General features: G+C 72.6%; 33 protein-coding genes and 1 riboswitch. Of the genes, 9 read left to right on the top strand and 24 right to left on the bottom strand.

Features of this window, described 5'->3' with window-relative positions; translation table 11 throughout:
- Positions 1-165: methionine adenosyltransferase domain-containing protein (locus ASD33_RS36195; protein ID WP_242427074.1), on the top strand; the 165-nt coding region annotated here is incomplete at its 5' end.
- 70 nt (positions 166-235) lie between these two features.
- Positions 236-1,177: a carbohydrate kinase family protein gene (locus ASD33_RS09545; RefSeq protein ID WP_199863500.1), complete on the top strand. Its 942-nt coding sequence runs from the start codon at positions 236-238 to the stop codon at positions 1,175-1,177.
- A gap of 64 nt (positions 1,178-1,241) precedes the next feature.
- Here the strand turns inward: ASD33_RS09545 and ASD33_RS09540 are convergent, their stop codons facing one another.
- The 4 genes from ASD33_RS09540 to ASD33_RS09525 all read right to left on the bottom strand — a co-directional run bounded on the left by ASD33_RS09540 (position 1,242) and on the right by ASD33_RS09525 (position 7,004).
- A complete protein-coding gene (locus ASD33_RS09540) occupies positions 1,242-1,889 on the bottom strand; it encodes a thymidine kinase (protein ID WP_056556538.1) in 648 nt (215 codons plus the stop codon).
- Between the two features lie 52 nt (positions 1,890-1,941).
- The gene (locus ASD33_RS09535) at positions 1,942-3,147 is read right to left on the bottom strand and encodes a nucleotide pyrophosphatase/phosphodiesterase family protein (protein WP_056556535.1); all 1,206 of its coding nucleotides are present in this window, start codon (positions 3,145-3,147) and stop codon (positions 1,942-1,944) included.
- Positions 3,147-3,743, bottom strand: coding sequence for a DUF5998 family protein (locus ASD33_RS09530; protein WP_056556995.1), 597 nt, complete (start codon positions 3,741-3,743; stop codon positions 3,147-3,149). Before ASD33_RS09530 ends, ASD33_RS09535 begins: the two co-directional genes overlap by 1 nt.
- 186 nt (positions 3,744-3,929) lie before the next feature.
- The gene (locus ASD33_RS09525) at positions 3,930-7,004 is read right to left on the bottom strand and encodes a GNAT family N-acetyltransferase (RefSeq protein WP_056556533.1); all 3,075 of its coding nucleotides are present in this window, start codon (positions 7,002-7,004) and stop codon (positions 3,930-3,932) included.
- A gap of 276 nt (positions 7,005-7,280) precedes the next feature.
- Here ASD33_RS09525 and ASD33_RS09520 point away from each other — a divergent pair, with 276 nt between their 5' ends.
- Positions 7,281-7,562 carry an HPr family phosphocarrier protein gene (locus tag ASD33_RS09520; RefSeq protein ID WP_024754966.1) on the top strand — a complete coding sequence of 94 codons (282 nt, stop codon included), beginning with the start codon at positions 7,281-7,283 and terminating at the stop codon, positions 7,560-7,562.
- Between the two features lie 210 nt (positions 7,563-7,772).
- On the opposite strand, the gene ASD33_RS09515 is transcribed toward ASD33_RS09520, so the two are convergent.
- From ASD33_RS09515 to ASD33_RS09500, 4 genes are all read right to left on the bottom strand, one after another.
- The gene (locus ASD33_RS09515; RefSeq protein WP_056556530.1) at positions 7,773-8,456 is read right to left on the bottom strand and encodes a GntR family transcriptional regulator; all 684 of its coding nucleotides are present in this window, start codon (positions 8,454-8,456) and stop codon (positions 7,773-7,775) included.
- Positions 8,457-8,636: 180 nt separating this feature from the next.
- Positions 8,637-9,404, bottom strand: a complete 768-nt coding sequence (locus tag ASD33_RS09510; RefSeq protein WP_056556527.1) for a M23 family metallopeptidase — start codon at positions 9,402-9,404, stop codon at positions 8,637-8,639.
- 12 nt (positions 9,405-9,416) lie between these two features.
- Positions 9,417-9,581, bottom strand: a riboswitch (cyclic di-AMP (ydaO/yuaA leader).
- 201 nt (positions 9,582-9,782) lie between these two features.
- Positions 9,783-11,150 carry a pitrilysin family protein gene (locus ASD33_RS09505; protein WP_056556524.1) on the bottom strand — a complete coding sequence of 456 codons (1,368 nt, stop codon included), beginning with the start codon at positions 11,148-11,150 and terminating at the stop codon, positions 9,783-9,785.
- Positions 11,151-11,176: 26 nt separating this feature from the next.
- Positions 11,177-12,529, bottom strand: coding sequence for a pitrilysin family protein (locus ASD33_RS09500; protein WP_079044669.1), 1,353 nt, complete (start codon positions 12,527-12,529; stop codon positions 11,177-11,179).
- A gap of 181 nt (positions 12,530-12,710) precedes the next feature.
- Between ASD33_RS09500 and ASD33_RS09495 the strand changes: the two genes are divergently transcribed.
- A complete protein-coding gene (locus tag ASD33_RS09495) occupies positions 12,711-15,170 on the top strand; it encodes a DNA topoisomerase IV subunit A (protein WP_056556517.1) in 2,460 nt (819 codons plus the stop codon).
- 39 nt (positions 15,171-15,209) lie between these two features.
- On the opposite strand, the gene ASD33_RS09490 is transcribed toward ASD33_RS09495, so the two are convergent.
- The gene (locus ASD33_RS09490) at positions 15,210-16,274 is read right to left on the bottom strand and encodes a GTP-binding protein (RefSeq protein WP_056556515.1); all 1,065 of its coding nucleotides are present in this window, start codon (positions 16,272-16,274) and stop codon (positions 15,210-15,212) included.
- Positions 16,275-16,592: 318 nt separating this feature from the next.
- On the opposite strand from ASD33_RS09490, the gene ASD33_RS09485 reads away from it, so the two are divergent.
- Both ASD33_RS09485 and ASD33_RS09480 read left to right on the top strand, forming a co-directional pair.
- The gene (locus ASD33_RS09485) at positions 16,593-18,329 is read left to right on the top strand and encodes a sensor histidine kinase (RefSeq protein WP_056556511.1); all 1,737 of its coding nucleotides are present in this window, start codon (positions 16,593-16,595) and stop codon (positions 18,327-18,329) included.
- The gene (locus ASD33_RS09480; protein WP_056556508.1) at positions 18,326-19,018 is read left to right on the top strand and encodes a response regulator; all 693 of its coding nucleotides are present in this window, start codon (positions 18,326-18,328) and stop codon (positions 19,016-19,018) included. The genes ASD33_RS09485 and ASD33_RS09480 overlap by 4 nt, the downstream gene beginning before the upstream one ends.
- A gap of 17 nt (positions 19,019-19,035) precedes the next feature.
- Here ASD33_RS09480 and ASD33_RS09475 read toward each other — a convergent pair whose 3' ends face one another.
- The 5 genes from ASD33_RS09475 to ASD33_RS09455 form a co-directional block, all read right to left on the bottom strand.
- Positions 19,036-20,628 (bottom strand): cation acetate symporter, encoded by a 1,593-nt coding sequence (locus tag ASD33_RS09475; RefSeq protein WP_056556505.1) that lies wholly within the window; start codon positions 20,626-20,628, stop codon positions 19,036-19,038.
- Positions 20,625-21,086 (bottom strand): DUF485 domain-containing protein, encoded by a 462-nt coding sequence (locus tag ASD33_RS09470; protein ID WP_056556992.1) that lies wholly within the window; start codon positions 21,084-21,086, stop codon positions 20,625-20,627. Before ASD33_RS09470 ends, ASD33_RS09475 begins: the two co-directional genes overlap by 4 nt.
- 140 nt (positions 21,087-21,226) lie before the next feature.
- Positions 21,227-22,078, bottom strand: a complete 852-nt coding sequence (locus tag ASD33_RS09465; protein ID WP_056556502.1) for a response regulator transcription factor — start codon at positions 22,076-22,078, stop codon at positions 21,227-21,229.
- On the bottom strand, positions 22,075-23,244 hold the full coding sequence (locus ASD33_RS09460) for a histidine kinase (protein WP_242426885.1): 1,170 nt from the start codon (positions 23,242-23,244) through the stop codon (positions 22,075-22,077). The genes ASD33_RS09465 and ASD33_RS09460 overlap by 4 nt, the downstream gene beginning before the upstream one ends.
- Before the next feature lie 136 nt (positions 23,245-23,380).
- Complete coding sequence (locus ASD33_RS09455) at positions 23,381-25,498, bottom strand: DNA topoisomerase IV subunit B (RefSeq protein WP_056556497.1); 2,118 nt, start codon at positions 25,496-25,498, stop codon at positions 23,381-23,383.
- A 432-nt stretch (positions 25,499-25,930) separates the two neighbouring features.
- Between ASD33_RS09455 and ASD33_RS09450 the strand changes: the two genes are divergently transcribed.
- Positions 25,931-26,161 (top strand): hypothetical protein, encoded by a 231-nt coding sequence (locus tag ASD33_RS09450; RefSeq protein WP_030211728.1) that lies wholly within the window; start codon positions 25,931-25,933, stop codon positions 26,159-26,161.
- Between the two features lie 125 nt (positions 26,162-26,286).
- Here the strand turns inward: ASD33_RS09450 and ASD33_RS09445 are convergent, their stop codons facing one another.
- From ASD33_RS09445 to ASD33_RS09415, 7 genes are all read right to left on the bottom strand, one after another.
- Entirely contained in the window at positions 26,287-27,105 is an 819-nt protein-coding gene (locus tag ASD33_RS09445) for a serine protease (RefSeq protein WP_056556494.1), read from the bottom strand.
- 157 nt (positions 27,106-27,262) lie between these two features.
- Positions 27,263-28,810 (bottom strand): RNA polymerase sigma factor, encoded by a 1,548-nt coding sequence (locus ASD33_RS09440; protein ID WP_056556490.1) that lies wholly within the window; start codon positions 28,808-28,810, stop codon positions 27,263-27,265.
- A gap of 377 nt (positions 28,811-29,187) precedes the next feature.
- Positions 29,188-30,075, bottom strand: a complete 888-nt coding sequence (locus tag ASD33_RS09435; protein WP_079044668.1) for a FadR/GntR family transcriptional regulator — start codon at positions 30,073-30,075, stop codon at positions 29,188-29,190.
- Positions 30,076-30,235: 160 nt separating this feature from the next.
- Positions 30,236-32,053 carry an ABC transporter ATP-binding protein gene (locus ASD33_RS09430; protein WP_056556484.1) on the bottom strand — a complete coding sequence of 606 codons (1,818 nt, stop codon included), beginning with the start codon at positions 32,051-32,053 and terminating at the stop codon, positions 30,236-30,238.
- A gap of 121 nt (positions 32,054-32,174) precedes the next feature.
- Positions 32,175-33,005, bottom strand: a complete 831-nt coding sequence (locus tag ASD33_RS09425) for an NUDIX domain-containing protein (RefSeq protein WP_056556481.1) — start codon at positions 33,003-33,005, stop codon at positions 32,175-32,177.
- 109 nt (positions 33,006-33,114) lie between these two features.
- A complete protein-coding gene (locus ASD33_RS09420; RefSeq protein ID WP_056556479.1) occupies positions 33,115-35,184 on the bottom strand; it encodes a glycogen debranching N-terminal domain-containing protein in 2,070 nt (689 codons plus the stop codon).
- A gap of 106 nt (positions 35,185-35,290) precedes the next feature.
- On the bottom strand, positions 35,291-36,700 hold the full coding sequence (locus ASD33_RS09415; protein ID WP_056556475.1) for a DUF4192 domain-containing protein: 1,410 nt from the start codon (positions 36,698-36,700) through the stop codon (positions 35,291-35,293).
- Between the two features lie 141 nt (positions 36,701-36,841).
- Here ASD33_RS09415 and ASD33_RS09410 point away from each other — a divergent pair, with 141 nt between their 5' ends.
- Entirely contained in the window at positions 36,842-39,025 is a 2,184-nt protein-coding gene (locus tag ASD33_RS09410; RefSeq protein WP_056556472.1) for a RecQ family ATP-dependent DNA helicase, read from the top strand.
- A 228-nt stretch (positions 39,026-39,253) separates the two neighbouring features.
- Positions 39,254-39,883, top strand: a complete 630-nt coding sequence (locus tag ASD33_RS09405) for a hypothetical protein (protein ID WP_056556468.1) — start codon at positions 39,254-39,256, stop codon at positions 39,881-39,883.
- 60 nt (positions 39,884-39,943) lie between these two features.
- Here ASD33_RS09405 and ASD33_RS09400 read toward each other — a convergent pair whose 3' ends face one another.
- The 3 genes from ASD33_RS09400 to ASD33_RS09390 form a co-directional block, all read right to left on the bottom strand.
- Complete coding sequence (locus ASD33_RS09400; protein WP_056556465.1) at positions 39,944-40,558, bottom strand: hypothetical protein; 615 nt, start codon at positions 40,556-40,558, stop codon at positions 39,944-39,946.
- Positions 40,559-40,667: 109 nt separating this feature from the next.
- Positions 40,668-41,378, bottom strand: coding sequence for a ribonuclease HII (locus ASD33_RS09395; RefSeq protein ID WP_056556462.1), 711 nt, complete (start codon positions 41,376-41,378; stop codon positions 40,668-40,670).
- Positions 41,379-41,505: 127 nt separating this feature from the next.
- Entirely contained in the window at positions 41,506-42,123 is a 618-nt protein-coding gene (locus ASD33_RS09390; RefSeq protein ID WP_056556459.1) for a TetR/AcrR family transcriptional regulator, read from the bottom strand.
- Between the last annotated feature and the right edge of the window lie 22 nt (positions 42,124-42,145).

The following is a 42,145-nucleotide window of genomic DNA, read 5'->3' as shown; positions in this document are numbered from 1 at the left end:
GAGGTCTTCGACCTCCGCCCGGCGGCGATCATCCGCGACCTGGACCTCAAGCGCCCGATCTACGCGAAGACGGCGGCGTACGGCCACTTCGGCCGCGAACTGCCGGAGTTCACCTGGGAGCGCACGGACCGGGTGGACGCGCTGCGGACCGCGGCGGGGCTGTGACGTGCGGACCACGACGGAGGGCTCCCGGACGAGGATCGCGGTCACCGGCTCCATCGCCACCGACCACCTGATGACCTTCCCCGGCCGCATCACCGACCAGCTGCTCGCCGACCGGCTGGACCGGGTGTCGTTGTCCTTCCTGGTGGACGACCTGGAGATCCGGGAGGGCGGGGTCGCCGCCAACATCGCGTACGGTCTGGCCCTGCTGGGCCACCGCCCGCTGCTCGTGGGAGCGGTCGGCGCCGACTTCGCCCCGTACGGGGACCGGCTGGCCGCCGCGGGCGTGGACACCGCCGGCGTACGGGTCTCGGAGACCCGCCACACGGCCCGCTTCCTGTGCACCACCGACCCGGAGGGCAACCAGCTCGCGTCCTTCTACCCGGGCGCGATGGCGGAGGCGTCCGCGATCGACCTCGCGGAGGTCACGGGCGCCGGCGTGGACCTCGTACTGATCGGCGCGGACGACCCGGCGGCGATGCTCCGGCACACCCGTGCGTGCCGGTCGGCCGGGCTGCGCTTCATGGCCGATCCGTCGCAGCAGCTGGCCCGTCTCGACGGGCCGGAGATCCGTGAACTGGTCGACGGCGCCGACCACTTGTTCACCAACGAGTACGAGCACGAACTGCTGCTGCGGAAGACCGGCTGGACCCGGGACGAGGTCCTGGGCCGGGTCGGCACCTGGGTGACCACGCTCGGGGAGAAGGGCAGCCGGATCGAGCGCGCCGGGGAGCCTCCGCTGGAGGTGGCCGCGGCTCCGACGGTCTCGGTCGCCGACCCGACGGGGGGCGGGGACGCGTTCCGCGCGGGCTATCTGGCCGCGCTGGCGGCGGGCCTGGACGCGGTGCGGTGCGCGCGGACGGGCTCGGTGACGGCGTCGCTGGCGCTGGCCGCCGTGGGCACGCAGACGTACGAGGTCGACCCGGTCGCGCTGCCGGCGCTGCTGGCTGCGGCGTACGGCACGACGGCGGCCGGGGTCGCGTCGCGGGAGCCCGGGAGCGGCTCCCGCCGCTGACGGCTCCCGGGGCCGGGCGGCCACCGCTGACCGGCGGGGCCGTCCGGGTGAGTGCGGCCGGGCGTCAGCCGTTGACCGGCAGGACGTCCGGGGAGAGGGCGCCCGCGTGGGCGGAGGCCGAGGTCATGCGGCGGCGGTGGTGTCGGCGGCAGAGGACCTCGTAGCCGATCTCCTCCGCCGGGCGGTTCACGTCGCCGACGACGACCTGCTCGCCCTCGACGACCATCACGCCGCCGACCGTACGGGCGTTGTGGGTGGCGCGGGCGCCGCACCAGCACAGGGCCTCGACCTGGAGCTGCTCGATGCGGTCGGCCAGCTCGATCAGCCGCTGCGAGCCGGGGAAGAGCTTGGTCCGGAAGTCCGTCGTGATGCCGAAGGCGAAGACGTCGAGCCCGAGGTCGTCGACGATCCGCGCGAGCTGGTCGATCTGCTCGGGGGCGAGGAACTGCGCCTCGTCCACGATCACGTAGTCGGCCTTGCCGCCCTGGGAGAGCTGCGCGACGAGGTACGCGTACACGTCCATGTCCCGGGGGGCCTCGACCGCCTCCGTCACCAGGCCGAGCCGGGAGGACAGCTTGCCCTCGCCCGCCCGGTCGTCACGGGTGAAGATCACGCCCTGGAGCCCCCGCGCGTCGCGGTTGTGGGCGATCTGGAGCGCCAGGGTGCTCTTCCCGCAGTCCATGGTTCCGGAGAAGAAGACCAGCTCGGGCATGACGGGTCGGGGACCTTTCAGGTCGTGGGAGGGGAGAGTGTCCGGCGCGGGGTCAGGAACGGACTTCGAGCAGCGGAACGAGCTGCTCGGCGGGGGTCATGGACCCGTGCATGCCGACCATCGCGGACTCGTGGGGCTCGTTGACGGAGGCGGTGATCGCCACGTCGTCGTGGGCCGCGGCGACGACGTCGCCGATCCGGCCGTACACCCGCTCGTCGATCTCGTCGCCGAACCAGCCGAGCGAGATGGCCTCGTCGCGGCTCGCCACCCAGAACTGCTCGCCGATCACCTCGCGCCAGCAGGTGAGGACGTCCGCCTCGGCGCCGGGCACCGCGTAGACGTGCCGGGCACGTCCCTCGCCGCCGAGGAGGGCGACGCCGGCGCGCAGCTCCCAGTCCTCGTCGAAGTCGATGCGGTGCTGCTCGTCGAAGGGGATGTCGACCATGCCGTGGTCCGCCGTGACGTACAGCGCGGCCCGGGGCGGCAGCTGCTCGGCGAGCCGCTGCACGAGCCGGTCGACGAACATCAGCTGGCCGCGCCAGGCGTCGGAGTCGATGCCGAAGCGGTGTCCGGCGCCGTCGAGTTCGCTGTAGTACGTGTAGACCAGCGAGCGGTCGCCGGCGGCGAGCTGCTCGGCGGCGAAGTCCATGCGCTCCTCGCCGGAGAGCCGCCCGTGAAACGTTCCGCCGCTGAGCGCGACCTTGGTGAGCGGCGTCTGCGCGAAGATCGGGGACGACACCTGGGCGGTGTGGATCCCGGCCTCGTGGGCGAGCCGGAAGACGGTGGGGTACGGCTGCCAGACCTGCGGCGAGGTCCAGGGCTTCCAGCGGAGCTGGTTCATCAGTTCGCCGGTGTCCGGGTTGCGCACGGTGTAGCCGGGGAGCCCGTGGGTGCCCGGGTAGCGGCCGGTGCCGACGGAGGCCAGCGAGGTCGCGGTGGTGGCGGGGAACCCGGCGGTGACCGGGCGGCCCGTACCGCCGCGGGAGGAACCGAGGAGCGAGGTCAGGTACGGGGCCTCGTCCGGGTGGGCCCGGATCTGCTCCCAGCCGAGCCCGTCGATCAGGAAGACGCAGTTGCGGTCGGCCGGCGTCAGCTCGGCGATGCGCGGCGAGAAACCGGGCACGCCCTGCCCGGCGACCAGCGTCGGCAGCACGTCGCCGAGGGAGCCGAAGGTGTACTCGGGGACCGGCGCGGTCTCCGGGGCGAGCGGGACCGGGTCGTCGGGCCAGCCGTGGGTCACGGCGGTCGGCTGCACCATCAGCGGGTGGGGGCGGCGGTGGCCGCGATGGCTTCGGAGAGGGCCTGGGCGAAGGCGAGGGTCTGCCGGACGGTGTCCGGGCCGTCCCCGGCGTCGCTCACGCGCAGGCTGAGGTCGTCGGCGGTGGCGTTGCCGGTGTAGCCGTGGTCGGCGTCGCAGTTGGGGTCGCCGCAGGCGGCCGGCTCCAGGTCGATCCGGGAGACGGCGCCCCAGCCGATGGTGAGGACGACCTCGCGGGGCAGGGTGCCCGGCGTGTACGACTCCGGATTGGCGACCACCCGGCTGACGACGACCGACGAGATCCGGTCGAGCTTCACGGACTCGGTGGAGGTCGTGGCGTACGGCGTCGGGGAGCTGGTGTCGGCGGCCTGCTCGTCGGTGTGGCTGACGATGAAGCGGTGCGGCGTCAGGACGAGGACGGTCACGTGCCGCCGGACCTCGTTCGCGTCGAAGGTGGTCTCCTGGTGCACCACGTACGACGCGACGGCCTCACCGCCGACAGCGGCCTCCACCGCCTCGGCCACGAGGGCCGGGTAGTAGCCGCTGCGCTCGATCGCCGCGCGCAGCCCCTGGGTCGTCGTACCGCTCTTTGCCATGGACTCCATCCTAATCCGTACGCGAGGACGCCTTGGCCGATTGCGAAGGGCACCGGGCGGTTCGGGAGCGCGGGGGCTGTGACATCTGACTCCCTCGGGGCGGGAGGGGGCGTGACCGCGGGGTCGGCCCGGGGGTCGGGCGCTCCGGTCGGTCCTCCGCCCGCTCCGGGGGAACGGATCGGCGGGTCAGTAGTTCGGCAGGCTGCGGGGGCCGAGGTCGGTGCGGGGTGACGCTGGGGCCAGGCGGACCGTGGCGCCGAGGACGGAGAGGCCCCGGGGGGCCACGACCACCGGTTCCAGGGAGACGGCGACCACCTCGGGGTGGTCGTCGACGAGCCGGGAGACCCTGAGCAGGACCTCCTCCAGGGCCGGGGTGTCGACCGGGGCGGAGCCGCGCCAGCCGAAGAGCAGCGGCGCGGTACGGAGGGAACGGATCAGTTCGGCGGCGTCCCGGTCCGTGGCAGGAACCAGCCGGTGGGCGACATCGCCGAGCAGTTCCGACGCCGCGCCCGAGAGCCCGAAGGACAGCACCGCGCCGACGGCCGGGTCGATCGCGGAGCGCACGACCGTGTCGACGCCCCGGGGCACCATCGCCTGGACGACCGGCTGGAGCTCCTCCGGCTTGCCGAGGACCTCGGTCAGCTCCGCGTACGCCGTCCGGAGCTGCTGCTCCGTCGCCAGGTCCAGCCGTACGCCCCCGAGGTCCGGGCGGTGGCGGAGGTGCGGTGCGGTCGTCTTGAGGGCCACCGGGTAGCCGAGCCGGCCGGCCGCGGCGACGGCCGCGTCGGGGGTCGGCGCGGGCAGCGTCGGCAGGACGGCGATCCCGTACCGCGCGAGCAGTTCCCCGGCCTGCTCGGCGCCGAGCGTCACTCCCCGGGCATCGGCCTCCGCGCCGCCGAGCACCCGCTCGATGAGGGCGGCGGCCCCGACCTCGTCGATGTCCTCGTACGCGGGCACCCGCCCCGGCTCGGCCGCCTGCCGCCGCCACTGCCCGTACCGCACGGCCTCGGCCAGCGCCCGCACGGCCCGCTCGGCGGCGGGGTAGGCGGGGAGGGTGGTGGGGGGCGCCTGGTCGGGGCCGGTGGAGGGCTCCGCGGGGCCGGCGTCCGCCCGGTCCGGAGCGGTGGAGGGCTCCCCGGGGCCGGCGTCCGCCCGGTCCGGACCGGTGGGTGTCCGCCCGGGACCGTTGGAGGCCCGGCCGGATCCCGGCGCCGCCCGCTCCGGTGTCGGCGGCAGCGCTTCCCCGGCACCGGCCGAAGCCACGGTCCGACCATGCGTCCGCGGCGTCGCGGCCCGCAGCCCCGTCACCGCCCCCGCCGCCCGTCCCGGCCGCGTGCTCGTCGCGACCGCCAGGGCCTCCGCGAGGCCGCCCATCTCGACGTGGACGACGACGACCGGCTTCGTCGGGGCCGGGGCGGAGGCGACCGCCTCCCGGAGCGCGGCGGCGAGGACCTCCCCGTCGCCGAACTCGGTGGCGCCGTTCTCCCCGACCCAGGGAATCGCGTTCACGACGACCGCGTCCGAGGTCTCGTCGGCCAGCGCCGCCGCCAGCGCGTCCCGGAAGTCCGCGGGCACCGCCGACGTCGTCAGGTCGAGCGGGCGCAGCGGGCGCAGCCCTTCGGTGAGGCAGGCGTCGTACGTGAGGAGGCCGAGGGACTCGGAGTTGCCGAGGATCGCGACCCGCGGCCCGGCGGGCAGCGGCTGCGCGGCGAGCAGCAGCCCGGCGTCCACCAGCTCCGTGACGGTGTCGACTCGGATGACGCCCGCCTGCCGGAGCAGCGCGGAGACCGTGGCGTGCGGGATGCGGGTGACCGGGACGCGGTGGCCGGGCGGGGCGCTGCCGCTGTGCCGGGCGCCCTTGACGACCACGACCGGCTTGACGGCGGCGGTACGGCGGGCGAGGCGGGTGAACTTCCGCGGGTTGCCGATGGACTCCAGATAGAGGAGGACGACATCGGTCCCGGGATCGTCGTACCAGTGCTGGAGGAAGTCGTTGCCGGAGACGTCCGCGCGGTTGCCGGCCGAGATGAAGGAGGAGAGCCCCGCGCCCCGCCGATGGAGCCCGGCGAGGAGCGCGATGCCGATCGCGCCGGACTGGGTGAAGAGCCCGATCCGCCCGGCGGCCGGCATCTGCGGGGCGAGGGAGGCGTTGAGGCGGACGTCGGGGGCGGTGTTGATGATCCCGAAGGCGTTCGGTCCGATGATCCGCATGCCGTACGAACGGGCCTGGCGTACGAGCTCCCGCTGGCGCTCGCGTCCGGCGGCCCCGCTCTCGGCGTATCCGGCGGAGAGGACGACGAGTCCCCGCACCCCGTGCTCGCCGCAGTCGGCGACGGCCTCCGGCACCCGTTCGGCGGGGACGGCGATGATCGCGAGGTCGACGGGTTCGCCGATGGCGCCGACGGAGGGGTACGCGGGGACGCCGTCGAACTCCGCGGCAGCGGCCGCGCTCCCGTCCGCGGGAGCGTCGGCGGCCCCCTCCCCCAGCGCCGCGTTGACCGCGTACGCGCGTCCGGTGAATCCCGCGCCGAGGAGGTTGCGGAGCACCGTCCGGCCGACGCCCCCCGGGGCGCGCCCGGCGCCGACGACGGCCACGGACCCGGGGGTGAGGAGGCGCTGCACGGAGCGCGCCTCGGCCCGCTGTTCCCGGGCGCGCTGCACGGCGAGCGAGCGGTCGGTGGGTTCGAGGTCGAGGTGGAGGCGTACGGACCCGTCCTCGAAGCTGCGCTTCTGGGTGTAGCCCGCGTCCGTGAAGACCTTGATCATCTTGGTGTTGGCGGGCAGCACCTCGGCGGCGAAGCGCCGGATGTCCCGCTCGCGCGCGACGGCCGCGATGTGTTCGAGCAGGGCGGAGGCGACTCCGCGCCCCTGGTGGGCGTCCTGGACGAGGAAGGCGACCTCGGCCTCGTCGGCGGGGGCGGAGGCGGGCAGCCCGCGGTCGTCGATGCGGTCGTAGCGGACGGTGGCGATGAACTCGCCGCCGACGGTCGCCGCGAGGCCCACCCGGTCCACGAAGTCGTGGTGGGTGAAGCGGTGCACGTCCTTGGCGGAGAGCCGCGGATAGGGGGCGAAGAAGCGGTAGTACTTCGACTCGTCCGAGACCTGCTCGTAGAAGCTGACGAGCCGCTCGGCGTCGTCGGCCGTGATGGGCCTGATGCGCGCGGTGCCCCCGTCGCGCAGGACCACGTCCGCTTCCCAGTGGTCGGGGTAGCTGTGGTCCGGGTGGTCCGCCACTTCCGACTGCTCCGACGCGCTCTGCATGGGGTCAGCCTACGGCCGCGCCCCCGCCGCGGCACCGGCCGCGACGCCGCCTGCGCACCGGCCGTGCCCCGGTCCCCCTACCGGCCGAAACAGCAGTCGCGACACGGCCGTGACAGCAGTCGCGCGGCGGGGGTGTGCCGTGCAAGGTGGGAGCACGCCGGACGCGGCGCGGAAGGGCCCGAAGGCGGTCCGGTCCGGGTCCGAGGTCGGCACGAGCACGGAGCATCCCGTGAGAGACTGGTCTAGACAACCGCTTAAGACTTGAAGGGCAACACCATGGCTGAGCGCCGCGTCAACGTCGGCTGGGCCGAGGGCCTGCACGCCCGCCCCGCGTCCATCTTCGTCCGTGCCGCCACGGCTTCCGGCGTTCCGGTGACGATCGCCAAGTCCGACGGCACGCCCGTGAACGCCGCCTCCATGCTCGCGGTGCTCGGCCTGGGCGCGCAGGGCGGCGAGGAGATCGTCCTCGCTTCGGAGGCCGACGGCGCCGAGGTCGCGCTGGACCGTCTGGCGAAGCTGGTCGCGGAAGGCCTGGACGAGCTCCCCGAGACCGTCTGATCCGGGTCGACCCGACCCGCCCCGTACGACGAAGGGCCGTGTCCGCCGGAATCCCGGCGGACACGGCCTTTCGCGTTCCGCCGGGCTTCCCGCCCTGTCGCATGCCGCCCGATTTCCTGGCAGCGCGAAAGAACGGACGACGGCAAGCCGAATGACGGGCACCCCGAAATAGCCCCGCCGAATTCCTGTTCTTTGTATACGGTGCGCGCGTTAATTCCGGGCACTCGCCGTGTTGACGACATGTTGCGAAACCCTCACACGGCCGCGGTCCGGCCTCTTGAGCCGGTGCAGCGCCCGCGAGCGCTCCGCGTGCAGGGCCGTCAGCGCCCTCGCCCGCTCGGCGTCGCCCCGCGCCACGGCGTCCACGATCGCGCCGTGCTCGGCCCAGGCCTCCACCGGCCGCTCGGGCAGCTCGACCGCGTACATCCAGGCGATCTTGTGCCGCAGCTGGGTGAGCAGCGCCGTCAGCGCCGGACTCCCGGAGGCCTGCGCGAGCGTCTCGTGGAACCAGCCGCCGAGCGAGCGCAGATCCTCGCCCTGGCCGCGCCCGGCCCGCTCCTGCCCCAGCCTGACCAGGCCGCGGAGGACCTTGAGATGGGCCTCCGTGCGCCGCTGGGCCGCCCGCGCCGCCCCCAGCGGTTCGAGCAGCGCCCGCATGTCGAGCAGATCGGCCGCCTCAAGATCGGTGGGCTCGGCGACCTGCGCGCCCGCGTGGCGGCGGGTCACGACGAAGCCCTCGGACTCCAGGGTGCGCAGCGCCTCACGGACCGGGACGCGGGAGACCCCGTACCGCCGGGCGAGCTGGTCCTCGGTCAGCCGGCTCCCCCGCTCGAAGACTCCGGAGACGATGTCGTCCCGGATCGCCGTGCACACCGAGTGCGCGGGAATGCGCATGTCCGACCTCCGCCTTGGTCGCGCGAGACAATTCGATCGGCGCCTGTTCCGCGCCCGATCTGCGACTCTATTGCAGCCCGCCGGTATTTCCGATGGCCGCACGGAATATGAAGGGCTTTTGACCGACGAAAAGCCCCGGCTCAGCACGAGCCGGGGCTTTTGTGATGCGTGAGGTCGGTGTCAGACGTTGACGCCGCGGGCACGCAGGTAGGCCAGCGGGTTGATGTCCGAGCCGTAGTCGGGGCTCGTGCGCGCCTCGAAGTGGAGGTGCGGGCCGGTCGAGTTGCCGGTCGAGCCGGAGACGCCTATGTGCTGGCCGGGCTCGACGCTCTGGCCGACGTAGACCCCGATGGAGGACAGGTGACCGTACTGGGTGTACGTGCCGTCGTTCATCCGGATGACGATGTTGTTGCCGTACGCGCCGCCCCAGCCGGCCTCGACGACGGTGCCGGAGCCGACGGAGACGACGTTGCTGCCGTAGGCGGCGTGGAAGTCGATGCCGGAGTGGCTGCCGGAAGACCAGAGCGAACCGCCGGTCTTGTAGCCGGTGGAGACGTACGAGCCGTCGACGGGGAGCTGGAAGGAGGCCAGGCGGCGGCGCTCGGCCTCGCGGGCGGCGCGCTCCTTGGCCTCGCGGATCTCCTTGGCGCGGGCCTCGGCCTTGCGCTTCGCCTCGGCCTGGGCCTTCGCCTTGGCGGCGGCCTCGAAGGCCTCCCGGTCCTGGGCGTCGGCCTGGGCGTTGAGCCGGTCCGCGAGGGAGTCCTCGGTGATGACCCGGGTGAGGCCGGTGTCCTCGACGGAGCGGTTGTCCTCGGCGGCGAGCGCCGGGGAGGCGAGGGTTCCGATGACGCCGGTGGTGGCGAGCGTGGCGACGCCGGCGATGCCCGCCGTGCGGCGCGCCGTCCGGCTCGGAGCACGATGCTTCCCGGTGGCACGGGTGAACGCCATGGAGGGGCTGGTCCTTTCCTTCCTTCTCGCCTACCGGGTTAGCTGACGGGTTCGGAGCAGGAAGGTCTCCTACGAGCCCCTCCGTCGAGACGAAGGCGCCCGATTCACCCCAGGGACTACGTGTGGGTCCCCGGCTCCCCAGGCTCGCGCCTGACGGGGACTCGGCGATGACTGTCCGATGCCGCGGATGCGGCACGTGCAACTGACGAACAGCCGCACCGACGCTATGCGGATCGCCTGTCGATCACCAACCAGACACGCTTTTTGTAAGACATGCCACAGGGCATACGATGAGACTTGACCATCAATACGGACAAAACGGAGAACCCCGACGAACCATGCCGTCGGGGTTCTCCGTTGCCGGTTCGGCGACCGGAATCAGCCGGTCACGACCGTCACTTCGCCGATGCCGAGCGCGCGCACCGGCTCCGCGATCTCCGCCGCGTCACCCACCAGCACCGTGACGAGCCGGTCCACCGGGAAGGCGTTGACCACGGCAGCGGTCGCCTCGACCGTGCCGGTCTCGGCCAGGCGCGCGTACAACTGCGCCTGGTAGTCGTCCGGGAGGTGCTGCTCGACCTGGTCCGCGAGCGTCCCGGCGACGGAGGCGGCCGTCTCGTACTTGAGCGGCGCGACGCCCACCAGGTTCTGCACGGCCGTCTCGCGCTCCGCGTCCGTGAGCCCCTCGGCGGCCAGGGTGCGCAGCACCTTCCACAGGTCGTCAAGAGCCGGACCCGTGTTGGGGGTGTCGATGGAACCGCTGATGGCGAGCATCGCGGCACCGTTCCCCTCGGCGTCGGAACGGAGCACCTGCCCGAAGGCGCGCACGCCGTAGGTGTAGCCCTTCTCCTCGCGCAGGACCCGGTCCAGCCGCGAGGTGAGGGTGCCACCGAGGCAGTACGTGCCCAGGACCTGGGCCGGCCAGACACGGGCGTGCCGGTCGGCGCCGATGCGGCCGATCAGCAACTGCGTCTGGACGGCGCCGGGACGGTCCACGATGACGACCCGTCCGGTGTCGTCCGCGGTGATCGGCGGCATCGGGAGCGGCTCGGCCGGCTCGCCGGTCCAGGCGCCCAGGGTCTCGGCGAGAACCTTGTCCAGGTCGACGCCGGTCAGGTCGCCGACGACCACGGCGGTGGCCGTCGCGGGCCGGACGTGCGCCTCGTAGAAGGCGCGGACGGCGGCGGCGTCGATCGCCTCGACGGTCTCCTCCGTGCCCTGGCGCGGCCGGGACATCCGGGACGCGGCCGGGAACAGCTCCTTGGAGAGCTGCTTCGCGGCACGGCGGGCCGGGTTGGCCGTCTCGTGCGGGATCTCGTCCAGCCGGTTGCGGACCAGCCGCTCGACCTCGGTGTCCAGGAACGCCGGGGCGATCAGGGCCTCGGAGAGCAGCCCCAGCGCCTTCTGCAGCCGGGAGACCGGGACCTCCAGGGAGACCCGTACTCCCGGGTGGTCCGCGTGCGCGTCGAGCGTGGCGCCGCAGCGCTCCAGCTCCGCCGCGAACTCCTCGGCGCTGTGCTGGTCGGTGCCCTCGGAGAGCGCCCGGGCCATGATGGTGGCGACGCCGTCGAGCCCGGCGGGCTCGGCGTCCAGCGGGGCCGGCAGGAAGATCTCCACGGCCACGACCTGCTGGCCGGGACGGTGGCTGGTGAGGAGCGTCAGACCGTTGTCCAGGGCGCCGCGCTCCGGGGCCGGGAAGGCCCAGGGGCGGGCGACACCGGGCGCCGGCTGCGGGTGGAAGTCCATGCTCGTCAAAGACGCGGCAGTGTCGGTCACCGGTCCGCCCCCTCTTCCTCGTCGCTGTCGCTCTCGCTCTGTTCGGTCGCCAGGGGCTCGTAGACCAGCACCGCGCGGTTGTCGGGGCGCAGCTTGGCCGCGGCGGCCGCCCGCACCTCGTCGGCGGTGATGTCCAGGACGCGGTCCACGGCCGTCAGGGCGAGCTGCGGGTCGCCGAACAGCACGGCGAAGCGGCACAGTTCGTCGGCGCGGCCCGCGACGGTGCCGAGCCGGTCGAGCCACTCGCGCTCCAACTGCGCCTGCGCGCGCTCCATCTCCTCCGGCGTGGGGCCCTCGGCGGCGAACCGGGCCAGCTCCTCGTCGACGGCCGCCTCGATCTGCGGGACCTCGACACCTCCGGAGGTCTTGACGTCCAGCCAGCCGAGCGAGGGCGCCCCGGCGAGCCGCAGCAGGCCGAAGCCGGCGGCGACGGCCGTGCGGTCCCGGCGGACCAGCCGGTTGTGCAGGCGGGAGGACTCCCCGCCGCCGAGCACCGTCAGGGCCAGGTCGGCGGCGTCGCACTCGCGCGTGCCGTCGTGCGGCAGCCGGTAGGCGGCCATCAGCGCGCGGGCCGGGACCTCCTCCTCGACGACCTCGCGCAACTGCTCGCCGATGACCTCGGGGAGGTCGCCGGAGCGCGGTGCGGGCTTGCCGTCGTGGCCGGGGATGGAGCCGAAGTACTTCTCGACCCAGGCGAGGGTCTGCTCCGGGTCGATGTCGCCGACCACGGACAGCACCGCGTTGTTCGGGGCGTAGTACGTGCGGAAGAAGTTCCGCGCGTCCTCCAGGGTGGCCGCGTCCAGGTCGGCCATGGAGCCGATCGGGGTGTGGTGGTACGGGTGGCCCTCCGGGTAGGCGAGGGCGGTCAGCTTCTCGAAGGCCGTGCCGTACGGCACGTTGTCGTAGCGCTGGCGGCGCTCGTTCTTGACGACGTCCCGCTGGTTCTCCATGGACTCGTCGTCCAGGGCGGCGAGCAGCGAGCCCATGCGGTCGGCCTCCAGCCAGAGCGCGAGCTCCAGCTGGTGCGTGGGCATGGTCTCGAAGTAGTTGGTGCGCTCGAAGCTCGTCGTGCCGTTGAGCGAGCCGCCGGCGCCCTGCACCAGCTCGAAGTGCCCGTTCCCGTGGACCTGCTTCGAGCCCTGGAACATCAGGTGCTCGAAGAGGTGGGCGAGACCGGTGCGGCCCTCGACCTCGTGGCGCGAGCCGACGTCGTACCAGAGGCAGACCGCGGCGACCGGGGTCAGGTGGTCCTCCGAGAGCACCACGCGCAGGCCGTTCGCCAACCGGTGCTCGGTCGCTGTCAGGCCGCCGGAGCCGGCCTCGGCCGTGGCCGTGTGACCCATGGGCATGTACGTCCCTTCGATCGCGATGTGAAAAAGTCCTGCCACTGTATGCAAGCGCGCCGACACCTGGCGAAGTTCCCGCCCCTTCCAGATGTCCCTCTTCCGGGTCGCGGTCGGCGTTGTCGGTGGCACGGTCCACAATGGTCCGCGTCAGATCAACCTTGTTGGTGAAGGAGCCGCAGCCGCGATGGCCCGCCGCAGCACGAAGACACCGCCGCCGGACGACGCGTTCGAGGAGCGAATCCTCGACATCGACGTCGTCGACGAGATGCAGGGCTCCTTCCTCGAGTACGCGTACTCGGTGATCTACTCGCGCGCCCTGCCCGACGCCCGGGACGGCATGAAGCCCGTCCAGCGCCGCATCGTCTACCAGATGGGCGAGATGGGGCTCCGCCCCGACCGCGGCTTCGTCAAGTGCGCCCGTGTCGTCGGCGAGGTGATGGGCAAGCTCCACCCGCACGGCGACGCGTCGATCTACGACGCGATGGTCCGCATGGCGCAGCCCTTCTCCATGCGCCTGCCGCTCGTCGACGGCCACGGGAACTTCGGTTCCCTCGGGAACGACGACCCGCCGGCCGCCATGCGGTACACCGAGTCGCGGATGGCCCCGGCCGCGCTGCTCATGACCGAGTCCATCGACGAGGACACGGTCGACTTCGCCCCGAACTACGACGGCCAGGAGCGGGAGCCGGTCGCGCTCCCCGCCGCGTACCCGAACCTGCTGGTCAACGGCGCGTCCGGAATCGCGGTCGGCATGGCGACCAACATGCCCCCGCACAACCTCGGCGAGGTCATCGCGGCCGCCCGCCATCTGATCCGCCACCCGGCAGCCGACCTCGAGACGCTGATGCGCTTCGTGCCCGGCCCCGACCTGCCGACCGGCGGCCGGATCGTCGGCCTGTCCGGCATCAAGGACGCGTACGAGTCGGGCCGCGGCTCGTTCAAGATCCGCGCCACGACGAGCGTGGAGACCGTCACGGCCCGCCGCAAGGGCATCGTCGTGACCGAGCTGCCCTTCACGGTCGGCCCCGAGAAGGTCATCTCCAAGATCAAGGACCTGGTCGGTTCCAAGAAGCTCCAGGGCATCGCGGACGTCAAGGACCTCACCGACCGCAGCCACGGCCTGCGTCTGGTCATCGAGATCAAGAACGGCTTCGTGCCCGAGGCGGTCCTGGAGCAGCTCTACAAGCTGACGCCGATGGAGGAGTCCTTCGGCATCAACAACGTGGCGCTGGTCGACGGACAGCCCCTCACCCTCGGCCTCAAGGAGCTCCTGGAGGTCTACCTCGACCACCGCTTCGAGGTCGTCAGGCGCCGCTCCGAGTTCCGCCGCACCAAGAAGAGCGACCGGCTCCACCTGGTCGAGGGCCTGCTCGTCGCGCTGCTCGACATCGACGAGGTCATCCGGCTGATCCGGGAGAGCGAGAACTCGGCGCAGGCCAAGGAGCGCCTGATCGAGCGCTTCTCGCTGAGCGAGATCCAGACCCAGTACATCCTGGACACCCCGCTGCGCCGCCTCACCAGGTTCGACCGCATGGAACTGGAGACCGAGCGCGACCGGCTCAACGGCGAGATCGACGAGCTGACCGGCATCCTCGACTCCGACGCGGAGCTGCGCAAGCTGGTCTCGGCGGAACTGGCCGGGATCGCCAAGAAGTTCGCCACGGACCGGCGGACGGTCCTCCTGGAGTCGGCGGGCGCGCCCGTCGCCGCCGTGTCCCTGGAGGTCGCGGACGACCCCTGCCGGGTGCTGCTCTCCTCCACCGGCCTCCTGGCCCGTACGGCGACGGCGGAGCTGCCCGCGGTCGACCCGGAGGCGCCCCGCGTCAAGCACGACGTGATCCTGTCGGCGGTGGCCGCCACCCAGCGCGGCGACGTCGGCGCGGTGACCTCGGCCGGCCGGCTGCTGCGGGTCGCGGTGATCGACCTGCCGCAGCTCCCGGACACGGCGAGCGCCCCCAACCTGGCGGGCGGCGCGCCGCTCTCCGAGTTCCTGTCCCTGGAGACGGACGAGACGGTGATCTGTCTCACGACGCTCGACGAGTCGTCGCCGGGGCTCGCCCTCGGCACGCTCCAGGGCGTGGTGAAGCGGGTGGTCCCGGACTACCCGGCGAACAAGGACGAGCTGGAGGTCATCACCCTCAAGGAGGGTGACCGGATCGTCGGCGCGACCGAGCTGCGGACCGGCGAGGAGGACCTGGTCTTCATCACCTCCGACGCCCAGCTGCTCCGGTACCCGGCCTCGCAGGTACGGCCCCAGGGCCGGCCGGCGGGCGGCATGGCGGGCGTCAAGCTGACGGCGGGCGCCGAGGTGCTCTCGTTCTCGGCGGTCGACCCGGCGGCGGACGCCGTCGTCTTCACCGTCGCGGGCTCCACGGGCACCCTGGACTCGTCGGCGGGTACGTCGGCGAAGCTGACGCCCTTCGACCAGTACCCGCGCAAGGGGCGCGCGACCGGCGGTGTCCGCTGCCAGCGCTTCCTGAAGGGCGAGGACGTGCTGATCATGGCCTGGGCGGGTACGACCCCGGCCCGCGCCGCCCAGAAGAGCGGCGCCCCGGTGTCCCTCCCGGAGGCGGACCCGCGCCGCGACGGTTCGGGGACACCGCTCCCGCAGCCGGTCGACGTGGTGGCGGGCCCGGCGAGCTAGACCGGAGCGGAGAGGGAGGGGCCGGAGGGGGCCGGTGGGTCAGGACGCCTCCGGCTCCTGCCCCGGCTCCTCCTCCGTCTGCCGTACGTACCGCAGGACGCCCCACATGCCGTGTTCGTCGGGGGCGTCCTGCGGGCCGTCCAGCTCGCAGGAGGCGAGCTCCTTGCGCAGTCCGGCCGCGTCGACGCCGGAGCCGATCAGCACGAGCTGGGTGAGGCGTTCCTCGCCGGCGGGCCAGGGCTCGGGGTAGAAGCGCAGGAAACGGCCGACCGCGTGCACGGTGTAGCGGTTGTCCGGGTCGGCGGCGCCGAAGTCGACGAAGCCCTTGATCCGGTAGAGGCCTTCGGGGCGCGAGTCGAGGAAGCCCATCAGACGGCGCGGGTGCAGCGGGGTCGAGGCCGTCACCGAGAGGCTCTCGTAGGCCGCGTGCGGATGGGCGTGACCGTCCTCCTCGGAGCCGTACAGGATGTCCTCGATCGACATCTGCCCCTCGATCTCGTCCTCCGGAACGACCCGGTCGAAGAGCAGCTCCGGATCCACGCGCCCGTGGGAGGCCTCGACCACGGCGGCCCGCCCGGCGAGCCCGGCCACCGCCTCCCGTACGCTCCGCAGCTCGTCCGCGCCCACCCGGTCGGCCTTGTTGACGACGACGAGGTCGGCGAGGGCGAGGTGCCGGTCGGTCCCGGGGTGCCGCCGCCGGGTGGCGGAGAACTCGGCCGCGTCGACGACCTGGACCAGCCCGCCGTACACGACCCGCTCGTTCTCGCTGGCCAGCACCATGCGGACCAGTTCCTCCGGCTCGGCGAGTCCGCTCGCCTCGATCACGATCACGTCGAGCCGGGACTCGGGGCGGGTGAGCACCTCCAGGTACTCGTCCAACTCGCTCGCGTCGACGGCGCAGCACAGGCAGCCGTTGCCGAGCGACACGGTGGAGCCGGCCTGCCCGGCGACGGTCATCGCGTCGATGCCGATGTCACCGAAGTCGTTGACCATGACGCCGATACGGGTCCCCCGGGCGCTGCGCAGCAGATGGTTGAGGAGCGTGGTCTTCCCGGCCCCGAGGAACCCGGCCAGAACGACCACGGGAATCTGCTGCGTACTCAAGGGACGTGCCTCCGCTTCCTTCACCCCCCACGGCCGCGGGGAAACCCCCAGAATAGGCACCCACCCGGCGGCCCCTGGGGACGCGACGGCCACGGCACCCCTGCGGGCGGCCACGGAAACGAGGAACCGGGCCGGGCGGCAGACGGGCCACACACCCCACCCGACCCACCGGCCCCGACAACCACAGCGGCCCCCACCGCCCACGCGCGGCAGACGGCGGCCGGCCGCCCTTCTCCCGGCCGTCGCCCACCCGCCCCAGCGCCCCTCCCGCCCTGCGCCATTTCCGGTCACGGGGCGCGGCCGCTTACCGTTTCCCGCATGAGCCCCGCACAGACCAGCCCCCCGCGCCCCCGCGCGCGCCGTCGGCGGTTCGGCTGGCCCCGGCGGGTGTTCTCGCAGGTCCTGCTGATGCAGCTGGCCATCGCCACCGGCGTGACCGTGCTCGCGACCGGCCTCTTCCTGGCCCCACTGAGCGCCCAGCTCGACGACCAGGCCATGCGGCGGGCGCTGGCCATCGCGGGTACCACCGCGTCGCCCCGGCTCGCCGCGGACCTCACCGGCACGCCGCCCTCCGCGCGCGGCCCGGTACAGACGGAGGCCGAGCGGATCCGTACCTCCACGGGCGCCGAGTACGTCGTCGTCATGGACACCCGAGGCGTGCGCTGGTCCCACACCGACCCCCGCGAGATCGGCAGGATCGTCTCGACCGACCCGAGCGACGTCCTCGCCGGCCACGAGGTGATGGAGATCGACAGCGGCACCCTGGGCCGCTCGGCGCGCGGCAAGATGCCCCTGCGCGACGCCGACGGCCGGATCGTCGGCGCGGTCTCCGTCGGCATCGAGTACGACAGCGTCCGCGACCGCCTCCTCGCCGCGATCCCCGGTCTCCTCGCCTACGCGGGCGGAGCGCTCGCCGCCGGCGCCCTGGCCGCGTACCTGATCTCCCGCCGTCTCCAGCGGCAGACCCACGACCTGGCCTTCTCCGACATCTCCGCGCTGCTCACCGAACGCGAGGCGATGCTGCACGGCATCCGCGAAGGAGTCGTGGCCCTGGACCGCAACGGCTCCGTACGGCTCATGAACGACGAGGCGCAGCGGCTGCTCGGCCTCGGCCCCGAGGCCGCGGGCCGGCCGCTCGACGAGCTCCTCGGGGACGGTCGCACCGCGGATGTCCTCGCGGGCCGGGTGACCGGCGAGGACCTGCTCACCGTCCAGGGACAGCGGGTCCTGATCGCCAACCGCATGCCGACGGACGACGGCGGTGCCGTCGCGACCCTCCGCGACCGCACCGAGCTGGAGCGCCTGGGGCGCGAGCTGGACTCCACCCGGGGCCTGATCGACGCCCTCCGCGCCCAGGACCACGAACACGCCAACCGGATGCACACCCTCCTCGGCCTCCTCGAACTGGAGATGCACGAGGAGGCGGTCGAGTTCGTCACGGAGGTGGTCGGCGTGCACCGGGCCACCGCCGAGCAGGTGACGGAGAAGGTCCACGACCCGCTGCTCGCCGCGCTCCTGGTCGGCAAGGCCACCGTCGCCGCCGAGCGGGGCGTCTCGCTGCGGCTCACCCCGGACTCGCTGCTCCCGGACCGGCTCGTCGACCCCCGCGAACTGGTCACCGTCGTCGGCAACCTCGTCGACAACGCCCTGGACGCCGTCGCCGGCACCCCCGGCGCCCGTATCGACGTCGCCTTCCGCACCGAGGGCCGTACGGTCGTGCTGCGGGTCACGGACAGTGGCCCCGGTGTCCCCGAGGACCGTCGCGAGCTGATCTTCACCGAGGGCTGGTCGACAAAGGCGCTTCCGGCGCACGGGAAGCGGGGGCTCGGACTCCCCCTGGTACGCCGCCTCGCCGAGCGTCGGGGCGGCGCCGCCGGGGTGACGGACGGTCCCGAGGGCGGCGCCGAGTTCACCGTCGTGCTCCCGGACGCCCTGACCGAACCGGAACCGCTCACCGACCCGCTCACGGAACCGGTCACGGCCGCCCTTGCCGACCCGATCACGGCTCCAGGGCGGCCCGCCGAGGCTCCCGGTCCCGTCGAGGAGACACGATGATCGACGTGCTCGTGGTGGACGACGACGTCCTGGTCGCCCGGATCAACGCCGCCTACGTCGCCAAGGTGCCCGGCTTCCGGGTCGCCGCCACCGCCCACTCGACCGCCGAGGCGCTCGCCGTCCTCGCCGCGCAGCCGGTGGACCTGATCCTCCTCGACCACTACCTGCCGGACGAGAACGGCCTCGCCGCCGTACGGGAACTCCGCGCCCGCGGCCACCAGTGCGACGTGATCATGGTGACCGCCGCCCGCGACGTGGCCACCGTCCAGGCCGCGATGCGCCACGGCGCCCTCCAGTACCTGGTCAAGCCGTTCAACTTCGCCGGCCTGCGCACCAAGCTGGAGGCGTACGCGAAGCTCCGCGACACCCTGGAGAGCGGCGGCGAGGCGGAACAGGCCGAGGTGGACCGGATCTTCGGCGTCCTGTCGGCCGGCTCCGTCGCCCCCGACCTCCCCAAGGGCCACTCCCCCACCACCGCCGAACTGGTCCGGCAGGTGCTGCTCGCCGCCGCGGGCCCCCTGTCCGCTCAGGAGATCGCCGAACGCGCGGGAGTCAGCCGCCAGACGGCCCAGCGCTACCTGAAACTTCTCGAACGCACCGGCCGGGTACGCCTCTCACTCCGCTACGGCGAAACCGGCCGCCCCGAACACCGCTACGCCTGGACGGCCTCCCCGCCCACCACCGGCTGACGTCCGGGCCCGGGCCGTCAGACGGCTCCCGCCCCGGTCAGCGCCCTCACCTCGGTCTCCGCGTGCCGTGCCTCGTCCGGCGGCTCCGTCGACATGACCGTCCCGATCCAGCCCGCGAGGAACCCGAGCGGGATGGACACCACCCCGGGGTTCTGCAACGGGAAGACGTGGAAGTCGACGCCCGGGAACAGTGCCTCGGGACTGCCGGAGACCACCGGCGACACCAGGACCAGCAGCACCGCGGGGATCAGACCGCCGTACACCGACCAGACCGCCCCCGGGGTCGTGAACTTCCGCCAGAACAGCGAGTACAGCAGCACCGGCAGATTGGCGGAGGCCGCGACGGCGAAGGCCAGACCGACGAGGAACGCCACATTGAGGTCGCGGGCGAGCAGCCCGAGTCCGATGGCGGCGGCGCCGATCCCCGCCGCCGCGACCCGCGCCACGGTCACCTCGCTGTACTGCTTGGCATGCCGGCGGCGCAGCGAGGTGTAGAGATCGTGGGCGACGGAGGCCGAGGAGGCGAGCGTGATCCCCGCGACCACGGCGAGGATCGTGGCGAACGCCACGGCCGCCACGACCGCGAAGAGCACCGTGCCACCGGTGGAACCCGCGCCGCCGCCGAGATCGAGGGCCAGCAGCGGAACGGCCGTGTTCCCGGACGCGTTGGACGCGCGGACCTCGTCGGGGCCGATCAGCGCCGCCGCGCCGAAGCCGAGCACGATGGTCATCAGGTAGAAGCTTCCGATGAGCCCGATGGACCAGACGACGGACCGACGGGCGGCCCGCGCAGTCGGCACGGTGTAGAAGCGCGACAGGATATGCGGCAGCCCGGCCGTCCCCAGGACCAGGGCGAGTCCGAGGCTGATGAAGTCGAGCCGCGCCGTCCAGTCCCCGCCGTACCGGAGCCCCGGTGCGAGGAACCCCATGCCGTGGCCGCTGCGCTCGGCCGCGGTGGACAGCAGGTTGTTCACATCGCCGTGGAACCGGAGCAGGACGAGGACGGTCAGCGCGATCGTGCCCGCCATGAGCAGGACCGCCTTGACGATCTGGATCCAGGTGGTGGCCCGCATGCCGCCGAGCGACACGTAGATCACCATCAGCGCGCCCACTCCGACCACCGTCCAGGAGCGGGCCGCTTCGCTGGACCCGCCGAGCAGCAGCGCGACCAGGCTTCCGGCACCCACCATCTGGGCCACCAGGTACAGCACGGAGACGGCCACCGAGGACGTCCCCGCGGCGATCCGCACCGGCCGCTCGGCCATCCGCGCGGCCACGACGTCCGCCAGGGTGAAACGCCCGCAGTTCCGGACCAGTTCGGCCACCAGCAGCAGAACGACGAGCCACGCGACCAGGAATCCGACGGAGTACAGCATGCCGTCGTAGCCGTAGAGCGCGATCAGCCCCGAGATCCCGAGGAACGAGGCCGCGGACATGTAGTCGCCGGCGATGGCGAAGCCGTTCTCCAGGGGCGAGAACAGCCTGCCCCCCGCGTAGAACTCCTCCGCCGACCCGTGCCGGTTGCGGCTCACCCAGGTGGTGATCCCCAGTGTGACGGCGACGAAGACGCTGAACAGGACGAGCGCCAGCGTCTGGTGGTCCCGGGTCACGGCTGCACCACCCCTCGGGTCATCTCCTGGGTGTCCCAGCGCAGTTCCAGCGCCGCCCGATCTCTGCGCAGCCGCGCGTGCCGCGCATACGCCCAGGTCAGCAGGAAGGTGCTGAGGAACTGCCCCAGTCCGGCGATCATCGCGACGTTCACCGCCCCGGCGACGGGCCGGGCCATGAAGCCCGGCGCCGCGGTCGCCGCGACCACATAGGCGAGGTACCAGAGCAGGAACGCGAGGGTGGCCGGGAAGACGAACCTGCGGTACCGGCCCCGCACTTCCTGGAACGCCGGGCTCCGCTGCACTTCCAGATAGATCTCCGCCGCGCTGTGGACCCGCTGTCGCGGCACCGCGTCCGGACGTCCCGGAACATGCGGACCGCTCTCGCCGGGCATTCCGGCGTCCTGTCCGTCCTCCCAGCCGGAGGCCGTCGCGCCGTACCAGGGGTCGTCGACCCGCATCGCCGATGCGTCGAGCCCCTCCTGCTTGTCCACCTGCTCCACCGACCAACTCTCCTTGTCAGCGAACCGTTTCGGCCGCGTGCCCAAGGATGGACAGAGCGGGAAGATCCCGGACTCTTCTCCTCCCTCTGTTCACCCCATCAGGTGACTCTTCTCCCAGGTGCCCTGACCAGACCGTGCTGATATGCGTACCGCACCGCCTGTGCCCGGTCGCGTACCCCCGTCTTCGCGAAGAGGTTGTTGATATGGGTCTTCACCGTGGCCGTGGAGATCCGCAGCCGGCTCGCGATCTCCTGATTGGAGAGCCCGTCCGCGACCAACACGATCACCTCCGTCTCCCGCTCCGTCAGCCCGTCGGCCTGGGCACCGGAAAGCCCGCCGACACCCTCAGGCACCGCCGCCCCTTCCCCACCGTCCCTCGGCGCCCCTGAGGCCCCCGGTACCCCCTGCCCCGACTCCGGCCGCCCACGACCGGGCACGGGAGCACCTCCCATTGGCTCCCCCGCGGGCCCCGTCCCCCGCTCCAACAACTGCTCCAGCAGCCGCCGCTGCACACCGGGCGAGAGCCCCGCCCGCCCGTCGGTCACGTCCCTCAGGGCCCGCACGATCTCCTCCCCGCCCGCGTCCTTGGTGAGGTACCCTCGCGCCCCGGCCCGCAGCGCGGGGAACAACGAGTCGTCATCGGCATACGTCGTGAGCACGACGACCTCCGTCCCGGGGTGCTGCTCCCGGATCCGGCGCGTGGCCTCGACCCCGTCGCAGCGAGGCATCCGCAGGTCCATCAGCACCACGTCGGGCCCGAGTTCCGCGGTCAGCGCGACCGCCTCCTCCCCGTCCCGGGCCGCCCCCACGACCTCGACTCCGGGAAGCAGTCCCAGCAGCATCACGATCCCCTCGCGCACAACGGCCTGGTCGTCAGCCACCACCACCCGCACAACAGCCCCACGCGCCCCCTCCCGGGCCACGGGCTCCTCCGCTCCCGGGGCGCTCATGCCGGCACCCGCAGTCGCACCGCGAACCCCGGGCCCTCGGGCCCCGCGTCGAGGCTGCCCCCGAGCAGTTCGGCGCGCTCCCTCATCCCACGCAGGCCGTACCCCGAGCCCGTCGAGCCGAGCCCGTCCCGGCCGCCCTCGGCCGCGGCCGGTGGCCCGGAGTCGCGTATCTCCAGGGAGACCTGGTCGGTCTCGTAGGCGAGTCGGATCCGCGTCCGGGCTCCCGGGGCGTGCTTGAGGACATTGGTGAGGGCCTCCTGCGCCACTCGTCGTACCGCCTGGGAGGCCTCGGCGGGCAGGTCGCGGCGCCGGCCGGTGACATCGACCTGGGCTCTGCCCTCCCGCGCCAGCTCCCGCAGGTAGTCCTCGACGGGCACCATGTCGCCGCGCAGGGCCGACAGTGCGTGCCGCGTCTCGGCCAGGCCCTCCCGCGCCATCGCTCGGGCCGAGGTCACGAGCTTGAGGATCTCGGCCCGCTCCGCCCCCGACTCGATCTGGAGCCGTGCCACCTCCAGGTGCACCATCTGCGCGGAAAGGCTGTGGGCGAGCACGTCATGTATCTCGCGGGCGATCCTGGCCCGCTCGGCGAGCGCCGCCGACGCGGCCTCCGCCTCCCGGGCCAGCCGCTCCTGGGCGAGCAGTTGGAAGCCCGCACCCCGCGCCTGGGCGTCCAGCCGCAGCGAGTATCCCGCGAGGAGCACGGCCGCGGTGGTGATGCCCGCTCCGAGCACCCCGGTCTCGTCGGCCTCCACGAAGCCGGCGACGAGCACCGCCACGGTGGCCAGGCCCATCGGGAGCGGCAGTCGCTCCATGGCCATGACCGAGACGACTATCCACAGCACGGTGGCGGACGTCGGCGCACCGGCCGCGTAGGCCCCCAGGCCGCAGAGGGCTATCACCGAGAGGAGTCCCAGCGACGCCGCCACCCGGTGATCCAGAGTCGTGTGGTGATAGCGCAGGGCCGCCACCACACAGAGTCCGAACCCGATGGGTGGCACGGGCGCGTACCAGCCGTGGAACGCCCCCGAGGTGTAACAGCCGGTCAGCACCAGAACGCTCAGGCCGGCGATCATGCAGTGGTCGAGGACGACGCGTCCCCGGGGCACCCCCAGGCGGGTGAGCGCCTCCCGTGAGGGCCAGGCGCCCCAGGAGACCCCCGAAGCCACCCTGCTCCCCACTCGCGCCAGGCCGCGCGCTTCCCCCATGTCCGTCCCCCTCCGTCACTTCCATGCTACGGAGAGTCGGCGAAGCTGTGATCGACCCGTGGGTGGAGCGTCCGGCTCCACCCACGGGTGGAGATCCTCAGGCGTCGATGCGCGAGCGGTCGAGGGTCGCCGCCGAGCCGGTGATGAACTCCTTGCGGGGCGCCACGTCATTGCCCATGAGGAGGTCGAAGACCTGCTCCGCCGCGTCGAGGTCGCCGATGTTGATCCGGCGCAGGGTGCGGTGGCGCGGGTCCATCGTCGTCTCCGCCAGCTGGTCGGCGTCCATCTCGCCCAGACCCTTGTACCGCTGGATGGAGTCCTTGTAGCGGACGCCCTTGCGCTGGAACTCCAGCAGGGTCTGGCGCAGCTCGTTGTCCGAGTACGTGTAGACGTACTTGTCCTGGCCCTTCTTGGGCTGGACGAGCTCGATCCGGTGCAGCGGGGGCACGGCGGCGAAGACCCGGCCGGCCTCGACCATGGGCCGCATGTAGCGCTGGAAGAGCGTCAGCAGCAGACAGCGGATGTGCGCGCCGTCGACGTCGGCGTCGACCAGGAGGACGATCTTCCCGTAGCGGGCCGCGTCGATGTCGAAGGTGCGGCCCGAGCCGGCTCCTATGACCTGGATGATCGCTCCGCACTCGGCGTTCTTCAGCATGTCCGAGACGGACGACTTCTGAACGTTGAGGATCTTGCCGCGGATCGGCAGCAGGGCCTGGAACTCGCTGTTCCGGGCCAGCTTGGCCGTACCGAGAGCGGAGTCACCCTCGACGATGAAGAGCTCGCTGCGCTCCACGTCGTCGCTGCGGCAGTCGGCCAGCTTGGCGGGCAGCGAGGAGGACTCGAGCGCGGTCTTGCGGCGCTGCGCGTCCTTGTGCTGGCGCGCCGCGATCCGGGTGCGGGCGGCGGCGACGGCCTTGTCCAGCACGGCGCGGGCCTGCGCCTTGGCGTCCCGCTTGGTCGAGGTGAGGAAGGCCTTGAGCTCCTTGGCGACCACGTTCGCCACGATCCGCCGGGCGGCGGACGTGCCGAGGACCTCCTTGGTCTGGCCCTCGAACTGGGGCTCGGCGAGCCGGACGGTCACGACGGCCGTGAGCCCCTCCAGGGCGTCGTCCTTGACGATGTCGTCCTCGGCGACGCGCAGCATCTTCGCCGAGCGCAGCACCTCGTTCACCGTCTTGGTGATGGCCTGCTCGAAGCCGGAGACGTGGGTGCCGCCCTTGGGGGTGGCGATGATGTTGACGAAGGACTTGACCGTCGCGTCGTAGCCGGTGCCCCAACGCAGGGCGACGTCGACGGCGAGCTCACGGGTGACCTCGGTCGGGGTCATGTGACCGCGCTCGTCGAGGACCGGGACGGTCTCCTTGAAGGTGCCCTGTCCGGTGAGCCGCTGGATGTCGCAGACGGCCTTGTCCTGCGCGAGGTACTCGCAGAACTCGCTGATGCCGCCGTCGAAGCGGAAGGTCTCCTCGCTCTTGCCGATCCCCGCGAGGTCCCGCTCGTCGCGGACGACGATGGTGAGGCCGGGAACGAGGAAGGCGGTCTGCCGGGCACGCTGGTGCAGCGTCTCCAGCGACAGCTTGGCGTCCTTGAGGAAGATCTGCCGGTCCGCCCAGTAACGGATGCGCGTGCCGGTGCGGGTCTTGGGGACGCGCTTGCCCTTGAGGAGGCCGTTGCCCGGATCGAAGGGGCTGTCGGGGCCCTGCTCCGTGAAGATGCCGGGGACGCCCCTGCGGAAGCTGATCGTGTGCGTGGCGCTGTTCCGGTCGACCTCGACGTCGAGGCGGGCCGACAGGGCGTTGACCACCGAGGCGCCGACGCCGTGCAGACCGCCGGACGCCGCGTACGAACCGCCGCCGAACTTGCCACCGGCGTGCAGCTTGGTCATGACGACCTCGACGCCGGAGAGTCCGGTCTTCGGCTCGATGTCGACGGGGATGCCGCGGCCGTTGTCCCGGACCTCGACGGAGCCGTCGTCGTGGAGGATGACCTCGATGTGGTCGCAGTAGCCACCCAGGGCCTCGTCGACCGAGTTGTCGATGATCTCCCAGATGCAGTGCATCAGGCCGCGGCTGTCGGTGGACCCGATGTACATACCGGGGCGCTTGCGGACCGCTTCGAGCCCTTCGAGTACGAGCAGGTGCCGCGCGGTGTAGTTGGAACCGTCACGGTCTGCGGTCAGCAGCGCACTGGACGGCACGGACGTTTCGGCGGTCACGCGGTTCGCTCCTCGCTGAATTTGAAATCGGGCCCGATGGGGTAAGGCCCGGCGTCGGTCACGGGTCAGAGGGTACCGATGCCTGGTAGAGCCGTTGTCACGCCACCCTCCCCGTTTCCTCATGCTAGTCCAGGGTCGTATGGATGTTCGATCCCTCGATGGGGTGACGCGAACATCACGTTCCCTTCCAGGCATGAACCATTTAGGCTCCGGGCACGTCCTCATCAACAACCGGCAACCGCGCCGGGAGGACTGACCGACACAAGCAACGCGAAATCCGTAGAGCGACGCAATACGGCTCATTCGCCGCCAACCGGCAGCAAACAGCCACCTGGGAAGAAGTTTCAAGGAAAAGCCGCGAGCGGGAACGTTTTCGGCCTGGTTGGATGTTGACCCTGGTACGACAGCTCGTCGAGCTAGAGAAGAGGCGACGTGACTACTGTTCTGACCCCCGCGAGCCCCCTGACGGCCGCTGACCGTTGCGACCGCTGCGGCGCCCAGGCATACCTGCGTGTCGTCCTGACCAGCGGAGGTGACTTGCTCTTCTGCGCCCACCACGGACGTAAGTTCGAGCCGGAACTCAAGAAGATCGCCGTTGAGATACAGGATGAGACGGACCGGCTGACGGACGTGCCCGCGCGCACGGTGGGCGACGAGCACTGACGCCTCGCATCCACGACGAGCCCAGATCCGGCCACTGAGACCGGACGGCGGGCGGCCACCCCCGCATTCCCAGGGGGGTGGCCGCCCGTTCTCGTACCCTCCGCGAGGACCGGGCATCCGGCCCGTCAGTAACGGGCCGGCAGCACCGCCGATACGCGCGTGTAGACGCCCGGATTCTCCGCCTGCCCACAGCCGCTGCCCCAGGACACCAGGCCGATGAGGAGCCCCTTGGCCACCAGCGGACCTCCGCTGTCGCCCTGGCACGCGTCCTTGCCGCCCTGCGGGTCTCCCGCGCAGAGCATCGTGTCGTTCCGGTACCCGACGCCGAAGCCACCCGGGTACGCCCGCCGGCACGCGCTGTCGGGCAGCACCTGCACACGTGCCGTCCGGAGCCCGGAGGCATAGGCTCCGTTGCCTGTCGTGTCGCCCCAGCCGTAGACGTCCGCCTCGGTCCCCGGCGCCTCCGCCGCGTCCTCCGCACGGGCGACGCCGATCACGTACGACTGCGGCAGCGCGCTCACCAGGGTCAGCACCGCGAGATCCCCTGAGTTGCTCGTCGGGTCGTAGTCGGGGTTCACCCAGGTGTCCGAGATCCGCACCTCCTGCCCGCCCTGCCCCCGCAGCGCCGCGCGGCCCGCGATGACGACGAAGTCACGCACCTCCCAGGGCTCGCCGCCGAGCACCTCACGGCCCAGGCAGTGGGCCGCCGTGAGCACCTTGGTCGGCGCGACGACCACGCCCCCGCAGAACTGCCCCGCGCGCGTACCACCGAACCGGTCACGGCTGGACAGTGCCACGACCCACGGCGCGTCCGCGATCCGGGCCTCGCGGCCGCCCACCACGACGCTGTCCGCGGCAACGGGGGCGGCGGTGGCCAGCTGCCCCGCCGCCGCTGCGATCAGGCCCAGGGCACCCGTCAATGCTCGGGTGAGGGAACCACGCATGGAGCCTCCTGACTCTCCGGTGATGTCGGTTCACCCAGAGTCCAGCACGCGCCGCCCCCGTGCACCCTCGCCGCACAGCCGGAGGGCCCGGCTCCCCCTCGGGGAACCGGGCCCTTCCGCGTACTTCTCCGCGTCTCGCGTCGGTGACGCGTACGGATCAGTCGAGGTAGTCGCGAAGCACCTGCGAACGCGACGGGTGACGCAGCTTCGACATCGTCTTCGACTCGATCTGACGGATCCGCTCACGCGTCACGCCGTAGACCTTGCCGATCTCGTCGAGCGTCTTCGGCTGGCCGTCGGTGAGGCCGAAGCGCATCGACACGACGCCCGCCTCACGCTCGGAGAGCGTGTCGAGGACGGAGTGCAGCTGCTCCTGGAGAAGCGTGAAGCTCACCGCGTCGGCCGGGACGACCGCCTCGGAGTCCTCGATCAGGTCGCCGAACTCGCTGTCGCCGTCCTCACCCAGCGGGGTGTGGAGGGAGATCGGCTCGCGGCCGTACTTCTGGACCTCGATGACCTTCTCAGGGGTCATGTCGAGCTCCTTGGCCAGCTCCTCCGGGGTGGGCTCGCGGCCCAGGTCCTGGAGCATCTGGCGCTGCACGCGCGCGAGCTTGTTGATGACCTCGACCATGTGCACCGGGATACGGATGGTGCGGGCCTGGTCGGCCATCGCGCGGGTGATCGCCTGACGGATCCACCAGGTGGCGTACGTGGAGAACTTGTAGCCCTTGGTGTAGTCGAACTTCTCGACGGCACGGATCAGACCCAGGTTGCCCTCCTGGATCAGGTCCAGGAAGAGCATGCCGCGGCCGGTGTAGCGCTTGGCCAGGGAGACCACCAGACGGAGGTTGGCCTCCAGGAGGTGGTTCTTGGCCCGGCGGCCGTCCTCGGCGATGATCTCCAGCTCGCGCTTGAGCTTCGGAGCGAGCTTGTCCGAGTTCGCGAGCTTGTCCTCGGCGAACAGACCGGCCTCGATGCGCTTGGCGAGCTCGACCTCCTGCTCGGCGTTGAGCAGCGGGACCTTGCCGATCTGCTTCAGGTAGTCCTTGACCGGGTCGGCGGTGGCACCTGCGACGGCGACCTGCTGCGCCGGAGCGTCGTCCTCGTCCTCGTCGGACAGGACGAAGCCCTTGCTCTCGCCCTCGGTCTCCTCTTCCTCGCCCTTGCCGGGCGCGACGTCCTCAAGGAGCTCTTCGCCCTCGGCGAGTTCGTCGGCGTCCTTCTTGGACGCGGTCTTCTTGGCCGCCGTCTTCTTGGCGACGGTCTTCTTGGCCACCGTCTTCTTGGCGACGGTCTTCTTCGCGGCCGCCTTCTTGGCGGGCGAACCGGCCTCGTCGGCCGGGTCGTCACCCTCGGCCGCGCCGGCCGTTGCGGCCGAGACGGTGGTCTTCGTCACGGTCGTCCTGGCGGTGACGGTCTTGGTGGCGGTGCGCTTGGCCGGGCTCTTCGCTGCGACGCTCTTGCGGGCGCGCTTCGGCGACTCCGCTGCACTGACCATCAGCGTCACACCCTCTTCCTCGAGGATCTGATTGAGGCTGCGCAGAACATTCTTCCACTGGGTTGGCGGAATCTGGTCAGCCTCGAAGGCCCGACGCACGTCATCGCCGGCGATCTGCCCATCAGCCTTTCCCCGCTCGATGAGCGCCATCACAGACTCGGACTCGGCGATCTCCGGCGGGAGCGTACGGGATGTGCTGGCCGACACGAACAACCTCTCGGAACGATGGAAACGGCTTCCGGCCCCGCCCTGGATGGGGCTGGAGCCGACGACCGTCGACGGGGAATGTGCCGACGGCGCGGGCTGGACCGGGGAACTGCACAGCGCCTCCATCGGCTGCTGTATTCCTTCCTCGGCCATCACCTCTTAGGTCATCGCACGGCTCGGAGGAGTGTTACGCCCAATCTTCGTGGCCCGAGTCACACCCCATGTGCGACAGAACGACGCAGAGGAGTAGATAAGCGTACATTCACGCCGCCGGAACCCTGGCGCCACCCGGGGAATCCTTCAGGTCCCCCGGGTGCCGCTCGGACCCGGCGGCGCGTGATGCCCGCGCCTCCGCACTGCCGGCCACAGCCCGCGCGTCAGTGTTCGCGGGGAGCGGGAACGACGCGCTCCACCTCGGGGTGGACCGTGAGCAGCTGGCGCATGGCCGACTCCGCTCCGTGGGCGTCCCCCGCGGCGAGCGCGTCCGCGATCCGTGCGTGGTGCGAGAGACAGGCCTCGCTCGGCCGGTCGCAGCCCGTGACGGGACCGCCGGACACCTGGAGCGCGGCGGCGACGATCCCGGAGAGGTGCTCCAGCATCCGGTTCCCGGCGAGCTGGATGAGCAGGGAGTGGAACTCCGCGTCGGCCCGGGAGAAGGTGATCCCGTCCCCCTGGGCGAACGCGTGGCCCATGATCTCGACCATGTCAGAGAGGCGCTGCTGGACGTCCTCACGGCCGTGTCCGGCGGCGAGGCGGGCCGCGAGGGGCTCGATCGTCCACCGCAGCTCGTTCAGCTCGCGGCGCTGGTCGTCGCGCTGCGGGCCGAAGGCGCGCCACTCGATGATGTCGGGGTCGAGCAGGTTCCAGTCGCTGACGGGCCTGACCCGGGTGCCGACGTTCGGACGGGCGCTGACGAGACCCTTGGCCTCCAGGACGCGCAGGGACTCACGCACGACGGTGCGCGAGACCTCGAACCGCTGGCCGATCTCCTCGGGGACGAGCGGGCGGTCGGCCCCGAGGTCCCCGGAGACGATCATCTGGCCGAGCTGCTGGACGAGCTGGCCGTGCAGCCCGCGCCCCCGGTTGCCGGTGCTCCGGCGGCCGACGCGGCCCAGGTCGGTGTCCACCCCCTCCCAGGAGGGCGGCCCCACGCGACCGGCGGCGGGCGCCTCGGCGTAGGGGTAGCGGTCGAGATCGCCCGGGGCGCCGAGGCCGGAGTCGACGGAGCGGGCGGCGGTCATCATGGTGTGCGCAAGGGTACTCACGCATCCTTTGTCGGCGTTGCCCCCGTGGCCCTTGAGGTCTTTGGTGAAAAGCACACGAAAGGGTGATCGGCACCCCCTACACAATTGACGATTAATCGGACATATTGCGCAAATTCCAAGAGAGTTGACCTTGAAGCGGAACGTTTCGGTCCGCGCTCGGTCACCAACGGGCCTTACGGCGAAGGCCCGTGAACACATAGGCACAGAACAGCCCCGTCAACGTGAGCGAGAGCGCCACACCGGCGGGCTGCCCGAGCACCCGTAGCGCCCCCGTCAGCCAACGGTCCGCGGCCGGGGACCACTGCGGCCCCGCGAACTCCCGCAACCGGGACGGGAGTCCGGCGGCCGACCGCACCGACGGCCCCGTCAGCACCTTCTGCAACAGCGGCACGAAGGCGACCGGCACCGCGAGCACCGCGGCCACACCGGCCGCCGCCGCACGGAACACCCCCGCGCCGAGCACCCCGGCCCAGGAGCAGCCGACGAGCAGTCCCAGCCAACTCGCGCAGAGAGTCGGCCAGTTCTTCGGTACGGAGATCAACTCGGGGCCGTAGACCAACCGCAGGACCTCCAGGTCGGCCAGCACGACGAGCGTCCCGAGCGCCAGGGCCACGGTCGCCGCCACCACGAGTTTCGCCACCAGGAGGCCGGGCCGACGGGGCACGGTCCCGCGTCCCGTGGTGAGCGCGGGATAGCGGTACTCCTCACCGAAGGAGAAGGCGCCGAGCAGCCCCGCCCCGAGTGCCGCGGGCGGCAGCGGGGAGATCGCCGGCCAGCCGGCCAGGACGGCGGGCAGGGCGACGCGACCGCCCCGCCCGAGGAGGAGGGCGATCGTCAGGGACGCGAGCACGACGACCCCGACGACGAGCGGCGTGGACGGGACGCCCAGAAGCCGGTGGAGCTCGTAGCACAGCGGACGCAAGGGCGACCGGGCCGGGCGCCGCCGGGCGGAGGACGTATCCTCCGGCACCTTGCGGGGCACGGCGGCAGGCGCCGCCCCCGTCTCCGTGGACGGCGGCCCGGCGGCCGGGGTATCGGCGTCGGCAGGGCTCGACTCGGGAGCGGGGGCTCCGGAGTCGGTCGTGGCGGGAGCGGGTCGACGGGGTCCTGTGTCGCCCGTCTCCACGGCGAGCCGGTGGATCGGCACCCCGTGGCGGAACGCCGTGTCGCCGACGGCCGCACAGTCGGTCCCGTAGACGGAGAGCCGGTTGCCCTCCTCCGCGACGACCTCGACGGGCCGCCGCGCCGCCCTGGCCTCCTGGGTCACGGCGGCGGCGAGCCTCGCGGCCTGGGGGGTCCGGACCGCCACGCGGGGTCGCAGCCGGGTACGGGCGAACTCGGTGACGTCCTGGTCGGCGAGGAGCCGGCCGCCGTCGATCGTGACGACCCGGTCGGCGTTGCGGGCCGCGTCCTTGGGGTCCGCCGTGCTGTAGAGCACGGTCCCCCCTTCGGACGCGTGGGTGCGCAGCAGCTCGTACAGCCACGCGCTCTCGGGTACGGAGAGGCCGGCGCCCGGCTCGTCGAGCAGCAGGGTGTGGGGGTCCCCCAACAGGGCGGAGGCGAAGCCGAGTCGACGGTCCGCGCCGATCGGGAGGGTGCCGATCCGCCGGCGTTCCAGCCCGGTGAGGCCGACGGTCCGCACCAGCTCCTCGGCCCGGGAGGCGGGAACTCCCGTGGCGGCGCAGAGCATCCGGAGCTGCCCCCGGAGCGTGCGGGAGGGGTGCCCGGGGATGTCGCCGAGGAGCACGCCTACCTCGCGCGAGGGGTGTGCGATGCGGTGCAGTGGCCGCCCCCGGAAGTACGTGATCCCACGGCCGGGCTCGAGTTCGAGCATGAGCCGGAGGGCGGTGGTCTTGCCGGCGCCCGCGGAGCCGAGGAGTGCCGTCACGGCGCCCGGCCGGGCCTCGAAGGTCAGATCGTCCACGGCGGGCGGGCGATCGCGGCGGGGAGTGCTGGTCAGTCCGATTGCCTGGAGCATCGCTTCTCTCGCGGTAGGTGACACCGCTCCGCGGCAGGGCGGCGCTACCGCAGCAAGATAACGCTACATTTCGGACTTTCGGTGCAGGGTTGGTGCCTGGGGCGCCGGATGCGGTCGCCCGTCAGACCTCGGGGCGCAGCATCGGCGGGTTGAGAAGGGTGGCCCCACCTGCCCTGAAGAGCTGGGCGGGGCGCCCGCCCTGACGGGTCGTGGTGCCACCCGCCGGAACGAGGAAGCCGGGCGTGCCGGTCACCTTCCGGTGGAAGTTTCGCGGGTCCAGGGCCACACCCCACACGGCCTCGTACACGCGTCGCAGTTCCCCGACCGTGAACTCCGGCGGGCAGAAGGCGGTGGCGAGCGAGGAGTACTCGATCTTGGAGCGTGCCCGCTCGACCCCGTCCGCGAGGATCCGTGAGTGGTCGAAGGCCAGCGCGTCCGGCCCTTCACCACCGTCCCCGGCCCCGGCTGAGGTTCCGGCCCCGACTCCGGTGTGGATGCCTCCGCCGCCGGCCGTCCCGGCGAGCGCGTCGGCGCCGAGCAGTTCCTCCACGGGCGCCCAGCGGGCGCTGTTCGCGTCCCCGCCCGCCCTCGGCGCCGGAAGATCCGGTGCGAGGGCGAGATGCGCGACGCTCACCACCCGCATGCGCGGGTCACGGTCGGGCGCCCCGTACGTCGCGAGCTGTTCGAGGTGCGCGCCGTTGCTCGGTACGGGGCTCGGAGCGGCCGGGTCGTGGGCGCACAGGCCCGTCTCCTCGACCAGCTCGCGCGCCGCCGCCGCACCGAGGTCCTCCTCCGCGCGCACAAAGCCCCCGGGCAGCGCCCAGCGCCCCTGGTACGGCGCTTCCCCCCGGCGGACGACCAGAGTGCAGAGCGCATGGCGCCGCACGGTGAGCACGACCAGATCGACGGTGACAGCGAAGGGCGGAAAGGCCGACGGGTCGTAGGCAGGCATGCCGCGATCATAGTCGTCTTCCTGACGATAAACACGCCCCCCGGAAGCATCGGCAACCACTTCCTCACCCCGCCGCGAAGCTTCCCTCGTGTCTGCGCCCGGCATCCCGTCACACCCCCAGTTGAAGGCCCGCTGCGGCCTCCTCGACCATACCGAGACCGAGCCTGCCGACCCGCACGGCGAACGGTTCACCCGCGACGACGAGGCCCGAGAACCTGATCGCTCCCAGCGGTGCCGACCGCAGCGGGTGGGTCGACACGGACCGCCCCGGCGCGTCGGGCCGGATTCCGGCGAGGGCGAGCAGAGCGTGCACCGCTCCGGCGGCCGCGACGGCCGCCGGCCTGCACGCAGCCGGGTGCGGCGCCGGACGTCCGCCCGCCGTCCGCTGCTCCCCCGCGTACATCTCGGGCAGGCGGTGGCCGAAGGCCTGCGCCGCGTCGAGCAGCCCGGACAGCAGGGCTGCGGCCTCCTTCTCGTGGCCGCCGGCGGCGAGCCCGGCCACGGCGACCGCAGTCTCGTGCACCCGCACCGCACCGGCACGGTGGCCGAAGGGGTTGTATCCCGGCTCCTTGGTCCCGAGACCGCGCAGCCCCCAGCCGGAGTCGAGAGCCGGCGTGCCCAGCAGTCTCGCCACCTGATCGGTCTCCGCCCCGTCCAGCAGGCCTTGCGCGTGCCGGCCTCCGCCGAGCAGCCCGGTGTCCAGGAGGTGCGCGGTCCAGCCGCCCAGCCGGGACCAGGTCCGCCCGTCGGACGAGCGGGCGACGGCGGGGCGGCCTCCGGCCGGATCGTCGAGCCAGAACTCGCGGCGGAACCGCTCGCGCAGCCTCCCCGCCATGTCCCGCAGCGCGTCTCCGCCGGGTCTGCCGCAGGCGTCGAGCAGGTCCGCGCCGAGGAGGGCCGCGCGGTGCGCGTGCGCCTGAGTCTCGGCCCGCCAGGGTCCGGTGGGCCCCGGGTCCGGCACGAGCCCGCTCCCTCCGGCCGTACGGCGCAACCAGCCGAGGCAGCGTTCCGCCACGGGCAGGAGCTCCTCCAGGTCCGCGGGCGGCAGCCCCCACCGGCGGGCCTCGGCGAGCACGACGGGAAAGGCGAGGGTGGACTCGATCCCGGTGCAGCGGGGCGGGAGGAGCGGGCCCGCGTCCCTGAGCGGGCCGGGAATGCGCCCGGACTCGGGTCCGTCACCGGAGAGTTGGGTGCGGGCGAGGGCGCGGAGGGTGGTGGCGGCCAGCCGAGTGCCCAGGGGAAGGGCCATCCGCGCCGCCCAGAGCGCCTCGGCCGTGACCGGTCCGCAGCGCCACGGGACTCCCGCCGCGAGATGGACGTCCGCGGGGTGCGCGGGGTCGCGCTGGAGCAGGGCCCGCAGGTCTTCGACGGACGCCCACAGCAGCTCCCCCGGGCGGGGGTCGTCGCCCTCCGCCCGGGCCTCCGCCAGGAGGTGGCCGCCCGGCCGCCCGGGGCCGGCTCCGGCCGTGGCGGGTCGGCCGGGCGAGTCGCCTCGTATCCGCAGCCGGATCGTGAACGTGGCTCCGGGAGCCAGCTCCGCCTCCCAGCGCAGGACTCCGGCCGCCGCCAGGGCGTCCATGGGCGGCGGGTCCGCGGTGACGGCGACGGATCGCCCGTCGGCTCCGGACCAGCGCAGACCGGTTCCGTGGACGGTCGCGGGGAGTTCGGGTCCCGGTCGGCCGGACGCCACCGCCCCCAGGTCCGCGAGATCCGTCCCCAGAGTGATTTCCACCGGGACCCTGAAGGGGCGGACGGTGGCGCTGCGCAGGGTGATCCGCTCCGTTCCGTCGGCGCTCCGGGTGCGCTCGACGGTGATCCCGGGGTCCGGACCCGGGTCTCCGGGGATGCGGAGGACACCGAGGAAGACCGCCCGGTCCGCCGTCGCCATACGCCCTTGGAGGGCGACGGGCTCGCGCCCGGCCACCCGCAGGAGGCATCTGGACAGGAGCCTCCTGCCTCCCGCGTACACGCCCTCGGGCCCCTCACCGGTGAGCTGGCCGTGCTCGGCGCAGACGGCGAGGGCGGGCAGGGCCACGCAGAGGAGCGCGCCGTGCACCGAGGGAAGTCCCGCCGGGGGTGCGGGGCGCGGCGGCCCGGCGGCGCCCGAAGGACGTCCCGGCGGAGAGCCGAGGAGATGGCCGGTGGGGCGGCCGGGGGCCGGGACGGGGCTGAGGGCCATGGCGGGTACGGGGTGCTCTCTGTGCGAACCGGGCGGCCGGCGGGATGGCGGCGGGAGCGTCCGGACGACTCCGCCAGAGAGCTGAACGCGTGCGCGGGCGGCCTGGTCACGGTCGGCACCGTCCGGTCCTGCTGCCGCGAGGCCCGCCGGGCCTCGGGGCCCCGCCTCCCGGGCGCCCCGCGGCGGGTCCGCCGGGCCGTACTCCGGCCGCGGGCGGGCGCTCCCCGCCGGTCCGCAGGCCGGGCTTCCCGAGGGCCTGCCGGGTGCCCTGCGGGCGGTCGGTGCGCATCCTGGGCCGTCGGGCGGCCGACGGCCCAGCCTCTTCAGGGGCGGTCCGGGAGTCCCTTTCGGTGCGCAGGCAGGAGCGGAGGGACTCGGGGTCGAGTCCTTCGTTGCACGCCTGGTGGAGCAGCCGGGCGAACATGTACTCGGAGTCGGCGTCGAGGGCCAGCCCGAGAGCGACCCGGGCGGTGGGTTCGTCGCCGGTGGACCAGGCGACCCAGCCGGCGAGGGTGAGCGGGGCGGCGGCGTGCTCCTGGTACGGGGTGACACAGCGCCTGGCGAGTACCCGCCAGAGACGCAGTGCGGCGGTTCCTTCCCAGCCCTCCATCCATTCGGCGGCGCGGTCCCGGGTGACGCGGTCCTGGAGGCCGAGGATCAGCGCGGCCGCCTCGTCGGTGCCGATCAGGGCGTCGTCGGCCCTGTCCCGCTCCGCCGTGCTGCCGGCGGCCACCGGTCCGGTCGGGCCCGGCTCCCCCTTCGCTCCCGTCCCGCTCTTCGGGTTGGTGAACCTGCGGAGGATCTCGCGGGCGAGACGGATGGTCGTCTCGCGGATCTCCTCCCGTCCCTCGCCTTCCGCTTCCAGGATCCGGGGGACGATCGCGGCCGCGGTCGCGTCGAGAGCCGCGCGCTGGGGCTCCTCGCCGGGGCCGGCCGACGGCTTGAACCGGTTCTCCATGTCCCGGAGGGTGCCGCGCACCTGGACTCCGGCGTAGGTCGCGGCCGCCGCCATCACCGACGTACCACTGAGCGCGAGGGGCGTGCCGTCGGGCGGACAGCAGCGGGCGTCGGGGCAGCAGTACGAGAAGTACAGGCCGTCGGAGATGCAGAGGGCCTCGTAGACGGGGATGTCGAGGGCGCCGCAGGCGGTGCGGAGGCGCTGGGCGAAGGGGCGGAGGCGCTCCATGACCCTGCGGCCCGACTCGCCCGGTGCGGGGTCCTGGCAGAGGAACACGACGATGCCGTCAGGTCGGGCGCCGCTCCGGGCGTCGCCCTCGACGAGGCACTCGGCGAGGTGGTCGGCGGTGGACTCCCATTCGCCCGGCGAGCCGGGGATGCCGAGCCTGACCCGGCCGCCGAAGCGACCGCGCTCGCCGTGGAGGGCGACCAGGACGACGGAGTCGGTGGGGTGGAAGCCCAGCACGAACGGGAGGGCGTCGGCGAGTTCCGCCGGGCCGCGCAGGGTGATCTGCTGGGAACGGGACGGTCCGCTGGTTTCGTGGTGATTCGCGTTCATGGTCAGGACGGTCTCGTGATCTCCCGAATTCCGAAACCCCTGTGGATAACTCCCGGAACGAGGCATCCGCCGGACCTCGAGTTGTCCACAGGTTCGGTGCCTCGTTCGCGCGATGTCCGAGGCATCGGGTTGCATGGAGGCATGACCCACGCAGATCCGCTCGAAGACCGCGCCGCGCTCCGGACCGCCGCCGACGCCGTGCTCGCCCGTCTCGTCTCCGACCCGACGGGCAGGGCGAGACTGCGCGAGGACCAGTGGCGGGCCATCGAGGCCCTGGTCGCCGACCGGCGCCGGGCCCTCGTGGTGCAGCGGACCGGCTGGGGCAAGTCGGCGGTCTACTTCGTCGCGACCTCGCTGCTCCGCGAGCGCGGCAGCGGCCCGACCGTGATCGTCTCGCCGCTGCTCGCCCTCATGCGCAACCAGGTGGAGGCGGCGGCCCGAGCGGGCATCCGTGCCCGCACGATCAACTCGTCGAACACGGAGGAGTGGGACACGGTCCAGGAGGAGGTGGCCGCCGGCGAGGTGGACGTGCTGCTGGTGAGTCCGGAGCGCCTCAACAATCCCGACTTCCGTGACCAGGTCCTTCCGCGCCTCGCCGCCGCGACCGGTCTGCTGGTGGTCGACGAGGCGCACTGCATCTCGGACTGGGGGCACGACTTCCGGCCCGACTACCGCAGGTTGCGCACGATGCTGGCCGATCTGCCGTCCGGTGTCCCGGTACTGGCCACGACCGCGACGGCGAACGCCCGGGTGACGGCGGACGTGGCCGAGCAGCTCGGTACGGGCGCGGGCACGGACGCGCTCGTGCTGCGGGGGCCGCTGGACCGGGAGAGCCTGAGCCTGGGCGTGGTGAGGCTGCCGGACGCCGCCCACCGGCTGGCCTGGCTGGCCGACCACCTCGGCGAGCTGCCCGGTTCCGGCATCATCTACACGCTCACGGTCGCCGCGGCGGACGAGGTCACGGCCTATCTCCGCCAGTGCGGGCACACCGTGTCCTCGTACACGGGCCGGACCGAGAACGCCGATCGGCAGCAGGCCGAGGACGACCTGCAGGCCAACCGGGTCAAGGCCCTCGTGGCGACCTCCGCCCTCGGCATGGGCTTCGACAAGCCGGACCTGGGCTTCGTGGTGCATCTCGGATCGCCGTCCTCTCCGATCGCGTACTACCAGCAGGTCGGCCGGGCCGGACGCGGGGTCGAGCACGCGGAGGTGCTGCTCCTTCCCGGACAGGAGGACGAGGCGATCTGGCGCTACTTCGCGTCGGTCGCGTTCCCGCCGGAGGAGCAGGTGCGTCGCACCATCGATGTGCTCGCGCAGGCCGGTCGTCCGTTGTCCCTGCCCGCCCTGGAGCCCATGGTGGAGCTGCGCAGGACTCGGCTGGAGACGATGCTCAAGGTCCTGGACGTGGACGGCGCGGTGCGACGCGTGAAGGGTGGCTGGGAGAGCACGGGCCGGCCCTGGGCGTACGACACGGAGCGGTACGCGTGGGTGGCGCGGCAGCGGGCCGCCGAGCAGCAGGCGATGCGCGACTACGCGGCGGCGACGGGCTGCCGGATGGAGTTCCTGCGGCGCCAGCTGGACGACGAGGAGGCCGCTCCGTGCGGCCGCTGTGACAACTGCGCGGGGAACCGTTTCGATCCCAAGGTGTCCGATGCCGCGCTCGACGCCGCGAAGGGCGAGCTGGGCCGGCCGGGCGTGGAGGTCGAGCCCCGGAAGATGTGGCCCACGGGGCTCGCCGCGGTCGGGGTCGACCTGAAGGGCCGGATCCCGGTCGGTGAGCAGGCGTTCGGGGGGCGGGCGCTGGGGCGGCTCTCGGACATCGGCTGGGGCAACCGACTGCGTCCGCTGCTGTCCGACGGTGCGGCGGACGGGCGCGTTCCGGACGATGTCGTGCAGGCGGTCGTGGCGGTGCTCGCCGACTGGGCCAAGGGTCCCGGCGGCTGGGCCTCCGGGGCCTCGGACGCGCCGGCCAGACCCGCCGGTGTGGTCATGGTCGCCTCGCATCGCAGGCCGCGGCTGGTGGGTTCGCTCGGGGAGCGGATCGCCGAGATCGGCCGGATGCCCTTGCTCGGCACGGTGGAGTACGCGCCGGAGGCGGAGGAGGTTCGGCTGTCCCGGACCAACAGCGCCCAGCGGGTGATGGGGCTGCAGCGCTCGCTGACGGTCTCCGCCGAGCTGGCCGGGCGGCTGGCCGAGGCCGGGGGGCCAGTGCTCCTGGTGGACGACCTGTCCGACAGCGGCTGGACCTTGGCGGTGGCGGCACGGCTGCTGCGCCGGGCCGGAGCGGAAGGGGTGTTTCCGCTGGTGCTCGCCATTCAGGGGTGAAACAGGAGGGGAAACGGGGAGTGAACAATGGGCAACTGGGCAGGGATATGAGAGGCATACCCCCGCATTCCCGTCAGCGACCTCAATTGCTCGTTGCCGCCCGCGCACGGGCCAGCAAGAATTGGGAAACCGCCCCGTACGGCCCGTCAGCGGTCCGGAAGGACCGTGCCGTGGTGCGCGCTCACCCGACCTTGCCCGCTTCGCGGGCGCGTATCCGAAGGGAGGACCGTGACCCTCGGATTCGCTCCGCCCACAGCCACCTCGCTCAGATCTTCGTCCGAGTCCGCCAGCCGCCTCGCTCGGATGCTCGAACCGGCCGAGTGGGCCGCGGCGGGAGTTCCCCTGCTGCGCAATCCGCGTGAGGTCGTCAGCGGCCTCCACTCACGGCACACGCCCACGCCCTCCATGGCGGTCCTCGCGGTCCTCGACCACGAGGAACGACTGGCCGCCAGCGCCTCGTTCGTCCGCCGCCCCGCACCGGCGGACGGCTGGGAGTTCCGCAACGCGCTGCTCGCGCATCTGCGGCGGGTCATTCCGCACGACCTCCGCAGACGCGCACCGGTCAGGACCGCGGTCCTGCTGTACTGCCGTGAGGGGGACGAGCGTTGGACGGAGGAGGACGGAGCCTGGATGTGGGGGCTCCGGGACGCCTGCACGCTGCACGGGCTCCGCTGCGGGGCGTACATCACGCTGACCCGAGGGGGCTGGCAGGTGCTCGGAGAGGGCCGGGGTGGCCGGCGTCCGAGTTCCGACTCGCTTCCTCTGCCGCTCGGCGAAGGGCCGGCCGAGCTCGGCCGGCTCACGCCGCGGACCGCGAGCGGCGCGACCGAGCCGCTGCGCCGGGCCGCCGCACGCTGATCGCGTCGGGCCGCCTCGGCCCCCGCCGGACCAGGACCGGTCCGGCGGAGGGGCGGTCGATCAGACGCCGGCGCCCGCTCCGAGGAGCGTCGTGACGCGCTGCGGGTCACCGCAGACGACGAGCAGCGCACCCGCGCGGGCCATCGCCGACGGCAGGGCCTTGGCGGCCGTCTCGTCGTCGCCGCCGTTGAGGGCGACGATCACCACGGGCCGGGCGGTCGCCCGCTCCAGCGCGGTGGCGTGCGCGAAGAACACGTCGTCGCCGGTCTCCTGCTGAGCCCAGTAGGAGGCCTCGCCGAAGGACAGCTCGTGCGTGGTCCACGGGTGCGGGTCACCGGTGGTGAGGACCAGGACGTCGCCGGGCGCCCGGCCGCTCTCCAGGAGCAGGTCCAGGGCCTCTTCGGCGGCGTCGAGCGCGCCGTCGACCGGGGCAGGGATCAGCTGGAGCTGCGGCGTGGACCGCTGGTCGGAACGATTCTCCGGGGTGTCGGCCGGAGCGGGCCCGGCAGTCGGGCGCTGGGCCGGTGCCGCGGGCCTGGCCGGACCGGGAACGGGGCGTCCGGGACGGGGAGAGGCCGCGGAACGCGGGCCGGGTACGGGACGGGGGGTCGACGCGGTGGCGCGGGGACCCTGGGCGCTCTCGTGAATCTGAGGCTCCTCGGGGATGAGAGGCATGAGTGGATGTCTATCAAACGCCGCTGCGCGGGGGCACCGGCGGGTGGGCACACATGTGCGCCCCGGTCGCATGGCAGGGCCTTCGTGTAAGGCCCCGGCGACCGGAAGTTCAGAAGTCGAAGCCGAGTTGGCCCCCGCTCTCCAGCGCGGCCGCCTCCGCGGAGAGGCGGACCTTTTTGAGGTGGCTCCACCTGGGCATCGCGTCCAGGTACGACCAGGAGAGACGGTGGTGAGGGGTGGGCCCCAGCTCTTCGAGCGCCGCTTTGTGGACCGGCGAAGGGTAGCCCGCGTTGGCACCGAAGGCGTACGCGGCGTACCCCTCGACCTCGGAGCCGAGCTCCGCCATGACCGCGTCCCGGCGGACCTTCGCGATGACGGAGGCGGCGGCCACGGCGATGCAGGACTGGTCGCCCTTGATCACCGTACGGACCCGCCAGGGGCTGCCGAGGTAGTCGTGCTTGCCGTCGAGGATCACCGCGTCGGGCCGCGCGGGGAGGCCTTCGAGGGCCCGGACGGCCGCGAGCCGCAGGGCCGCGGTCATACCGAGTTCGTCGATCTCCTGGGGAGAGGCGTCGCCGAGCGCGTAGGCCGTGACCCAGCTCTCCAGTTCCACGGCGAGCACGGTACGGCGCTTGGGGGTGATCAGCTTGGAGTCGGTGAGGCCCTCGGGGGGCCTGCGCAGGCCGGTGACGGCGGCGCACACGGTGACCGGGCCGGCCCACGCCCCTCGTCCGACCTCGTCGACTCCGGCGACGATCCTGGCACCGGTGGTGGCCCGGAGCGACCGCTCGACAGCGTGGGTGGGTGGTTCATACGGCATGGCGCCTGACAGGGTACGCCGCTCGACACCGGGTGCGGTACCCGGTTTCCCCTCGGGCGCCCGAGGGGCCTTCGCGGTGCGGTCGCCGAGAGCGCGGCGACCGCACCTCAGGGCGATCCCGCCGGGGTCAGGCACGCAGCAGCGGCACCATGATCCGGTCGATCAGATCGGCGATCTCACCGTCCGTCCATTCACTTCCGCACACCTTGGAGCGGTACATCATCATGGCGGGGATGACATCGAGCACCAGGTCGTCGTTGGCGTCGGCCCGCACCTCTCCTCTTGCCATTCCTTGCCTGAGGACATCCCGGAAGAGGCGAGCGGAGGGCTCGGTCACTCCCGAGACGATCAGCTCATGGAATCGCTCAGCGGATTCTGCATCGCATTCGTGAAGTACGGAGCGAAGGGCGAATCCGGGCCTGGAGTACATGACGTCTCGAACCCGGCGGCACAGGTCGTACAGGTCCTCGCGCACGCTGCCGAGGTCCGGCGCGTCCCCCAGCGCCGGCAGCCCGGCCTGGAGGGCGTCCGCGACGAGGTCTTCCTTGGACGGCCAGCGGCGGTACACCGCGGCTTTACCCGTCTGCGCGCCGACCGCGACACCCTCCATGGTCAGACCGTTCCATCCGACGCTGCTCAGCTGTTCGAGCGTGGCCTCCAGAATGGCCCGTTCGAGCACGGGCCCGCGGCGTCGCAGTGACACCCCCGCCGGCCGGGCGGCGGCCGCGGAGCGCGAAGTAACCATCAGGATCTCTCCGTTGAGACGA

Origin of the sequence: Streptomyces sp. Root1304 (genome assembly GCF_001426405.1) — a bacterium.
Classification (GTDB): domain Bacteria; phylum Actinomycetota; class Actinomycetes; order Streptomycetales; family Streptomycetaceae; genus Streptomyces.
Note: the sequence above shows the minus strand (reverse complement) of the source record. Positions and strands in the feature narration are given on the sequence as shown.

Excerpts from the sequence above, each read along its gene's own strand:
- ASD33_RS09545 (WP_199863500.1), top strand. The coding sequence starts at position 236 with ATGACCTTCCCCGGCCGCATCACCGACCAGCTGCTCGCCGACCGGCTG.
- ASD33_RS09540 (WP_056556538.1), bottom strand. The coding sequence starts at position 1,889 with ATGCCCGAGCTGGTCTTCTTCTCCGGAACCATGGACTGCGGGAAGAGC.
- ASD33_RS09535 (WP_056556535.1), bottom strand. The coding sequence starts at position 3,147 with ATGGTGCAGCCGACCGCCGTGACCCACGGCTGGCCCGACGACCCGGTC.
- ASD33_RS09530 (WP_056556995.1), bottom strand. The coding sequence starts at position 3,743 with ATGGCAAAGAGCGGTACGACGACCCAGGGGCTGCGCGCGGCGATCGAG.
- ASD33_RS09525 (WP_056556533.1), bottom strand. The coding sequence starts at position 7,004 with ATGCAGAGCGCGTCGGAGCAGTCGGAAGTGGCGGACCACCCGGACCAC.
- ASD33_RS09520 (WP_024754966.1), top strand. The coding sequence starts at position 7,281 with ATGGCTGAGCGCCGCGTCAACGTCGGCTGGGCCGAGGGCCTGCACGCC.
- ASD33_RS09515 (WP_056556530.1), bottom strand. The coding sequence starts at position 8,456 with ATGCGCATTCCCGCGCACTCGGTGTGCACGGCGATCCGGGACGACATC.
- ASD33_RS09510 (WP_056556527.1), bottom strand. The coding sequence starts at position 9,404 with ATGGCGTTCACCCGTGCCACCGGGAAGCATCGTGCTCCGAGCCGGACG.
- ASD33_RS09505 (WP_056556524.1), bottom strand. The coding sequence starts at position 11,150 with ATGGACTTCCACCCGCAGCCGGCGCCCGGTGTCGCCCGCCCCTGGGCC.
- ASD33_RS09500 (WP_079044669.1), bottom strand. The coding sequence starts at position 12,529 with ATGCCCATGGGTCACACGGCCACGGCCGAGGCCGGCTCCGGCGGCCTG.
- ASD33_RS09495 (WP_056556517.1), top strand. The coding sequence starts at position 12,711 with ATGGCCCGCCGCAGCACGAAGACACCGCCGCCGGACGACGCGTTCGAG.
- ASD33_RS09485 (WP_056556511.1), top strand. The coding sequence starts at position 16,593 with ATGAGCCCCGCACAGACCAGCCCCCCGCGCCCCCGCGCGCGCCGTCGG.
- ASD33_RS09480 (WP_056556508.1), top strand. The coding sequence starts at position 18,326 with ATGATCGACGTGCTCGTGGTGGACGACGACGTCCTGGTCGCCCGGATC.
- ASD33_RS09470 (WP_056556992.1), bottom strand. The coding sequence starts at position 21,086 with ATGCGGGTCGACGACCCCTGGTACGGCGCGACGGCCTCCGGCTGGGAG.
- ASD33_RS09465 (WP_056556502.1), bottom strand. The coding sequence starts at position 22,078 with ATGAGCGCCCCGGGAGCGGAGGAGCCCGTGGCCCGGGAGGGGGCGCGT.
- ASD33_RS09445 (WP_056556494.1), bottom strand. The coding sequence starts at position 27,105 with ATGCGTGGTTCCCTCACCCGAGCATTGACGGGTGCCCTGGGCCTGATC.
- ASD33_RS09430 (WP_056556484.1), bottom strand. The coding sequence starts at position 32,053 with ATGCTCCAGGCAATCGGACTGACCAGCACTCCCCGCCGCGATCGCCCG.
- ASD33_RS09425 (WP_056556481.1), bottom strand. The coding sequence starts at position 33,005 with ATGCCTGCCTACGACCCGTCGGCCTTTCCGCCCTTCGCTGTCACCGTC.
- ASD33_RS09420 (WP_056556479.1), bottom strand. The coding sequence starts at position 35,184 with ATGGCCCTCAGCCCCGTCCCGGCCCCCGGCCGCCCCACCGGCCATCTC.
- ASD33_RS09415 (WP_056556475.1), bottom strand. The coding sequence starts at position 36,700 with ATGAACGCGAATCACCACGAAACCAGCGGACCGTCCCGTTCCCAGCAG.
- ASD33_RS09410 (WP_056556472.1), top strand. The coding sequence starts at position 36,842 with ATGACCCACGCAGATCCGCTCGAAGACCGCGCCGCGCTCCGGACCGCC.
- ASD33_RS09400 (WP_056556465.1), bottom strand. The coding sequence starts at position 40,558 with ATGCCTCTCATCCCCGAGGAGCCTCAGATTCACGAGAGCGCCCAGGGT.
- ASD33_RS09395 (WP_056556462.1), bottom strand. The coding sequence starts at position 41,378 with ATGCCGTATGAACCACCCACCCACGCTGTCGAGCGGTCGCTCCGGGCC.
- ASD33_RS09390 (WP_056556459.1), bottom strand. The coding sequence starts at position 42,123 with ATGGTTACTTCGCGCTCCGCGGCCGCCGCCCGGCCGGCGGGGGTGTCA.